50 protein-coding genes, 2 tRNA genes, 1 other RNA gene and 1 pseudogene (1 of these 54 running past the window's edge) are annotated in these 57,671 nt (G+C 58.9%); 44 read left to right on the top strand and 10 right to left on the bottom strand.

Translation table 11 applies throughout. The annotated features are described in order from the left end of the window. Positions 1–384: the 5' portion of a hypothetical protein gene (locus RBT76_01565; GenBank protein MDX9856457.1), read on the bottom strand. It extends 3 nt beyond the left edge of the window; the window shows 384 of its 387 coding nt (coding positions 1–384); its start codon is at positions 382–384; its stop codon lies beyond the left edge, outside the window. Positions 385–617: 233 nt separating this feature from the next. Between RBT76_01565 and RBT76_01560 the strand changes: the two genes are divergently transcribed. Then, the gene (locus RBT76_01560; GenBank protein MDX9856456.1) at positions 618–2,369 is read left to right on the top strand and encodes a SpoIIE family protein phosphatase; all 1,752 of its coding nucleotides are present in this window, start codon (positions 618–620) and stop codon (positions 2,367–2,369) included. Positions 2,370–2,396: 27 nt separating this feature from the next. On the opposite strand, the gene RBT76_01555 is transcribed toward RBT76_01560, so the two are convergent. After that, a complete protein-coding gene (locus tag RBT76_01555; protein MDX9856455.1) occupies positions 2,397–2,576 on the bottom strand; it encodes a hypothetical protein in 180 nt (59 codons plus the stop codon). A 62-nt stretch (positions 2,577–2,638) separates the two neighbouring features. Further along, entirely contained in the window at positions 2,639–2,980 is a 342-nt protein-coding gene (locus RBT76_01550) for a carboxypeptidase-like regulatory domain-containing protein (protein MDX9856454.1), read from the bottom strand. Positions 2,981–3,572: 592 nt separating this feature from the next. Here RBT76_01550 and RBT76_01545 point away from each other — a divergent pair. The 21 genes from RBT76_01545 to mce all read left to right on the top strand — a co-directional run bounded on the left by RBT76_01545 (position 3,573) and on the right by mce (position 24,926). Beyond that, on the top strand, positions 3,573–5,033 hold the full coding sequence (locus tag RBT76_01545; protein MDX9856453.1) for a 4-hydroxyphenylacetate 3-hydroxylase N-terminal domain-containing protein: 1,461 nt from the start codon (positions 3,573–3,575) through the stop codon (positions 5,031–5,033). 253 nt (positions 5,034–5,286) lie between these two features. Next, on the top strand, positions 5,287–5,577 hold the full coding sequence (locus RBT76_01540) for a superoxide dismutase (GenBank protein MDX9856452.1): 291 nt from the start codon (positions 5,287–5,289) through the stop codon (positions 5,575–5,577). A gap of 248 nt (positions 5,578–5,825) precedes the next feature. Beyond that, positions 5,826–5,899, top strand: a tRNA-Ile gene (locus tag RBT76_01535). Positions 5,900–5,928: 29 nt separating this feature from the next. After that, positions 5,929–6,002, top strand: a tRNA-Val gene (locus tag RBT76_01530). Positions 6,003–6,181: 179 nt separating this feature from the next. Beyond that, positions 6,182–6,898, top strand: coding sequence for a C4-type zinc ribbon domain-containing protein (locus tag RBT76_01525; GenBank protein ID MDX9856451.1), 717 nt, complete (start codon positions 6,182–6,184; stop codon positions 6,896–6,898). 61 nt (positions 6,899–6,959) lie between these two features. Continuing rightward, positions 6,960–8,423, top strand: coding sequence for an IMP dehydrogenase (gene guaB / locus RBT76_01520; protein ID MDX9856450.1), 1,464 nt, complete (start codon positions 6,960–6,962; stop codon positions 8,421–8,423). Between the two features lie 57 nt (positions 8,424–8,480). Then, positions 8,481–8,860: RNase P RNA component class A (gene rnpB / locus RBT76_01515), an RNA gene on the top strand. A 25-nt stretch (positions 8,861–8,885) separates the two neighbouring features. Further along, positions 8,886–10,634, top strand: a complete 1,749-nt coding sequence (gene recJ, locus RBT76_01510; GenBank protein MDX9856449.1) for a single-stranded-DNA-specific exonuclease RecJ — start codon at positions 8,886–8,888, stop codon at positions 10,632–10,634. 3 nt (positions 10,635–10,637) lie between these two features. After that, positions 10,638–11,594 (top strand): methylmalonyl Co-A mutase-associated GTPase MeaB, encoded by a 957-nt coding sequence (gene meaB, locus RBT76_01505; protein ID MDX9856448.1) that lies wholly within the window; start codon positions 10,638–10,640, stop codon positions 11,592–11,594. A gap of 67 nt (positions 11,595–11,661) precedes the next feature. After that, complete coding sequence (locus tag RBT76_01500) at positions 11,662–12,615, top strand: glycosyltransferase family 2 protein (protein MDX9856447.1); 954 nt, start codon at positions 11,662–11,664, stop codon at positions 12,613–12,615. Continuing rightward, on the top strand, positions 12,605–14,293 hold the full coding sequence (locus RBT76_01495) for a hypothetical protein (protein MDX9856446.1): 1,689 nt from the start codon (positions 12,605–12,607) through the stop codon (positions 14,291–14,293). Before RBT76_01500 ends, RBT76_01495 begins: the two co-directional genes overlap by 11 nt. 143 nt (positions 14,294–14,436) lie before the next feature. Then, entirely contained in the window at positions 14,437–16,134 is a 1,698-nt protein-coding gene (locus RBT76_01490; protein ID MDX9856445.1) for a methylmalonyl-CoA mutase family protein, read from the top strand. A gap of 102 nt (positions 16,135–16,236) precedes the next feature. Next, positions 16,237–16,656 (top strand): cobalamin B12-binding domain-containing protein, encoded by a 420-nt coding sequence (locus tag RBT76_01485; GenBank protein ID MDX9856444.1) that lies wholly within the window; start codon positions 16,237–16,239, stop codon positions 16,654–16,656. A 39-nt stretch (positions 16,657–16,695) separates the two neighbouring features. Continuing rightward, positions 16,696–17,838 (top strand): acyl-CoA dehydrogenase family protein, encoded by a 1,143-nt coding sequence (locus RBT76_01480; protein MDX9856443.1) that lies wholly within the window; start codon positions 16,696–16,698, stop codon positions 17,836–17,838. A 39-nt stretch (positions 17,839–17,877) separates the two neighbouring features. Continuing rightward, positions 17,878–18,735, top strand: a complete 858-nt coding sequence (locus RBT76_01475) for an MBL fold metallo-hydrolase (protein MDX9856442.1) — start codon at positions 17,878–17,880, stop codon at positions 18,733–18,735. Positions 18,736–18,789: 54 nt separating this feature from the next. Beyond that, a complete protein-coding gene (locus RBT76_01470) occupies positions 18,790–20,304 on the top strand; it encodes an acyl-CoA carboxylase subunit beta (protein ID MDX9856441.1) in 1,515 nt (504 codons plus the stop codon). Positions 20,305–20,330: 26 nt separating this feature from the next. Continuing rightward, positions 20,331–21,857 (top strand): acetyl-CoA carboxylase biotin carboxylase subunit, encoded by a 1,527-nt coding sequence (gene accC / locus RBT76_01465; protein ID MDX9856440.1) that lies wholly within the window; start codon positions 20,331–20,333, stop codon positions 21,855–21,857. Continuing rightward, complete coding sequence (locus tag RBT76_01460) at positions 21,857–22,369, top strand: biotin/lipoyl-containing protein (protein ID MDX9856439.1); 513 nt, start codon at positions 21,857–21,859, stop codon at positions 22,367–22,369. Before accC ends, RBT76_01460 begins: the two co-directional genes overlap by 1 nt. Beyond that, positions 22,370–23,947 (top strand): methylmalonyl-CoA mutase family protein, encoded by a 1,578-nt coding sequence (locus tag RBT76_01455; protein MDX9856438.1) that lies wholly within the window; start codon positions 22,370–22,372, stop codon positions 23,945–23,947. It begins immediately after the preceding gene. Continuing rightward, a complete protein-coding gene (locus RBT76_01450) occupies positions 23,934–24,506 on the top strand; it encodes a hypothetical protein (GenBank protein ID MDX9856437.1) in 573 nt (190 codons plus the stop codon). Before RBT76_01455 ends, RBT76_01450 begins: the two co-directional genes overlap by 14 nt. Positions 24,507–24,509: 3 nt before the next feature. Further along, positions 24,510–24,926 (top strand): methylmalonyl-CoA epimerase, encoded by a 417-nt coding sequence (gene mce / locus RBT76_01445; GenBank protein MDX9856436.1) that lies wholly within the window; start codon positions 24,510–24,512, stop codon positions 24,924–24,926. A gap of 15 nt (positions 24,927–24,941) precedes the next feature. Here mce and RBT76_01440 read toward each other — a convergent pair whose 3' ends face one another. The 4 genes from RBT76_01440 to RBT76_01425 form a co-directional block, all read right to left on the bottom strand. Next, positions 24,942–25,637, bottom strand: coding sequence for a hypothetical protein (locus RBT76_01440; protein ID MDX9856435.1), 696 nt, complete (start codon positions 25,635–25,637; stop codon positions 24,942–24,944). Between the two features lie 76 nt (positions 25,638–25,713). After that, positions 25,714–25,860, bottom strand: coding sequence for a DUF5668 domain-containing protein (locus RBT76_01435; GenBank protein ID MDX9856434.1), 147 nt, complete (start codon positions 25,858–25,860; stop codon positions 25,714–25,716). Positions 25,861–25,912: 52 nt separating this feature from the next. Beyond that, entirely contained in the window at positions 25,913–26,380 is a 468-nt protein-coding gene (locus tag RBT76_01430) for a GAF domain-containing protein (GenBank protein ID MDX9856433.1), read from the bottom strand. Next, positions 26,380–27,381 (bottom strand): uroporphyrinogen decarboxylase family protein, encoded by a 1,002-nt coding sequence (locus RBT76_01425; protein MDX9856432.1) that lies wholly within the window; start codon positions 27,379–27,381, stop codon positions 26,380–26,382. The genes RBT76_01430 and RBT76_01425 overlap by 1 nt, the downstream gene beginning before the upstream one ends. Before the next feature lie 175 nt (positions 27,382–27,556). Between RBT76_01425 and RBT76_01420 the strand changes: the two genes are divergently transcribed. The 9 genes and pseudogenes from RBT76_01420 (at position 27,557) to RBT76_01380 (ending at position 38,024) form a co-directional block, all read left to right on the top strand. Continuing rightward, on the top strand, positions 27,557–28,405 hold the full coding sequence (locus RBT76_01420; protein ID MDX9856431.1) for a DMT family transporter: 849 nt from the start codon (positions 27,557–27,559) through the stop codon (positions 28,403–28,405). 411 nt (positions 28,406–28,816) lie between these two features. Further along, positions 28,817–29,239, top strand: a complete 423-nt coding sequence (locus RBT76_01415) for a prepilin-type N-terminal cleavage/methylation domain-containing protein (GenBank protein MDX9856430.1) — start codon at positions 28,817–28,819, stop codon at positions 29,237–29,239. A 296-nt stretch (positions 29,240–29,535) separates the two neighbouring features. After that, positions 29,536–30,939 carry a sigma-54 dependent transcriptional regulator gene (locus tag RBT76_01410; GenBank protein ID MDX9856429.1) on the top strand — a complete coding sequence of 468 codons (1,404 nt, stop codon included), beginning with the start codon at positions 29,536–29,538 and terminating at the stop codon, positions 30,937–30,939. Positions 30,940–31,025: 86 nt separating this feature from the next. Further along, positions 31,026–31,202: pseudogene (locus tag RBT76_01405) on the top strand (prepilin-type N-terminal cleavage/methylation domain-containing protein). Between the two features lie 615 nt (positions 31,203–31,817). Next, the gene (locus RBT76_01400) at positions 31,818–32,240 is read left to right on the top strand and encodes a prepilin-type N-terminal cleavage/methylation domain-containing protein (GenBank protein MDX9856428.1); all 423 of its coding nucleotides are present in this window, start codon (positions 31,818–31,820) and stop codon (positions 32,238–32,240) included. A 300-nt stretch (positions 32,241–32,540) separates the two neighbouring features. Beyond that, entirely contained in the window at positions 32,541–34,469 is a 1,929-nt protein-coding gene (locus tag RBT76_01395; GenBank protein MDX9856427.1) for a hypothetical protein, read from the top strand. A 1-nt stretch (position 34,470) separates the two neighbouring features. Beyond that, the gene (locus tag RBT76_01390; protein MDX9856426.1) at positions 34,471–35,418 is read left to right on the top strand and encodes a HEAT repeat domain-containing protein; all 948 of its coding nucleotides are present in this window, start codon (positions 34,471–34,473) and stop codon (positions 35,416–35,418) included. Further along, positions 35,399–36,649, top strand: a complete 1,251-nt coding sequence (locus RBT76_01385) for a ribonuclease H-like domain-containing protein (GenBank protein MDX9856425.1) — start codon at positions 35,399–35,401, stop codon at positions 36,647–36,649. The genes RBT76_01390 and RBT76_01385 overlap by 20 nt, the downstream gene beginning before the upstream one ends. 61 nt (positions 36,650–36,710) lie before the next feature. Beyond that, on the top strand, positions 36,711–38,024 hold the full coding sequence (locus RBT76_01380; GenBank protein MDX9856424.1) for an HDOD domain-containing protein: 1,314 nt from the start codon (positions 36,711–36,713) through the stop codon (positions 38,022–38,024). An 85-nt stretch (positions 38,025–38,109) separates the two neighbouring features. On the opposite strand, the gene RBT76_01375 is transcribed toward RBT76_01380, so the two are convergent. Continuing rightward, the gene (locus RBT76_01375) at positions 38,110–40,011 is read right to left on the bottom strand and encodes a DUF4097 family beta strand repeat-containing protein (protein MDX9856423.1); all 1,902 of its coding nucleotides are present in this window, start codon (positions 40,009–40,011) and stop codon (positions 38,110–38,112) included. 449 nt (positions 40,012–40,460) lie between these two features. On the opposite strand from RBT76_01375, the gene RBT76_01370 reads away from it, so the two are divergent. Further along, the gene (locus RBT76_01370; protein ID MDX9856422.1) at positions 40,461–43,208 is read left to right on the top strand and encodes a T9SS type A sorting domain-containing protein; all 2,748 of its coding nucleotides are present in this window, start codon (positions 40,461–40,463) and stop codon (positions 43,206–43,208) included. Between the two features lie 71 nt (positions 43,209–43,279). On the opposite strand, the gene RBT76_01365 is transcribed toward RBT76_01370, so the two are convergent. Further along, positions 43,280–43,894 (bottom strand): CPBP family intramembrane glutamic endopeptidase, encoded by a 615-nt coding sequence (locus RBT76_01365; GenBank protein MDX9856421.1) that lies wholly within the window; start codon positions 43,892–43,894, stop codon positions 43,280–43,282. Between the two features lie 176 nt (positions 43,895–44,070). After that, positions 44,071–44,292 (bottom strand): DUF5668 domain-containing protein, encoded by a 222-nt coding sequence (locus RBT76_01360; protein MDX9856420.1) that lies wholly within the window; start codon positions 44,290–44,292, stop codon positions 44,071–44,073. Positions 44,293–44,569: 277 nt separating this feature from the next. Between RBT76_01360 and RBT76_01355 the strand changes: the two genes are divergently transcribed. From RBT76_01355 to RBT76_01300, 12 genes are all read left to right on the top strand, one after another. Next, a complete protein-coding gene (locus RBT76_01355) occupies positions 44,570–45,145 on the top strand; it encodes a hypothetical protein (GenBank protein MDX9856419.1) in 576 nt (191 codons plus the stop codon). Between the two features lie 16 nt (positions 45,146–45,161). After that, positions 45,162–45,419 carry a hypothetical protein gene (locus RBT76_01350; GenBank protein MDX9856418.1) on the top strand — a complete coding sequence of 86 codons (258 nt, stop codon included), beginning with the start codon at positions 45,162–45,164 and terminating at the stop codon, positions 45,417–45,419. Positions 45,420–45,511: 92 nt separating this feature from the next. Further along, on the top strand, positions 45,512–46,903 hold the full coding sequence (locus tag RBT76_01345; protein ID MDX9856417.1) for a bifunctional UDP-3-O-[3-hydroxymyristoyl] N-acetylglucosamine deacetylase/3-hydroxyacyl-ACP dehydratase: 1,392 nt from the start codon (positions 45,512–45,514) through the stop codon (positions 46,901–46,903). Next, positions 46,900–47,673 carry an acyl-ACP--UDP-N-acetylglucosamine O-acyltransferase gene (gene lpxA / locus RBT76_01340; protein ID MDX9856416.1) on the top strand — a complete coding sequence of 258 codons (774 nt, stop codon included), beginning with the start codon at positions 46,900–46,902 and terminating at the stop codon, positions 47,671–47,673. Before RBT76_01345 ends, lpxA begins: the two co-directional genes overlap by 4 nt. Before the next feature lie 147 nt (positions 47,674–47,820). Next, positions 47,821–48,810, top strand: coding sequence for a Gfo/Idh/MocA family oxidoreductase (locus tag RBT76_01335; GenBank protein MDX9856415.1), 990 nt, complete (start codon positions 47,821–47,823; stop codon positions 48,808–48,810). Next, positions 48,811–49,917 (top strand): lipid-A-disaccharide synthase, encoded by a 1,107-nt coding sequence (lpxB, locus tag RBT76_01330; GenBank protein MDX9856414.1) that lies wholly within the window; start codon positions 48,811–48,813, stop codon positions 49,915–49,917. Further along, a complete protein-coding gene (locus RBT76_01325; GenBank protein ID MDX9856413.1) occupies positions 49,914–51,170 on the top strand; it encodes a glycosyltransferase N-terminal domain-containing protein in 1,257 nt (418 codons plus the stop codon). Before lpxB ends, RBT76_01325 begins: the two co-directional genes overlap by 4 nt. Then, on the top strand, positions 51,163–52,245 hold the full coding sequence (gene lpxK, locus RBT76_01320; GenBank protein ID MDX9856412.1) for a tetraacyldisaccharide 4'-kinase: 1,083 nt from the start codon (positions 51,163–51,165) through the stop codon (positions 52,243–52,245). The genes RBT76_01325 and lpxK overlap by 8 nt, the downstream gene beginning before the upstream one ends. A gap of 2 nt (positions 52,246–52,247) precedes the next feature. Further along, positions 52,248–53,861, top strand: a complete 1,614-nt coding sequence (nadB, locus tag RBT76_01315; GenBank protein MDX9856411.1) for an L-aspartate oxidase — start codon at positions 52,248–52,250, stop codon at positions 53,859–53,861. Positions 53,862–53,875: 14 nt separating this feature from the next. Continuing rightward, the gene (guaA, locus tag RBT76_01310) at positions 53,876–55,399 is read left to right on the top strand and encodes a glutamine-hydrolyzing GMP synthase (GenBank protein MDX9856410.1); all 1,524 of its coding nucleotides are present in this window, start codon (positions 53,876–53,878) and stop codon (positions 55,397–55,399) included. A 276-nt stretch (positions 55,400–55,675) separates the two neighbouring features. Further along, positions 55,676–56,503 (top strand): alpha/beta hydrolase, encoded by an 828-nt coding sequence (locus RBT76_01305; GenBank protein MDX9856409.1) that lies wholly within the window; start codon positions 55,676–55,678, stop codon positions 56,501–56,503. A 134-nt stretch (positions 56,504–56,637) separates the two neighbouring features. Further along, the gene (locus tag RBT76_01300; GenBank protein MDX9856408.1) at positions 56,638–57,630 is read left to right on the top strand and encodes a polyprenyl synthetase family protein; all 993 of its coding nucleotides are present in this window, start codon (positions 56,638–56,640) and stop codon (positions 57,628–57,630) included. Positions 57,631–57,671: the final 41 nt, after the last annotated feature.

The raw sequence follows: 57,671 nt of genomic DNA, 5'->3' as shown, positions 1-57,671 counted from the left end.
GTCGCTTGAGACAACCGGCTTCCGCCGGGCGTTAGTAAACGACCTGACGGCAAAGGCCACGTAGGCCAAAGACAGGATCGCCATTACCGCCTGCACGATCACGGCGTTGGGTCGGGCAACTTCGCCACCGGACAGCAGTGTGATTGCTTTCGGAACGCCCGACACAGTCCCTGCAAAAGCGAGAACGGCCAGGACAACCGCAGCGTGCATTGCGTGACGCCTCATCGTTTCTCGGGTCGCCACCAGCGCTGCCAGCAGGACGGCCGCGCCGAAAAAGGCGGGAATGAGGGCGGTTACGCTCTCCCGACCCAATCCGAAATACCCCACCAGCCCGAGGCCGATCAGAATGACGGCGTACCCGAAAGTCATATTCAGCATGTTCATCGTGTCAGGCTCCTTTGCACGCGATTGTCCCATAGTCGTCTTACCGGCAAACAATCGGCAGGGGGCCGAAGTTCAGCACGATCGCCGAAAAAAACGCTTCGCTCCGATTCCCGTCAGGATCCCGCCGGCGCCGGTCGATACAAGTCCATACCGCCGGGATTTGTGACTATGTCCGGGTGGAGATGAGCGCAAAGCAATTGACAATGTATCCCGGCAGAGTACCTTAAGGCGCAATGACGATACCCACGCAGCATTATACGCGGACAGAGAAGCTTCTGCTCGAAGCGGCCCGGACGTTTAATTCGACGCGGGACTACGAGGACCTGATGGCATCGGTGCTTCGTCTGGCCATCACCGCGGTCGACTGTGAGGCGGCGCTGGTCTTCCGGGTTGACCACAACCAACCCGATGTCAAGATCCGGCTGCTGCAGGCCGATTCCGACCGGCCGCTGGTGTACCGACGGGAAATCGGCGAAAGCGTGGCCGGCTATGCGGCGCGTTTTCAGGAGCCGGTGATCGTGAACGATGTTGCCGCCGATTCCCGGGTGGATCACGGAATTATCGGGGCGAGCGGTATCACGCTCCGGTCGCTTATGGCGGTACCGCTGATCGGCAAGGGCCACATGATCGGCGTCGTGGAGGTCATCAACAAGGTCAACGGCATATTCACCGCCACCGACCTCGATATCATGATCGGGCTGAACAACCAGATGGCGGTGGCGATCGACAATGCCCACCTGGTTCGCGAGCTCAAGCGCGAGGCGCTGGAGCGGAAACTGCTGTACGACGTGGGGATACGTCTGGCGGGCGCGCTCGAACTCAACGAGCTGCTGAAAGATATCATGGCGTCGATGCAGCAGGTGGTGCACTATGAGGTCGGTGGTATTTTTCTTATCGATGCGGCCCGGAACGATATCCAGTCGATCTACACGGTCGGTTACGAGCAGGGAGTGGACGACAAGCTGAATCTCAAGATCGGGCAGGGTCTTGTTGGGCATGTAGCCAATACCGGCCTGGGCGTGATCGTGCCCGATGTGACCCGCGATCCGTACTATATCTCCGTGCACGATGAAACGCGCAGCGAAATCGCGGTGCCGATCAAGGTGGGCGATCGGGTGATCGGCGTGATCAATCTCGAGTCGAATGAGCTCGACGCTTATGATGAACACTCACTTTCGCTGATCAACGCCTTCGCCGCTCACGCGGCGATTTCGCTGGAACGCGCGCGGATGCATGAGTCGATGATGGCCGGCAAGAGGCTCGAAGAGCAGCTCAACGTGGCGCGGACGATCCAGCAGACGTTTCTGCCGAACAAGCCGCCCAGGGTCAAAGGGTACGACATTCGCGGCTCCAACGTGTCCTCGGGGCAGGTCGGCGGCGACTATTTTGACTATATCAAAATCGTCGACAGTCAGCACGGACTGACGGTGGCCGATGTGTCCGGCAAGGGAGTGCCCGCGGCGCTGATCATGGCGTCGTTTCGGGCGTCGCTCATCGCGGAGATACGGAACAACTATTCGATTCGGACGATTTGCCAGAAAGTGAATACGCTGCTCGTGGAGTCGCTCGATCCGGGGCGCTACGTGACCGCGGTGTACGGCGTGCTGGACAGCGCCAACAACATTTTCACCTACGCAAACTGCGGCCATAATCTGCCGTTTCTGCTTCGTGCCGACGGTTCCGTGCAGTATCTGCGCGAGGGCGGCCCGGTGCTGGGCGTGACGGCGCACGCCGTGTTCGAAGAGCAGGCCGTGTTTCTCAATGTCGGCGACCTGATCGTGCTGTATACCGACGGGGTTACCGAGGTGTTCAACGAGGACGGCGAGGAGTTCGGAATCGAGCGGCTGGTGGAGATCGTGAAGGGATGCCGCGACTGTTCGTGCGAGCAGATAGAGCATCGAATCTACAACGAGGTGCGCGGATTCGCGGCCAAATCACACCGGTTCGACGACTTCACGTTGATGATTATCAAGCGGCTGGAGTAGGGGGCGGATCTTCACTCGCCTGCGAAGTCAGGCTTCGACAAGCTCAGGAAAAATCTCGGCGGCTGTGAGCGGGACTCCCGAAACGGAATCTGTCGCAGTGCCATCAACCGCCGTCCAAACATCACCTCGATCAGATTCACTGCCTGCCCAGCGTGCGGCGAGGTCGCAGAACAGCGGTGAGCATGAGAGGAGTTCTGTATCCTTCATGTTCCAACTCCTGGGTAACCGGTTCGTGAATGCAACCGACAACGCCGTACCGCATAGAATCGTTACTGCGCCATTTCGAAGTCGACGTTTTCTATAGTGCCCTCACCCTGCACGTAGCGACTCTTCGTTCGATAACCGTCGGCTCTACAATAGATCGTCCATTGGGCCACGCCGAAACTTCCAACGTCATAGTCTCCCGTAGAGTCGGTAACATACATTAGCTCACCCATTAACGTATCTCTGAGGAAAATCTCGGCCCCGGCAAGAGGTACACCGGTCAATGAATCGGTTACCGTCCCCCGGACCGTGGACACGGAATCAACGCTCTCCCTCTGGCAACTGCCATAAAGTGCAAGAGCGGCACCGACAAATAGCAGCCGAGCAAATACTTTTGTCAAAAACATGCTCCACCTCCAATATTGATAGCTGCCAGTCAGAAGCCCGTGTTCGCCATGGGGATCCATCCAGTAGTCCTACCAGCGACACCTTAACGGGTACCCCTCCATCACGAAATTGACGAGTCTGGGACTTGCAGTGTGTTCTCTGATTTGACCCTCGTCCTCTCCATTGTGACGCACGTGCCTCCTCGGACCGATCCACTCCGCACTTTCGCTGCACCATCGATGGTGAAAATTTCGCTCCGCCCCTATGTAGAGACCGCGGCGCCGCATGGCGGCCGTGCCGCAAAAAGAAGAATCCCAAAAATGGGGGCCCCCTAAAAATGACAAAACGAACCTATTTCCCCGTAAGCGTCAGCGATTCACATTTGTACAACGAAAAAGTCGTGTTTTCACTCTCCCGCCCCGATAGCGCTTTGATCCCCACCGATACCCCCAGGAAGACTCGTCTTCGCCTGTATGTCAAGAGGTTGATGGATAGGGCGGATCACCCTGGAGAGGCGGCTCCTTCTCCCACAATATGGGTCGATTGGTCTTGTTTCGAGGCCGATCTGATCCTATATTGGAGCAAGTCGCTTAACTGCTGGGAGAAACAGACATGGCTATCCGTACCTACGACGAGTACATCGCGTCGCTTAAGTCGATGCGCCCCAATATCCACAAGTTCGACGAATTGATCGAGGACGTCACCACCCATCCAGCCACAAAACGGACGGTCGAAGGACATGCCTGGACATTCCGGGCGGCGGCCGACCCCGAGCTGCGCGACATGGTGACAACCGTCTCACACCTGACCGGGGAGCCGATAAGCCGTTATCTGTCGATCATTCAGACTCCCGAGGACATGTACGCCAACTCGCGTATGAAACGGCTGATGTTCCAGTTGACCGGGACATGCACGGGTGGTCGGTGCGCAGGATGGACGGCGCTCAACGCGATGTTCGTTACGACCTATGACATGGACAAAGAGCTGGGGACAGATTACCACCAGCGTCTGATTCGATGGCTGAAGGACGCGCAGGCGCGCGACATCACCATGTCCGGCGCGCTGACCGATCCGAAAGGCGACCGAACCAAAAAACCGTCGCAGCAGGAAGACCCGGACATGTTTCTGCGGGTGGTCGAGAAGCGCGATGACGGTATCGTCGTGCGGGGCGCGAAGGTGATGATCTGTGGCATCGCGGCGGCGCAGGAAATCTTCATTCTGCCGGGCAGCGGCTACAAGGACGAAGATGCCGACTACTGCGTGTCGTTTGTCATTCCCAAGGATATCAAGGGACTGACGATTGTCGAGACCCGGCATCCGTCGGACGAGCGAGACTACGAGGACGGGTTCGACAATCCGATCACGGAAGGCGGGATCACGCAGGCGTTCCTGCTGTTCGAGGACGTGTTTATCCCGAAAGAGCGCGTGTTTATGTGCGGCGAGTCGAAGTTTTCGGGCCCGGCGGTGATGAACTTTATCGGCCCCTACCGGGCCGCGATCGGTGGCTGTGTGGCCGGGCAGGGGGATATCAAGATCGGGTCGGCCATTCTGACTGCGCGCACTAACGGTTTGTCGGCGAAGGTATTCACCGACAAGGTTGTGCAGATGCATATCAATAACGAGACGACGTTTGGGATGGGGATCGCGGCGGCGGCGCTGGGCAAAAAACACCCATCGGGGGCCTGGCAGTGCAACCAGCTTCTGTCGAACGTAAACAAGGTGCATGTGGCTACGCTGCCGTATCAGACGTCGGTGCTCGCGCAGGATATCGCGGGGGGAATCGCCGAGACGGGGTGTATGCCGTCGTACAAGGATTTCCAGTCCAAAAAGTACGGCCATCTGATACAGAAATACATGAAAGCCAGACATTCGGCCGAGGCGCGCAGCCGGGCAGCGCGTCTGGTCGAATGGTGTACGATCGGCGGCGGCGTGCCGGGGTGCATGCACGGCGGCGGCTCGCCCGACGGCGCCAAGCTGATGATCCGGCTGATGGGCGATCTGGAGAAGAAGGTCGAGATCGCGCGCAAGCTGGCGGGTGTGAAAGAGGAGGTGCCGGACCCATCGGGGAAGTGAGGGGGCTTTTACAGCGCCACACCGGGGCGGGTGGGCTACTCGGTAGAGTGAGTGCAGTCGTCCAGTGCGGGTCGCCGATGTTGTCCGAACCACCAAGGTTCGGGACTGCGAGTGCACAGACGTGGAGTCGGACGAAATCGTCCGACTCCACGTTTCGGTTGAGAGCACGCTACGCGGTTTTTCTTGAAACCTGAGCGGTGGTATGGTCGTCAGGTGATACTGGTGGGCGCACCACAACACAGGAGGTTCCGACATGAAATTTCTCGCGCTCGAAATAGAGCTTCCGGGTATCGACGAGAACGCTTATGAGCCTCATCTGAAAGATGAGGCGCGGCGGGTGCATCAGCTGTATCTCGACGGCATTCTTCGCGAAATCTATTTCCGGGGGGACAAGCCGCTGGCGGTGATCGTGCTCGAGTGTGACTCGCTCGACTTGGCTCGTCGCGCTATCGACAGCCTGCCGCTTGTGCAGAAGGGGCTGATTCAGTTTGAGGTGGCTCCGTTGCAGCCGTATCCGGGTTGGGGGCGGTTGATAGAGAGCTGAGGTATGGGGAGCCGGTCGTGTGCGGTCGGTTTTCGGCTGGACCACGGGAGGAGAGTCTGGATCGTCAGGTGGGATCTCGGGCGGCCTCAACCGCCCGCAAGTCTTTCCCCATGAGCCCGTTAGCTTCATCGTTGCGGGTGTGGAGGGGGCGTGGCGGGGGCGGTTGGCCGAGGCGCAATCTGGCCACAGTTTTACAGGTAGGCTCTTGACTCGAAGGATTGGTGTCGTATATTACGGGTTCACCCTGAGGGCCCTTAGCTCAGTTGGTTAGAGCAGGTGACTCATAATCACCGGGTCGTAGGTTCGAGCCCTACAGGGCCCACTTGTAAGGAGTGGTGAGAAAGCTGTAATGGGCAATTAGCTCAGCTGGTTAGAGCGTTCGGTTCACATCCGAGAGGTCACTGGTTCGAGTCCAGTATTGCCCATTTTGATAAGAGAAAATGATCTACTGTCGACCGATCGAATATTGTATGCGAGCCGACCACGGAGGACATCCGGTCAAACACGGCTCACGAGAAGAGAAACGCAGCAGCGCGTTTTCCGCCCGAGGCGGGAAATGCGCTTTTTTTGTCTTGACGGGTAATCCGCACGCTCTGGAGGTGGCATGAACAACGATCTCGAATTGTTGCTTCGACTGCAGGTGATCGACTACGATATCGGGGAATTGGAACGCTCGAAGGAGTACCTTCCCGACATGATCGAAAACCTCAACAGGGAGATCGAGGAAGCAAAGGCGAAGCTGGCCGAAGCGAAATTGTCGCTCGAGGAGACCCGGGTCCGTCAGAAGCAGCTCGAACTCGAAATCAAAACGCACGAGTCTCATCTGCAGAAGTACCAGCAGCAGATGATGTCTATCAAGACGAACAAGGAATACGATGCGCTGGTGGCGGAGATTGACTCTGTCAAACTGGGCATGTCCAACAGCGAAACGGAGCTGATTCAGGCGATCGAGCGTGCGGAGACACTCGAAAAGGAGATTGTCGAACTGGGCGAGAAGAGCGCGCAGGTTGAAGAGAACAACACCAGGCAGCTGCAGATTCTCCAGGAGAAGATCGACTCGATCGGCGAGACGATGTCGAGCAAAGAGAGCGACCGGGGAGCGATAGTCTCCTCGATGCCGCGCAGCACGCTGTCGGTGTACGAGCGGGTTCGGCGCGGCAAGGGCGGGCAGGCGGTCGTGGTGGTCAAAAAACGGGCGTGCGGCGCATGTTTCAAGGCCTTGACGCCCAAGAAGATTCAGGACGTGAAGCGCGGCGACCGGGTGTTCACCTGCGATCATTGCGGCGCCATTATTTACTGGGATGATTCGGTTTCCGCCTGAGCGGCCGGGTGCCCCGATAGTCTGTGATTGACCAGCGGAACAGGGAAGCGTATAGATACCTATGGCGAAGATCCTCGACAAGCAGGCACTGACGTTTGACGACGTGTTGCTGGTTCCCGCCCACTCCAACGTACTCCCGAAAGACGTTGACCTGACGACGACGATTGCCCCGGGGATCGATTTGAGGGTTCCGATCATATCGGCGGCGATGGATACGGTGACGGAGTCGGCGATGGCAATTGCGCTGGCCCGCCAGGGGGGTATGGGAGTGATACACAAAAACATGTCGCCGCCTCGGCAGGCCGAGGAGGTGGACAAGGTTAAGCGATCCGAGTCGGGCATGATTGTCGATCCAATTACGTTGACACCCGACCGGACGATCGGCGACGCGCTCGACGCCATGAACCGGTTCCGCATTTCCGGATTCCCGGTGACCGAGAACGGGCGGCTCGTGGGAATTCTGACCAACCGGGATCTCCGGTTTCAGAAGGATGTGTCGCGCAAGATATCCGAAGTGATGACCAAGGAGAATCTGGTCACGGTTCCCGAGGGGACCGACATGGAGACCGCCAAAGAGATTCTGCACAAGCATCGAATAGAGAAACTGCTGATCGTGGGGGAAGGGGATGTCCTGAAGGGGATGATAACGGTGAAGGACATCATGAAGAAGATACAGTATCCGAACGCGTGCAAGGACGATCGCGGGAGGCTACGGGTTGCCGCGGCGGTTGGAGTGGGCGCGGATCTTGTTGAGCGGATGGAACGACTGGTCGACGCCGGTGTTGATATGCTGGTGGTCGATTCGTCCCACGGCCACTCGGAGGGCGTGCTGAAGGCTGTCGCCCGGGTCAAGAAGCGGTTCGCCGACCTGCCGGTAATGGCGGGGAATGTGGCGACCGGCGAAGGGGCGAAGGCGCTGATCGGCGCCGGTGCAGATACGGTCAAGGTGGGAATCGGTCCGGGGTCGATTTGTACGACGAGGGTGGTCACCGGCGCGGGAATGCCACAGGTGACCGCTATTCTCAACGCGGTCGAAGAGGCCGATAAACTGAATAAGCCGGTGGTCGGTGATGGCGGCATCCGGTATTCGGGTGACATCACAAAAGCGCTGGCGTGCGGGGCGGCCGCCGTGATGGTGGGTTCGCTCCTGGCCGGGGTTGAGGAATCCCCGGGCGAGACCGTGCTGTATGAAGGCCGGTCGTTTAAGATATATCGCGGGATGGGTTCGGTCGGCGCAATGAAGGCCGGCTCATCCGATCGGTACTTTCAGGACTCCACGGAGGAGGCATCGAAGCTTGTCCCGGAGGGAGTCGAAGCCCGCGTGCCGTATAAGGGCAAGCTGGAGGATTTGGTGTTCCAGCTGGTGGGCGGAATACGGGCCGGCATGGGGCTCTGCGGCACGGGAAACCTTGCCGAGTTGAGAGAGAAGTCCCGCCTGGTCCAGATAACCTCGGCCGGTGTTACCGAGTCGCACCCGCACTCGGTCCCGATTACGAAGGAGTCGCCGAATTACTGGCGGATGTAGGCCGGCCGGGCTCCATGTGAGTGTTGTTGTTGTTGTATAGAGAAACATAGGCGAATGGAAGCAGGAGGAACAGTCGCGCTTTAAACGTCAGTTTAGAGTGAGGAAAGTCCGAGCTCCACAGAATCAGGACGCCCGGTAACACCGGGGCGGAGAGATCCGACGGAAAGTGCCACAGAAACCAGACCGCCCGCCGCAGGCGGGTAAGGGTGAAACCGTGGTGTAAGAGACCACGCCCGTCTCCAGTAATGGAGAGCGGGGGTAAACCCCGTCCGGAGCAAGGCCAAATAAGGGAAGAGGGGTTGATTCGCCCCGCCATAATTCCCGGGTGGGCCGCATTGAGCAGCCGGGTAACCGGTTGCCCAGATTAATGACTGTCAGCCGATCGGGTTTCGGCCCGGGTCGGCGAACCGAACTCGGCTTACGATCCTGCTATCCTAAGCCTCTTACACATGGAGGCTTGTTATGCCCTGGGCGCATCGATCAAAACCGCTGAAGTGGGTTCTTGCCCAGGAGCCTGATCATGACCTGGTTGGCCGAATTGTCGGCGAGACGGGTCTGCCGGCGAATATTGTCAAAATCCTGATCAATCGTCAGATCAATACTCCCGAGCTCATCCAGCGCTTCTTAAATCCGTCGATGGCCGATCTGAAAGATCCGTTTGAGATGGTCGGCATGCTGGAGGGGATCGAGCGGGTCACGCGGGCGTTGATGGACAACGAGAAGATCATGATTTACGGCGACTACGATGTCGACGGAATCACGGCGACGGCGCTGTTGTACATGGTCCTCAACAAGCTGGGAGCGCAGGTCGATTTCTACCTGCCGAACCGGCTTACCGAAGGGTACGGGCTTTCGATCGACGGGATTAACGAGGCGCGGGGAAAGGGTGTTTCGCTGATCGTGACGGTTGACACCGGGATCACGGCGGTGGACGAGGTTTCGTATGCGAAGAGCCAGGGGCTTGACGTGGTCATCACCGACCATCATGAGCCCGGCGAGCGAATACCGGCGGCGAACGCCATAATCGATCCGAAGCAGAGCGCCTGTGAGTACGGCGGGGAGTTGTCCGGGGTAGGGGTCGCATTCAAGTTCGCGCAGGCACTGTACCGTCGACTGAACCAGGACGAGCGGGAGTTGCAGGATCACCTCGATCTGGTAGCGCTCGGCACGTCGGCCGACATCGTGCCGCTGGTGGGCGAGAATCGCGTGGTTACGAAGTTCGGCATGCGGCAGATTTCGCGGACCAACAAACCGGGCTTGAAGTCGCTGGCATTCGTATCGGGCCTGATGGGCAAGGACATTTCGACCGGGCAGGTTGTGTTTATCCTGGCGCCGCGCATCAACGCCCTGGGGCGTCTCGGCGACGCCAAGCAGGCGATTCGGCTCTTGTCGACACGAGACGAGCGAATGGCGGCGGAGATCGCCCGCACACTGGACGCGGAAAACAAACGCCGCAAGGAGATCGACGAACTGACGCTGCACGAAGCCCTGGACCAGATGCATGAGGTGTGCGATCTCGAGAACGACCAGGCGATCGTGCTGGCGGCCGAGGGCTGGCACCAGGGTGTGATTGGGATTGTCGCGAGCCGACTGGTGGAGCGTTACCACCTGCCGACCGTGATGATCGCGATATCCGACTCGGAGGGGAAGGGTTCGGCGCGTTCGATTCCCGGTTTTCACCTGTGCGAGGCTCTGAAGGAGTGCGAAGACCTGCTGATCAAGTACGGCGGTCACAAGTATGCGGCCGGGTTGTCGATCAAGCCGGAGAATATCCCGGCGTTCCGCGAGCGGTTCAAGCGGGTGTCGATCGATCATTTGACCAAAGAGGATATCGTTCCGAAACTGCATATCGACCTCGAGATCGAGCTGAGCGAGATCGACGACGACTTCATGCACGCGATCGAGGCGTTTGCGCCCTTCGGCCCGCAGAACCTTCGCCCGGTGTTTCTGACCCGCAACTGCGAGGTACTCGGTCAGCCCTACGTGGTCGGCAACAACCACCTGAAGATGCGGGTGCGCAAGGGAGACGCGGTGTTCGATGTGATCGGGTTCGGGTTCGGCGATAAGGCGCAGGTTATCTCCGACAAGGGATGTCTGGTCGATATCGTGTACGCGGTGGAGTACAACACGTACAACGGTCACACGCATATCCAGATCCGCCTGCGCGATATCAAGCTGACGGCGGGAGATATGTCTCCGGGGTACGTGTAAGCCATGACGGTACTGGAACGTTTTTACGAGGGAGACATCCGGGCGCTGTCGCGGCTGGTGTCGCATGTCGAGAATCGAACCGACGGTTATCTCGACGTCCTGAGTCGGCTGTACGAGAAGGTCGGTGGTGCGATACGAATCGGTATCACCGGGCCTCCCGGGGCGGGGAAGTCGACACTGGTCAACTGCCTGGCTCACCGGCTGCTGAGAGACGGTCTCAAAGTCGGCGTAATCGCAGTCGATCCGACGTCGCCGTTCACGGGCGGTGCGCTGCTCGGCGACCGGGTGCGTCTGGCCGACTTCCCCACCGATGGGTCCTTCTACTTCCGCTCCATGGCGACACGGGGAGCGAGCGGCGGGCTGGCCGGAGCCACCGACAACGTCACGATTCTCTATGACGCTTTTGGATTCGACGTCACGCTGCTGGAGACGGTAGGCGTCGGTCAGGTGGAACTGGATATTGTCGATTCCTGCGATACGGTTGCCGTGATTGTCGTTCCGGAGTCGGGCGACTCGGTCCAGACGATGAAGGCGGGGCTGATGGAGATAGCGGACCTGTTCTGCGTCAACAAGTCAGACCGTCCCGGCGCCGACCGCATTCTCTCCGAGCTGCGACAGATGCTGAAAATGCGAAAACTGTCGCCGGATCAATGGTCGGTTCCGGTGGTAAAGACGATCGCCACCAGCACGGAGGGGATCGAGGAGCTGCACGGTACGATCACGAAGCACCGCGAGCACATGCAGGCGGTCGGGGCTTTCGAGCAGCGCCGGCGCCGGCAGATTCGCAAGAAACTCACGCGTATCCTGCAGGTCAGGTTCAGCCGAATGGTCGAGGAACGTCTGCCGGAGTCGACCAATATCGAACAGGTGATCGAAGATATTTACGAGGGGAAGACCGACCCGTTCACGGCGAGCGACCGCATCCTGAAGATCTCACTCAATCACTTCTCGGCCATGTGAAGCGGTTGTTGAATCCGCGTTAGTAAACTGCCTTTGACATCATTGCCGCAGCGCGATACATTGCGGCATGGATCAGCCGACATCCGCTCATCCCGACATTTCCATCGTGGTGCCGCTTTTGAACGAGGCCGGCAATATTGCCGCGCTGGAAGGCGCACTGCGGACGGTACTTCAGCCGATGCAGGAGACATGGGAGCTGATTCTGGTCGATGACGGTTCGCGCGACGGCACATGGGAAGAGATCCAGCGTGTGTCATCGCAGAGCGGCAACGTCAGGGGCCTGTCATTCACACGCAATTTCGGTCATCAGAAGGCGCTCGTGGCGGGCATGGACCGCGCGCGGGGTTGGGCGATCGTTACGATGGATGGTGATCTGCAGCATCCGCCGGAGGTCATTCCGGCCATGATTGCCGCGTGGAAAGAGGGGTACCGGGTCGTCAACACGCGGCGGATCGATGCGGAGGGGACGGGGCTGTTCAAGCGGCTGTCGTCACGTTTGTTCTACCGCATATTTTCGGCGTTGTCGGGGATTGCATTGTCGGCCGGCACTTCCGATTTCCGTCTGATCGACCGTTCAGTGCTGGGGGCGCTGGCCGGGATGCGTGAGTCGCACAGTTTCATCCGCGGATTGACGGAGTGGACGGGTTTCTCGTCGACCACGATCGAGTATCGGGCAGCCGAACGTCACAGCGGCACATCGAAGTACTCACTTGGCCGCATGGTTCGATTTGCGGCAAACGCGGTGCTGTCATTCTCGGTGATTCCGCTCAAGATCGGCATCTGGATAGGACTGATTACCAGCGGACTCGCGTTCCTTGAACTGGTCTACATTTTTCTGCGGTATCTGGCGGGGGAGACCCTTCCGGGGTGGGCGTCCTTGGCGGGTATCATCTCGTTTATGTTCGGCGTGCTGTTCATTCTGGTAGGGATTGTCGGCGCCTATCTCGGGAGCATTTTTGAGATTCTGAAGAACAGGCCGCCGTATATCGTGGAAAAGACGGTCGGTTTCGATGAGCGGTGAGAGTCGCATCGAGCCGCGCGCGGTCTGGCCGTTCGTTGTGATATCCGCCCTGCTGGTGGCGCTTCGGTACGGATTCAACTACGGCATCGGCAACCACAACACGTACCTTCTGCATGCATTGCGACTGGTCGATCCGTCGGTGCTCACCCACGACTGGCTGGCGACGATCGACGCAGACTATCACCCGGCGTTCACGCGATTGGCAGCCCTGTTGATGGGACTTGACGGATCGGGGTGGATGATCGGGCTGGCCAATGTCGTGTGTATCGGCGTCGGTGTTGCGGTGATCTTCCTGATCGTGCGCGCGGTGACGGGGCGAAGAAACGCAGTCATGACGTTTCTCCCGGTCGCGATGCTGACGGCCGTGGGATCGACGTACTCAGTGTCCGGCTCGTACATTTTCTCGATAACCTTTCAGCCGTCGACGCTAGCGGGAGTCGGTTACCTTGGTGCGATTGCAGCGTTTATATGCAAGCGGTATTTGTTGTCGGGGGTGTGTGCGGCGACGGCGGGGTTGTTTCATGCGAATTTTCTGGTACTGACTTTTCCGGCATTCGGATTGGCGCATCTGTTTGCCGGTCGGCGGCAATTGGTTCGGCGGCTTCTGGTGCAGCTTGTTCCGTCGCTGATCCCGTTGGCGTTGTTGACGCCGCTTCTGCTGGGGCAGACGGAGTCGCCGAACGCCGCTTACGCCCGTTATGTCTTTCAGCATGTTCAGGCGCCGCAGCACTACGTGCCGATGACGTTTCTGACGGAGTTCATCACGTTTGGCGCGTGGTGCGGGCTCGGTGTGCTGGGCGGATGGCGCGTGATGCGAGAGTCCGAGCCCGGGCGACTGCTAGGTGCGGTCGGTTTGTCCTTTCTGCTGTTGATCGCGATTGCATCGCTGTTGACGACAATCGTGTTTATCCCGGTCGCATCGCAGTTGTACGTCTGGCGTCTTGCGCCGTATGTGGTGCTCATCTGCCAGATATTTGCTGCTGCCGGACTGGTGCGGCAATTGCTGGAAGACGATTTCCCGCTGATATTTTCGCGAAGGATCGCGCTTTTCGCGGTGGCCGCACTGCTGATAGGACTGACGTTTCGCTACCACTACGGCGAGTTCCGGATGACGCAGGTGTGGGTGCTGGGGACGCTTGCCACGGCGTTTCTATTCGTTCCCCAGCTGATACCGCCGTGCACTCGTCGGCGGATTTTCCTGGGTGTGGCCTTGATTATTGGTGTGTGGCTGACCGGCCTGTTGATACCAGCGTCCGAGGTGGTGTCGCGTTCCAGTCTTGTCACCGGACTGCCAGCCGATGAACAGGAGTTGTACGACTGGGCGGCACAGACGCCGGACACCTCGGTGTTTCTGATTCCACCACGTCTCGAGAACTTCCGTTTCAATGCTCGTCGGGCCGTAGTTGTCGACGCCAAGTCGACACCGGTCGATCCGGATCAAGTGGTCGAGTGGTACCATCGACTGCGAATTGTCGCGGGAATCGATACGGTATCAGGGCCGGAGGAAGCGGCTGCGGGTTACCGGGCGCTGGACTCGGCGCGATGCGCTGCGATCGATTCCATCTTTCCCCACGAGTACGTCGTACTGTCAGAGGTGCAGGGGTTTGTGCCGGGCGCGGATCTGCGTTCGGCATTCGCCAATCGCTCCTACCGGGTCTATGAGCGGGTGCTCCGCTGAGGGGATCGTCTTCGATCCGCGCAATCATCGACAAGATACTGGTACCAATTGTGTTAGAGTCTCTGAGTAGATGCCGATCCGGCTTGCGCCGGGGAGAGACGTGTATTATCATACACCCCTGTAATTAAACGGAGAACCAGAGCATGTTTGCACCAAAGTTTCTCGACAAGCTCAAGGCCAGGCTGGCCGAGTGGAACAAAACCGCCGAGAAGACCCGCCAGAAGAAGTCGTTGCCCCGTTTCTTCACCGTTTCCGGGGTTGATATCAACGAACTATATACGCCACTTGATGTTACGAACAGCGATGACGAAGCGTACTACTGGAATCATATTGGACTGCCCGGCGAGTTTCCCTACACGCGCGGGGTGCACCACACAATGTACCGCACGCGGTTGTGGACAATGCGCCAGTTTGCCGGGATGGGTACTCCCCGGCAAACCAACGAGCGTTTCCACTACATCCTGAAACAGGGCGGCACCGGTCTTTCGACGGCGTTTGATCTGCCGACGCTGATGGGATATGATTCGGATCATCCCCGTTCGCTCGGCGAAGTCGGTAAGTGCGGGGTGGCGGTCGATACGCTGGCCGATATGGAGATTATTTTCGATGGTATCGACCTGGCAGAGGTATCGACATCGATGACGATCAACTCGCCGGCGTCGATGCTGCTGGCGATGTATATCGTCGTCGCCGAGAAGAAGGGAATCCCGTCGGAGAAACTTCGCGGTACCCTGCAGAATGACATCCTGAAGGAATACATCGCGCAGAAGGAATTCATCTTCCCACCGAGACCTTCGATCCGCTTGATCACCGACATGATGGAGTACTGCACGAAACGGGTACCGCAGTGGAATACCATTTCGATATCGGGGTATCACATTCGCGAGGCGGGTGCGACGGCGGTGCAGGAGCTGGCATACACGCTGGCGGACGGTTTCCAGTATATCGAATCGGCGATCGAAGCCGGTCAGGACGTGGACGAGTTTGCGCCTCGCCTGTCGTTTTTCTTCAACGCGCACTCGGATTTCTTCGAGGAGATCGCGAAGTACCGTGCGGCCCGCCGGATATTCGCGAAGCGCATGCGGGACAAGTACGGCGCGAAGGATCCCAAGAGCTGGCTGCTGCGGTTCCACACGCAGACGGCCGGGTGTTCGTTGACCGCGCAGCAGCCGGAGAACAATATCACGCGCACGGCGATCCAGGCGCTCTCGGCGGTGCTGGGCGGGACGCAGTCATTGCATACGAATTCGATGGATGAGACACTGGCGCTGCCGTCGGAAAAGGCGGCGCTGATCGCGCTTCGCACGCAGCAGGTAATCGCGTATGAAACCGGAGTGGCGAACACGGTCGATCCGCTGGCCGGGTCGTATTTTGTCGAGGCCCTGACCGACCAGATGGAAGCCGAGTGCGAGAAGATCTTCACCGAGATCGAAGAGCGCGGGGGGGTGCTCGAATGCATCGAGCAGGGGTATTTCCAGCGCGAGCTGGCCAAGTCAGCCTACGCGCATCAGACCGAGCTGGAGACCAACGAGCGGGTGATTGTCGGTGTGAACAAGTTCGTGCTCGAGGATGAAGAGATCGAGATACCGGTGCTCAAGATCGACCGGAAGGTCGAGCAGGAGCAGGTAGCGTTCGTGAAGAAGGTGCGCGCGGAGCGCGACAATACCAGGGCGCAGGCGGCGCTCGAGACGCTTCGTGCGGTCGCCAAGGGTCAGGGCAATACGTTCGAAGCGATATTGGAATGCAGCCGGGCGTACTGCTCGGTGGGCGAGATGTGCGACGTGCTTCGCGAGGCCTGGGGCGAGTACTCCGAGAGCGCGGCGGCGATGCAGGTGTCGTAAGCGAGTCGATGATGTATCTTCGGGACGTCGGCACGTCACGGAGAGCTGGAGAATACGAGCCAACGATCACATGCCGGGTCATGTGACAGATGGACGGATGCAATGGACAAAAGAATCAGAGTACTGTTGGCAAAGCCCGGTCTCGACGGTCACGACCGGGGGATAAAGGTCATCGCCGCGGCGTTTCGCGACGCCGGGTTTGAAGTCATCTACACGGGTCTTCGCCAGACCCCGCAGATGATCGTGCAGGCCGCCATTGAAGAGGACGTGGACGCGATCGGCGCGTCGATTCTGTCGGGAGCGCACATGACGCTGTTCCCGGCGATACTCGATGAGATGAAGAAGAAAGACGCCGCCGACATCATTCTGTTCGGGGGTGGCATCATTCCCGAGGACGACAAGCAGGAACTCGAGAAGATGGGAGTCTCCCGCGTGTTCACGCCGGGCGCGCCCACAGAAGCGGCGATCGAGTTTCTCAAGAACGCAATCGCGCAACGGAAATCCGACGAGAAGATCATGTAATGTGAGTGGTGTATAGGTCACCTTTCCTGGAGGAGTCACATGTCACGCAACATCGACCCGCGGCAGCAGGCCGTCCGCGACGAAGTCAAGGCTTTCGCCGAGAAACACATGTATCCGGTTTCGCGCCAGCTTGACGAAATGCCGGAGCCGCGCAAGTTCCCGCGCGATCTTTACAAGAAGATCGGCGACGCCGGGTTTATCGGATATGCCATGCCGAAGGAGTTGGGCGGCCGGGGCAAGTCGAAGCTCGAATACATAACGCTTATCGAGGAATTGTGTTATCACGACGCCGCGATCGGACTTTTGTGTGCGGTCGCCGAGCTGGCGACCTACCCGATCGTGCACTTCGCAAGCGATGAGCAGAAGAAGAAGTGGGTGCCGAAGTGCGCGAGCGGCGAGGTAATTCCGGCGTTTGTGCTGACCGAACCGGAGGCCGGCTCGGATGCGGCCAACCAGAAGACGGTTGCAGTAGAGAACGGCGACAACTACGTCGTCAACGGCGAGAAGATTTTTATCATGCACGGCGACGTTGCCGAGCTGGGCGTGTTGTTCTGCAAGATAGAGGGACAGCCGAAGTTGTCGGCGATGCTGGTGGACACCAACCAGCCGGGCTGGAACGCCCGCACCCTGAGAAACAAGATGGGGATGCGCGCCGCGACGACGGGCGGGATCGTTCTCAAGGACGTGAAGACGCCGAAAGCGAATCTGCTCGGGGAGGTCGGCAAGGGCTTCCGGTATGCAATGCAGACGCTGGACTCGGCGCGAATCGGCGTCGCCGCACAGGGCGTGGGTATCGCGCAGCGGGCGCTCGACGAGTCGGTGGCGTATGCGAAGAAGCGCCAGGCGTTTGGGCAGCCGATCGCGAAGCTGCAGGCTATCCAGTGGATGATTGCGGATATGGCGACGCGGCTCGAGGCGGCGCGCAGCCTGACGTACAAGGCCGTGCAGCTGCAGGACGCCGGCGAAAAGTTCGGCCTGGAAGCATCGATGGCCAAGCTGTTCGCGTCGGAGGTCGCCAACTTCTGTGTCGACCGCGCCATGCAGATTCACGGCGGCTACGGATTCATCGGCGAGTTTACTCAGATCGAGAAGTTGTACCGCGACCAGCGCGTGCTGGAGATTTACGAGGGGACCTCGGAGGTTCAGCGGCTCGTGATCGCCGGAAACGTGATCGGGCGATGACTTCGTGGCGGCCGCACGGCCGCCGTGCCGACGCATCGTATGTACTTTGGTGACTTTCACATATTCTCCGTCGTCGAGCGACGATTCAGGCTCGACGGCGGAGTTATGTTCGGTGTCGTTCCCAAGACGCTGTGGCAGCGTCTCGTACCCGCGGACGAGCGCAACCGGATCGAGATGGTGACCAACCTGTTCGTGTTGTCGGCGCACGGGAAGACGTTCCTGTTCGATGCCGGGTTCGGCGATACGCTCTCTGAGAGAGAGGTGAAGATTTACGGAATAGACGCGGCCGAGGGGTCCGATCTCGCCTTCCAGTTCGAGGACATGGGGACAAGTGAATCCCTGATCGATTATGTCATTCTCACGCACCTGCATACGGACCACGCGGCCGGCGCAGTGCAGCAGGTGAACGGGCGTCTCGTTCCGCGGTATCCGAACGCGACCTATATCGTGAGCCGGCGCGAGTGGGAGACGGCCACACATCCCAACGAACGCACGTCGGCGGTTTACGTCCCGGAGCGGTATTTCGCGCTTCGCGACTCCGGCCGTCTTGAGTTGATCGAGCCCGACTGCGAGTTGTTTCCCGGTATTCGGGCCGTGCATACCGGCGGGCACACCGAGGGGCATTTTGGCCTTGAAATCGAATCCAGGGGGCAGAAGGTGTTTTACTACGCCGACATGTTTCCGTCGCAGCATCACATCCCTGTCGCCTACGTGCCCGCGACCGACATCGATCCGCTCCGGACGATGGAGGTCAAGAGGTCGCTGCTCGAGAGACTTGTCCGTGAGAACATCATGGTGGCGTTCGATCACGATCCATCGGTTCCATTCGGCACGATCCAGCGCTCCGTCCGCGGGTACTCCGTGACGCCGGTGGAACTTGTCATGGAGCAGGAATAATTCAGCCGGAGTGAACTCGTGTCGCTTGAAGACAAACTGAACAAGCTCGAATCGATGCGCGCCGAGGCACGGCTCGGCGGCGGACAGAAGCGGATCGACGCGCAGCACGAGAAGGGCAAGCTGACGGCCCGAGAGCGGATCGAGCTGTTGTGCGACGCGAACTCGTTCGAAGAGTTTGACATGTTTGTCACCCATCGTTCGACGGCGTTCGGGCTGGACAAACAGAAAATACTCGGGGACGGTGTGGTGACGGGCTGCGGCCGGGTGAACGGCCGCATGGTTTATATCTTCTCTCAGGATTTCACCGTGTTCGGGGGCTCGCTTTCCGAGGCACACGCGGAGAAGATCTGCAAGATCATGAAGATGGCGATAAAGGTGGGGGCGCCGATTATCGGACTGAACGACTCCGGGGGAGCGCGGATCCAGGAGGGGGTCGTGTCGCTGGGCGGCTATGCCGACATCTTTCTGCTCAATACACTGGCGTCGGGAGTAGTTCCCCAGATATCGGTTGTCCTCGGTCCGTGCGCGGGCGGGGCTGTTTACTCGCCGGCCATCACGGATTTCGTGCTGATGACCAAGGGGACATCGTACATGTTCGTCACGGGTCCGAACGTGGTCAAAACCGTAACGCACGAACAAGTGACATCGGAAGAACTCGGCGGCGCACTGACGCATGCCAGCAAGTCCGGGGTGGCGCATTTTGCGTGCGAGAACGAGGCCGATGCGATCACACGGCTCAAGAAGCTGCTGAGCTACGTTCCGCAGAACAATCTCGAGGACCCGCCGGTGCAGGAGACCGATGATCCGCTCGATCGGGAGGACAAGGCGCTCAACCACATCGTTCCGGAGAACCCGAATCAGCCGTACGACATCAAAGAGGTTATCCGGCATGTTGTCGACGTCGGGTCATTTTTTGAAGTGCACGAGGACTACGCACAGAATATCGTGGTGGGATTCGCGCGACTGGGGGGGCGGTCGATCGGAATCATAGCGAACCAGCCGGCCGTGCTGGCCGGAGTGCTTGATATCAACTCGTCGCTGAAGGGTGCGCGGTTCATCCGGTTCTGCGACTGTTTTAATATCCCGATCCTCACATTCGAGGACGTCCCGGGGTTTCTTCCCGGCACGGACCAGGAGCACGGCGGTATCATCAAGCACGGCGCGAAGCTGCTGTATGCGTATTGTGAAGCGACCGTTCCCAAGGTGACGGTCATCACGCGCAAGGCGTACGGCGGGGCGTACGACGTCATGAACTCGAAGCACGTTCGCGGCGACATGAATTATGCGTGGCCGACGGCGGAAATCGCCGTTATGGGGGCCAAAGGGGCGGCGGAGATCATTTTCAAGCGGGAGATATCGGAAGCCGACGATCCCGACGCCGAGTTGAAGAAGAAGACGGACGAGTACTCCGAGCGGTTCGCCAATCCCTTCGAAGCCGCGGCGCGTGGGTATATCGATGATGTTATCGAGCCGAAGACGACTCGTCCCCGGCTGATCCGGGCGTTCGAGATGCTCGAGACCAAGAAAGACTCCAACCCGCCGAAGAAGCACGGGAATATCCCGTTGTAACGAGGACGCAGGAGATCGGGCAGGGCATGAGCAGACGGATAAAGAAAATCCTCATCGCCAATCGGGGCGAGATCGCCGTGCGAATCATCCGCGCGTGCCATGATCTCGGAATCACGGCGGTTGCGGTCTACTCCGACTGCGATCGGTCGGCATACCACGTACGCCTTGCCGACGAGGCGTATCATATCGGGCCGTCGCCGTCTTCGCAGAGCTATCTCGTTCACGACAAGTTGATCGAGGTGGCGAGGATATCGGGGGCCGATGCGATTCATCCGGGGTATGGTTTCGTGGCCGAGAATCCGGAGTTCGTGCATCGGTGCGAGGCCGAGCGGATCATATTCATCGGGCCGAGACCCGAGACAATCCGGCAGCTCGGCGACAAGCTGGTCGCGCGGGAGATGGCGATTCGTGCGGGGCTTCCGGTTGTGCCGGGCACAGACATCGCAAATGGTGATGTCCGGCACGCGCGCGAACGGGCACGCGAGATCGGGTTTCCGATTCTGGTGAAAGCCGCAGCCGGCGGGGGCGGCAAAGGGATGCGGGTGGTCCGCGACGAAGAGTCTTTCGAGGAGGCGCTGCAATCGGCGGCGAACGAAGCCCGCTCCGCTTTTGGTGATAGCCGGGTTTTCATCGAGAAGTATCTCGACCGTCCGCGCCATATCGAGATTCAGATCCTCTGCGATTCGCACGGCACCTGCCTTCATCTTGGCGAGCGCGAGTGTTCCATTCAGCGTCGTCACCAGAAGGTGATCGAGGAATCGCCATCGCCAATCATGACCCCGGAACTCCGCGCCCGCATGGGTGAGGCGGCGATCAATATCGCCAAGGCGTCGAACTACGTCGGCGCCGGAACGGTGGAGTTCATGTATCAGGACGGGGCGTTTTATTTTCTCGAAGTGAACACACGTCTGCAGGTGGAACACCCGGTAACGGAGATGGTGACCGGGGTAGACCTGGTGATCGAGCAGATTGCAATCGCCGAGGGGAAGCGCATCTCGTTCGCGCAGGACGATGTCAAGCTCACCGGCCATGCGGTCGAGTGTCGCATATACGCCGAAGATCCCGATGAGGGTTTTATCCCGTCGACCGGGGAGTTGAAACACTACCGGATACCGGCCGGTCCGGGTGTACGGGTCGATTCGGGAGTGATAATTTACCAGGAAATCCCGGTCTACTATGATCCGATGATCGCGAAGCTGGTGGTGTGGGGTACGAGCCGGGAGCAGGCGATTGCGAGGGCGAAACGGGCGCTCGAGGAGTATCGCGTGTCGGGTGTACGCTCGACTATCGGGTTCCATCGGGTGATCATGGATAATCCGCGGTTCCAGTCCGGGGAGTTGTCCACGCACTTTCTCGCCGAGGAGTATCCCGACAACAACTATCACCGGATGACCGATGCGCTCGGCGAAAAGGCCGCGATTGCGGCGGCCCTCGACAAGTATGTGACCGAGAGAAAGATCAGTGTACGGACCACTCAGGACGGGGGGAGCCGTTCCAATTGGGTGGCCTATCACCGTCGCGTAAACCTTCGTACATTCGGAGGGAGTCGCTGATGGCGCGTTACACCGTAACGATAGACGACAGGGAGTACGACATCCATGTCGAGTACCGCTCCGAGCGGTATCACCTGACCGTGAATGGTCGCGCGGTGGAGGTGGACCACGAGGATATGCAACGCGGTCGCTCGCTGCTGCTGATCGACGGTGAGTCCCACGAGGTGGATATTCGGTTCAACGGGAACGATACGGACCGTATCGTATTCCTGCAGGGCACGGATATCCCGCTTCGCATCGAAGACTACAACCTTGCGCAGTTGCGCAAGCGGGCAGGCAAGGCGGCGGGCGGTGCGCGGGAGTCCGTGCTGAGCGCGCCGATGCCGGGCCTGGTGGTCGATGTGAAGGTTGTCGTGGGCGATACGGTGAAACGCCACCAGCCCCTCGTAGTCATAGAAGCAATGAAAATGGAAAACATCCTCAAAGCCAGAACCGACGGCACGGTGAAAGCGATTCACGCGCGGAAGGGCCAGTCGGTCGAAAAGGGTGAACAACTCGTAGAGTTTGAGTAAATGGCAGACACCAGAAAATACACGCGTTCGGGCATCCCGATTCCGACGGTGCTCGATGAGACGACGCATTCGGTGGACACGGCGAAGCTCGGGACGCCCGGCGAGTACCCGTTCACGCGCGGCGTCTACCCGACGATGTACCGCGGGCGGTTGTGGACGATGCGGCAGTATGCCGGATTCGGCACAGCGGTAGAGACAAACCGGCGGTTCAAGTATCTGCTGGAGAAGGGTCAAACCGGCTTGTCGGTTGCGTTTGATCTTGCCACGCAGATCGGCTACGACTCGGATCATCCGATGGCGGCCGGGGAGGTGGGCCGCACCGGGGTGGCTATTGATTCGCTCGAGGACATGGAGGTGCTGTTCGACGGCATTCCGCTCGACAAGGTTTCTACGTCAATGACAATCAACGCCACCGCGGCGGTCCTGTTGTGCATGTATATCGCGGTCGGCACAAAGCAAAACGTAGCTTCGGAGAAGCTCACGGGGACGATTCAGAACGACATTCTGAAGGAATTCATATCGCGCGGGACGCATATTTATCCGCCGAAGCCGTCGATGCGACTCATCACGGACATCTTCTCGTTCGCGAAAGATCGTCTGCCGAAGTTCAACACGATATCGATTTCCGGTTACCACATTCGCGAGGCGGGCAGTACGGCAGTTCAGGAGGTGGCGTTCACGCTGTCGGATGCGATCGCGTACGTGGAGGCGGCGTTGAAGGCGGGGCTGGACATCGACGATTTCGCGCCGCGGCTGTCCTTCTTTTTCGCCTCGCACAACAACCTGTTCGAAGAAGTCGCCAAGTTCCGGGCGGCGCGCAGGCTCTGGGCGGGGATCGTCAAAGATCGTTTTGGCGCGAAGGATCCGAAGTCAATGATGCTTCGTTTCCATACGCAGACGGGCGGATCAACGCTGACGGCACAGCAGCCGGAGAACAATATCGTTCGAACAGCGGTGCAGGCGCTGGCGGCGGTGCTCGGCGGAACGCAGTCGCTGCACACCAACTCGTTCGACGAGGCGCTGGCGCTGCCGACCGAGAAGTCGGTCGAGATCGCGCTGCGGACGCAGCAGATTCTGGCTTACGAGTCGGGTACCGCCGACACCGTGGACCCGCTGGCCGGGTCGTACTACGTGGAGTATCTAACCGACGCCATGGAAGAGGCCATACGGGAGCTCATGGGCGAGATCGAGCGGCTGGGCGGCTCGGTGCAATGTATCGAAACCGGCTACTACAAAGATGAAATTGCGAGGGTATCATGGGAGTACCAGCAGCAGTTGGAACACAACGAAATGGTGGTGGTCGGCGTCAACAAGTTCCAGGAAGCGGATCTGGCTGTGCCTTCGATTCTGAAAATCGATCCTGCGCTGGAACAAAAGAAGGTGGCCGCGCTACAAAAGTTGAAAGCAAGCCGTGATAACGGCGCTGTCCGGGCGGCCCTGGAGGGGTTGCGCACGGCCGCCCGCGCAACGGAGAACGTCGTGCCGCATATCCTGACGGCAGTCGAACACTATGCAACGGTGGGTGAGATTTCCGATGTTTTCAGAGAGGAGTGGGGTGAATACCGTGACAGCAGGTAGACTCGTACCGACGGCATTCGCTGCGTGTATGCTGTTCCTTGTGATGTTTGGCTGCGGTTCCGAGCCGCAGGAGACGTCCACGGCGGATTCGTCGACGCCGGCGGCGGAGGGTCGTCGCGAATTCACGGGCGAACGAGCCGAGGACAAACGGCAGATGCAGGCGCTGGTCGACGAGATAATCGAGCGATTCAAGTACTACGATAAAGCGCCGCTGTGGGAGAGCGAGTTTTCCTACCTGCATGATCGGGCGACGTTCGACGAGTATCTCGAGTTTGATCATATCAAGTATTTCAATCCCGATTCGATCGATCACATCGATCTGCTCGAATTCAATTTCAAAGCTGACACCTGCCTGGTCAACGTGGAGGTCGTGTTCGAGGGTCCAACGGGGAAAATCTCGAAGGACTACGACACGTATTCGTTTTTCTTCCATAACGGGCGCTGGATCCGCCCCACGTTCACATCGAACGCGTCGGGCATAGTACAACAGGTCGAGTATGAACGCATTATCCGTGCCGCCGATTCGGCGGCGAAGGCGGAGGCCGAGGAAGGGCTGTAATCAATGAGTGACGCGTTACTTTCACATGCAGGCATAGCGGTAGCCTCGCTCGAAGACGCGGTGGCACGATACCGAGTCATCACGGGCCGCGAGCCATCGATGATAACCGAGGTTGCGGACCAGAAAGTCCGGGTGGCGATGTTTTCAGTGGGAGGCGAGCACGCCGGCGGCCGAGTTGAGCTGGTAGCCGCCACGTCGGCCGACAGTCCGATCGCAAAGTATATCGAAAAGCGCGGCGAAGGACTGCATCATATCTGCATCTACGTTGAAGACATCGTAGCGCGGCTCGCGGAGTTGAAGCGGGCCGGTTACCGGTTGATCGATGAGGTGCCTCGGATCGGCGCTGAGGGAAACAGGATCGCTTTCGTTCATCCGTCTGCCGGCGGCGGCGTTCTGATCGAGCTGGAAGAGAAGAAATAGACCGGACACCGGCGATCACTGCAGGTGTCGGGAATATGCTTTTGGGGTCGTTTCGGCGGGTTGTTCGCCGGGGCGACCCTTTCGTATGAGCAGGACGGTGGCCAGCACGGCGAGCGCTATTACCAGCACGGGCCAGTAGTATCGACGGCTGACCGCAGCAAATACGCGGTCTTCGGCTTCTCCCAGGAAACCGAATCCATCCTGCATGAACACCACCGAGGGTTCGATGTCATGCCAGCCCGACCGAAGTCCTTTGCCCCAGAGGGTAAACATGATTTGACTATCGTCAGGCAAACGATAGATGACTGTTTTGAGTCGGTGGTGGAGGGTGCTGTCGGAAATCGTATCGGTCGAGAGGAATTCGAGGATGAAGCCCGTCCGGAAGGTTTCGTGGTAGCCGGTGTTCGTGAGCAGGCGCGCGTCAGGCAGCGTCAGGATGACGTTGTCGATGACCCGATCGACGGCCGTTCGAAGCTGTTGCTGGTTATCGACCGATTCGACTGCTTCGATGTCGGACTTGAAGACGAGCAATTCCGCCTGCCCGGACTTGTGGAGCAGTTCGAGCGGGTATTCCGTTGTGTCGCCGACGATAAGCCATCCCTCGGCGAGCGGCACGCGGGCCTCGCCCGCAACGGTGGTCCAGCCCGCGCCGGGAGCGGAGGCGGGGAGCAACACGCCCGCAATGACCAGGATGCCCAGGTACAGTCGCATAGACTAGTTATCGACCGTGCGGGCAAAACCAGCAGTACGTAATGGGAGCCGGCCGGGCGGCGTGGCGCGGCCGGGGTCACTTTTTCGATTTGAAGATCATGGAAACGCCCAGCGCAATCAGTGCGATCGGCCAGACGTAGTCCCAGATATCCCCGTAGATGAGTCCCATCTCCCGCAACAACAGGAGTACGCCCAGGATCAGCAGTAACACGCCCAGAAACATCAGCGCTCCTCAGCTCGACAGCTTCATTTGGTTGTAGTCACAGGTATCGTTATCAGGCTAAATCTCTGAGCCGGCGGACGATTTCGGCTGCCACGGCTTCCAGCATGGCGCGGTCTTCGCCATTAAAGAACTTGGGGTGGTCGGAGTCGATGTCGATTTCACCGATGACCCGATCGCCGTCAAGAAGCGGCACCACGATTTCCGAACGGGTGGTGATGGAACAGGCGAGGAAGCGGGGGTCGTCCAGCACGTTGTCGACCACGACGGTCTGCTTTTGCGACGCGGCCGCTCCGCAGATGCCACGGTTCAGCTCAATCACGGTATGCTCGGTGGCAGGGCCGACATAGGGGCCTACTTCGAGCTTCCCGTCTTCGCGCATCATGTAGAAGCCGGTCCAGTTGTAACCGTCGGAGAACCCGTCGATCAATTCCGCTGCCGTCCGCAGGATGTCATCCCGAGTCGAGGCGTTGGCAATCGCGATACGAACGTTGTCTACCAGTTGTCTCCGGTTGGCGTCCATTAGAGTCTCTCCCTGATAGCGCGGAGGTTATTCATGTCGGTTTCCGGTTCCACGGCGCATCCGGGTCCGATGATGACCCGCGCCGGGTCATGGGTCCTTTTTATCTGATCGACAAAAAACGGCATTTCCTCCGGCCTCGACCGCAAGAGCCATCCGGTGTGGTCGACGCCGCCGACCAGGGCCGCTCTGGGCCATATGTCATAGGCCTTGTCCAGTGGGGGGTTGGTCGGGTCGCTGGAGTCCCAGTTGACCAACTGCGGTCGGTAATCAAATTTGGTCAGTTCGCGCAGAAAGTTGTTACTGGCGCAAACATGCAGGAGGTTAATCGCGCCCGACTCCGTCCCTTCGAGGACTTTCAGATCATAGGGAACACCAAACCGCTGGTACTCGTCCCAGGTCAGCTTGTCGTATGAGGCCCAGTGGGTGGTCGCGAAAAAGATCCCGTCGGCTCCCGCGTTTCGAAGTTCCGACGCGTACGCGCGATAAGTCTGGGTAATGGCCCGGAGAGCGCTCTCGACCAATTCGGGTTCGGTGCGCAGGTGATCGATCAGTCGCTGTTTGGTGGGGACCAACCGCCCGACCAAGGACAGCGGGGTGAACAGGGTCATGAGGATCGGGGTTTCTTTTCCGATCGCCCTGCGGATAATCGAGACAACCTTGAGGTGTTCGGCGAGGGCGGGCGCGGAAGGGGAGAGGGGTTTGATTTTTATCCAGTCTTCCGGCTTCTGGATGGGAAAAGAGACCTTGTCGTGTTTTTTGTACTCGTCGCGGGAGTACTTGATCTGGAGTCCCCAGTCCTGAACCATATAGTCGGCGCGGGGGTTCACCTTGATGAAGTCCCAGTCGAAGCGCTTCTGGAAACCGACCATAGCTTCGGCGGTTCCTTCGGCGTGGTGTTCCATGTGGAAGAAATGCCGCCAGAAGGATGCGGCGAACCGGTCCGGCTTCTCGCCGGCGATGATCATCTGAATGCGGTCGCGGTGCGAATACCTGTCCTTCATGCGCTTTCCGTGTCGAGTCGCAAGGTTACTGACGCAAGTATGGATGATCCTTGTCCGAGAAACAAGCGAAACCGGGGCGAAGTTCAGCGGAGGCTGGACCGACTAACCGCTTGACATTTTCCGCAGAGTGGGCCTTACTCCAGACCATGAAATCTGGGCGACAACGGGTTGGCCTATGAGAGTGCCTGCCGTCAGTGACGGTGTCCGGTATATCCTGATCGCCACTTTCATGTTTGCCCTGATGCAGGTCGGCGTCAAGTGGCTCTCTCATATTCCGTCGCATGAAATCGTTACTTTTCGCGCGGTCATATCTCTGGTCGTGTGCTGGGCGCTGCTTCGGCGAGCCGGAATCAGTCCCTGGGGCAACAACAGGCGGTGGTTGATCGCGCGCGGCGCGGCCGGTACGGTCGCCCTCACGCTGTTTTTCTACACTCTCCAGCGCATGCCGCTGGCCAGCGCCGTCACACTTCAGTATCTGTCGCCGATCTTTACGGTCATTATCGCAGGCGTCATGCTCAACGAACCTCCCCGTCCGATCCAGTGGCTGTTTTTTGCAGTCTCGTTTGCCGGGGTGCTGTTGATCAAGGGCTTCGATCCGCGCGTGACGCCGCTCGATGTCGGGCTGGGAGTGGTCGCCGCGTCTGCATCGGGTGTCGCCTATAACATCATCCGTAAGGTCCGCACCGACGATCACCACCTCGTGGTGGTGTTCTACTTCCCGCTGGTGACGGTGCCGATTATCGGGACCTACACGGCGTTCCACTGGGTGATGCCGTCACCGGTCGACTGGCTGGTGCTCCTGATGATCGGGATATGTGTGACAATCGCGCAGATCTACATGACGAGGGCATATCAGGCGGAACGCGCGGCAAACATCTCGAACTTCAATTACCTCGGGGTGGTGTTCGCACTGACGTTTGGTTTGGTGATATTCGGTGAGCACATTGAACCGCTGGCGTTGGCCGGAATCGCCCTGATCATAATCGGCACACTGCTGAGTTCGAGATACCGTCGGACGGAATGAGACTGATCCACGGCAGTTCAGCGGGGACGAAACCGGGGCGACCGGCACAGTGAATTGACTTCTGACGCTTGTACCAACCAATCATATGCTCCGGCAAGGGGATGCACCTTGGTAAGGTGTCGGAGGGTCAGAGATCACACAGCAGCGCGTCGCACGCGGGTGAAGTATGGCAGAATGCGGATTGCTCTCGCAATTTGCGGCGCTTTGTGAGTGTCAAACGCCGGCGATAATCGGCCGGATTGTCGAACCAGCGGGATTTCCGGTCGGTTGTGCATGGCGCTCATTGACTTAATCAGTCCAGTTTTTGATGGAATCGGCCTGCGCGATCAGGCATGCCGTTTGCGATTATGATGGTGGTAATTCTCGAAGCTCTCGGTGAGCATTCACACCATGTACGTATCGGAGAAAGGTATGTTCAGCAAGTTCCACAGTCGCCAGAAGGGTTTTACCCTTATCGAGTTGATGATCGTGGTCGTGATCATAGGTATCCTGGCCTCGCTGGCGATCCCGCGGTTCATGCAGGCTACCACGCGGGCGAAGCAGTCGGAGGCGAAGCAGCTTCTGAAGCAGATCTACACGATGGCCCGTACCTATCGTCAGGCCAATAACACCTATGTTACGGGTGACGCCAGCCCGCAGGTAGCCGGCGGCGCCTTTCCGCAGCTAGGTGTTGAGATAATGTCGAGCGCCGTTTACAGCTACGACTACCAGCCGCAGGTAAACGCGTTTGACGCGACCGCGACGGCCAACCTCGACGATGACGCGACAGACGACGTCTGGAACATCGACGAGACCGGCAACCTCCAGAACACGACCAACGACGCCGTATCCTGATCGGCAGCCCACGCTCAACTCGAAGCGCCCGCCTTCGGCGGGCGCTTTTTTTGGAGTGTTCCCGATGTCATTACTGCGGGACGTAACCGTCCGCTGCGGCGGGCTGGAAGTATCCAGCAGATTGATGTCAGAATGAAGCGTGTCCGGAGCGGGGACAACCCGCCTGGACGTCCGGGGCTGTCTCTGTCCAATTCCTGAGCAAACTGGAAAGTCGGCATAATCCGTCTCGACGGCTCTGCCGAAATTGTCTCAAAAGGGCGTAAATAACCTGGTCTGTGTACCTGTCGGAGACGTTCATGCCGGCTTCTATTCTTGTGATCGATGATGAAGATTCCATGTGCAATTTCATGGAGATTATGCTGGCGAAGGAGGGCTACAGTGTCGATTCCACCACCTCTCCGCCGGAGGGTATTTCGTGGCTCAAGCAGAAGAACTACGATCTGGTGATCGCCGATCTGCAGATGCCGGAGATGACCGGAATCGACGTGCTCAAGACGGTCAAGACGTTCAAGGCGGGGCAGGAGTTTATCGTGATGACCGCGTTTGCTTCGGTAGATACGGCGATCGAGGCGATGAAAGAAGGGGCCGCCGATTACATCACCAAGCCGTTCAAGGTTGACGAGATCAAGCTGGTTATCGAGAAGTCGATAAACCGGACCGCCCTGCTTCAGGAGAATGTCCAGCTCAAGAAACAACTGCAGGGCGATAACTCGTTCGACAATTTCATCGGGACGTCGGAAGCGGTGGCCCAGCTCAAGAAGCTTGCCCGGCGGGTGGCCTCGTCGGATTCCACCGTGCTGATTCGTGGGGAGTCGGGCACCGGGAAGGACCTAATCGCCAAGGCGATTCATCATCATTCCACCCGCTGCGGCGGACCGTTTGTGTCGATCAACTGCGCGGCGCTTCCGGAGACACTGCTCGAGTCCGAGCTGTTCGGGCACAAGAAGGGTTCGTTCACCGGTGCGGTCAAGGACAAGGACGGTTTGTTCAAGGTTGCCGACAACGGTACGTTTTTCCTCGACGAGGTCGGCAACACTTCATTGGCCATTCAGGTCAAGCTGCTGCGCGTGCTGGAAGAGAAGAAAATCACGCCGGTTGGACACACGCAGCCGATCGAAGTCGATGTCCGTTTGATAGCGGCAACCAACGCCGATCTCGAGGAAGACGTAAAAGCCGGGCGGTTCCGCCCGGATCTGTTTTACCGCCTCAACGTCATACCGATCACGATTCCGCCGCTTCGCGAACGCGCGGAGGATATCCCGCTGTTGATCGAGCATTTTATCGACCGGTTCTGTCAGAAGGCTGGCCGGCCGGCCAAGGAGATCGCTCCGGACGCGCTCGAACTTCTGAGAGGCTATCACTGGCCGGGGAATGTCCGCGAGCTTGAGAACACGATCGAGCGGGCCATCCTGCTCAGTCGCGCGCCGCGGCTGGAGCGAGCCGACTTTCCGGAGCGGCTCGCCAAGTCGGAGCCCGCGGGGGTTGTGCAGCAGGCACAGCCGAGCAATCCGACCCTGGAATCGATCGAAAAGGCATATATCCATTATGTTCTGACACAGACTGACGGTAAGAAGGCCGAGGCTGCCCGGATTCTCGGCATTGACAGCTCAACACTGTACCGCAAGCTCGATCGCTACAACCTCAAGGGGCTGTTTGCAGGTAAACAGAAGAACCGGCCTGAAGACGGTGACGGCGACTAGTAATTTTTTGAACAGCGGCTTGGAACGCTACTTGCGCATATAACCGTCGACTAATACGAAATCTCAGCACAATGAGGGTTAGGGATATGCGCAGACAGTATAGCGACAATCGGGGTTTTACGCTGATCGAATTGATGATCGTGGTCGTCATCATAGGAATTCTGGCTTCGCTGGCTATTCCGCGATTCATGACCGCGTCAATGCGTTCCAAGCAGTCCGAAGCCAAGCTCATTCTCAAGCAGATATACGTCAACCAGCGTGCGTACCGTCAACAGTCGGTAGCAAACGCTTATTTCAACCCGGGCGGCGTGGCCAACGCCGCGAACCCCCAGACGTTTGGTGAAATCTGGGTGGAGATCATGCCCAGCGCCATCTACACGTATGATATTCAGGTGAACGGCCAGGCGTTCACGGCCACCGCCACGGCGGATATCGACGGGGACGCGACGATTGATACGTGGACGATCAACGATCAGGGTGCGCTTCTGAATACGGTTAACGACGTCACCACATAGTCTCGTTTCCAGGACAGGTCATAGCTCCATCTTCCGGCGGGCGCTCTCTGAGCGCCCGCTTTCGTTTGTCCGGGATCTTCCGTGACCGGAAAGTCTGACGGGGAAGTTGGGCGAGGTGTAGGCTCTTGCAGAATGCAAGAGGTCTTGCATTCTGCGCGAAGGCACCCGGGCGAATTTCGGTCGGATTTATGGGGCCGTTCCTACGGTCCCGAGCCCCGAGCGAGTGCGTGTTAGTATATAACGACTTAGCGACGTCAAACGTGTTCAAAAAATCCCCTCGGTCGAGGCACGGGTCTTGCAATTAGTGACGCCGTAAGAACGCAGAAGACGGTAACACCAATAACACCCGTATTGGAGGGATTCATGTTCAGCAAGTTCCACAATCGCCAGAAGGGTTTCACCCTCATCGAGTTGATGATCGTGGTTGTGATCATCGGTATCCTGGCCGCGTTGGCTATCCCGCGGTTCATGCAGGCTACCACGCGCTCGAAGCAGTCCGAGGCCAAGCAGATCCTGAAGCAGATCTACACGATGGCCCGTACGTATCGCCAGGCCAACAACACCTACGTGACTGGTGACGCCAGCCCGCAGGTTGCCGGCGGTTCGTTCCCGCAGCTTGGTGTTGAAATCATGTCGAGCGCGATTTACAGCTACGACTACCAGCCGCAGGTGAACGCGTTTGACGCGACCGCGACGGCCAACCTCGACGATGACGCGACAGACGACGTCTGGAACATCGACGAGACAGGTGCGCTCACGAACACCACCAACGACGTGACCACCTAGTAGACAGTCGATTATCGAGTCAGAGGAAGCGCCCGCCGGATGGCGGGCGCTTTTTTTGTCGTACAATTTCACCTGATTCGAACTTGACCCGACCTTGTTCTCTCGGATGCTTCCCCCGCCGCGGCGGGCGGCCTAGCACCTGACGGAACAACTGAGAGTTTGATAACGAATCACTTGTCCCCCCCAATTCCACCTCATTTTCACCTCTTTCACGACCGATAACTCCCTATACCACCATGCTATTCTTGTTGACCTCCAGGACCGCAAAGGGCATACTGACCCATTACTATGAAGACCTGTTTGATTGCAGCACTTCTTTTGATCTGCGCCGCTGTGGGGCAGGCCGATGACCGGCAGGCATCGCCGGAGGAGTATGGTCTGTCCGAATTGACGTCGTACCTCGGCCTTTTTCCGCAGGACATATCGTTCCGGAACGACTACCTCGAACCGGATTCATTCCGACTGAAGATTGTCGCCGACTTTATGGAGCGCCCGTGGGATATGATCGAGTTTCTTCAGGGACTCAGGGAAGCCCACGTTCCCCGGCAACCGGAGATTCTCGCGGCGATCCTGCTTGCCGATCTCGAGCGCAGGGACTTTCCTGCGCGGACTCGACCCTACCGGGCGGATATCGGCGAGATCCAGGCCCGATACAATCTGTCCTTTTCCAACTTCAACGTGAATCAGACGTTGTCCCGGGCCGCGACTTATCTTGACGTTATATTCCCGCGTTCGACCGAAATGATGCTGGCCCGCCTGTCGGTATCGGAGCGTTCGTTTCTGTTGAACGAGTTCAAAGAGCTGGTGACCACGTCGGTGGACGAGGAGTTCATGTCGGCCCAGCAGCTTGACAGTGCCGAAAAGGCAGAGGAGATATACGCCGACCGGTTTGCGTCGTTTGGCACGAAAATCGATATCGATCCGGTCGTGGGCGCCGGAGTCGAGTGTCTTCGTGAACTCATGCTTGAAGTGAACGCGTTGCGATCGATGCTGGCCGGGGGACAGGTGACCGCGGACCAGATCATGCGCGGCGAGGCATACCTCCCGGCGGACGCGAATTCGGAAAGCTATCTCGGCAAGCAGAGCGGATGGAAGGTCGGCGGCCCCGGCAATGACTACTACAACGGGGAATACAAGTTCATTCTCGATTTGGGCGGCGACGACATCTACGATCTGTCTCACGGCAATCGCAATAAGGCCGGCACGATTATAATCGATCTCTCGGGAAACGACGTCTATCGCTCCAAGACCGACTTCACGATAGGTTCGGGTTGTCTGACGGTCGGGATGTTGCTCGATTTCGACGGTGACGATCACTACGACGGCATGTCGTTCGGGCTCGGGTCGGGATTTTTCGGGTTCGGTCTTTTGTACGACGGCGCGGGCAACGACCGCTATGACGGCGATACGCACTGCCAGGGAGCCGGGTCGTTTGGAATCGGTCTGCTGATCGACGAGGGCGGCCGGGACATCTACAACGCCGCGCTGTACGCGCAGGGGTTTGGGTTCGTGCAGGGGATCGGTCTGATCTACGATCGAACGGGATCGGACAGTTATTACGCCGGCGGCAAGTACAAAGACGTACTGCGATATGAAGACCATTACCTTTCGCTTTCGCAGGGATTCGGATATGGTCTGAGGCCGACTTTGTCGGGAGGTCTCGGCGCCATAATCGATATCGACGGTAACGATACGTACCATGCCGACATTTTCGCACAGGCGTGTGCCTACTGGTATGCGGTCGGGCTTATTTATGACTCATCGGGGCTGGATACATATTCCTGCTTCCAGTACGGGCAGGGCGCGGCAACGCACATGGCGCTCGGACTGCTGGTGGACGAGTACGGCAGCGACGTATATTTCGGCAAGGGACTCATGCAAGGGTGCGGCCATGATTACTCGGCCGGAATTCTGATCGACCGCCACGGCGATGACACGTACACGGCGTATGATCTCTCACAGGCGGCCGGCTCGGCGAACGGGATCGGCGTATTAATCGACAACGAGGGGGAGGACCGTTACCTGGTCCGGCGTTCGGACAATACGCAGGGGTACGGTAATCCGAGGCGAGACTTCGGTTCGATCGGACTGTTCATAGATCTCGGCGGCCAGGACCAGTACCAGGGAAACGGCCGCGACAACACCTTTTGGCGCACGGAGTCACGGTGGGGAGGCGGGATGGATATCGAACGGCACCCGCCCGACACGGCCGCCGCTGTGGGGAACTGAAATGCGAAAAGTGATAGCCACAATCGTCATTGCCGCCATATTGGTTACGGGTGCTTTCACTGAAGGGGCGCAGGCACAATTTGATCTGAAGAAGAAAGTCGATTCACTCTTTGTGATTGCGTCGTCCGGGGAGGTTCGGTTTCGTGACCAGAACGAGCCCGCGATGGATTCAATCGCAGCGCTGGGTCGGCCCGCGGTCCCGATTCTGATCGACAAGTTCACCACCAAGTCTGCCCGCGAGCGATGGACGATTATCTGGACGCTCGAGCGGATCGGCTCCGAGGCGGTACCCGATCTGCTGGCCGCTCTCAAGCGGCCGGAGCCGCTTGTGGTAGAACGGGTCGCGTTGGCCCTTGGAAGCATCAAAGACACGGCAGCCACCCTTGGGCTGGTCAAGGTCTGCGGCCACGACAATTGGTCGGTTCGCGATCAGGCTGTATTGGCGCTCGGCAAGATCAAAGATCCCCGGGGAGGCGACGCGGTGCTGGCAGCCCTGTCGGATACGATCGGTCAGGTGAGAACGTCGGCGGTCGTGGCCGCCGGCGGTATCGGCGTGCAACTGGCCGTGCAGCCGCTGATCCGCATGCTGGCTGACCCGTTTTACGGGGCGCGGCTGATGGCGCTTGAAACGCTGGTATCGTTTGACACGTCGGCTGTCACCGATGCGCTGGGTGATGCGATGTCAGACGATCCGCCGATAATCGGGCATCTGGCCTGTCGCCTGCTGGGGCGCCTTGCCACGCCCCGGGCGATTGCGATTCTGCACCAGCAGTTGCAGTCGAGCGATTCCGAGCGACGCACGTTTGCCGCTCTCGCGATGGTGGAGGCCGACCCGCTGGACAACTGCGGCTTTCGGGTGTTATACTTGAATGACAGCACCGATCGTCTGGCCCGAGTAAAAATCGAATCGGCAATTGCTGCCGCCACTGATGAATTCGGACGACCTTGACAAAAAGCTCGACCGGCTCAGCCGGTTCTTCACGACCCCCGGCAATTCTACGGCTGCCCCTCAGTCCGACTCGCTCCTGAATGTCGGGACATATCCACCCCGGTATCAGAAGTTGGCCGAACGGCTCGGCGGCGAGCTGGTGTCCAGCGAGACCGGGGCTTTCTGCCTAGTGACCACGTGTTACCCTTATGGACACCGGTTCGGCAACTGCAAGCTTGATGTTCCGTCCTCGGATTTAACGTTGTTGAATTCGGCTTTTCTGATCAAAGAGAGTGACCGTGAGCACCGGCTGGCCGACTTGCTTTTTTTCGATACGGAGACGACCGGTCTCGGAGGCTCCGGCGCTGTTGCGTTTTTGATCGGGTTGGGCTGCCTCACCGCAAGCGGATTTGAGATCCGTCAGTATGTTCTGCCGGACTATTCCGATGAAGCGGCCTTGCTTGAATCGGTCCTGGCTGAATGCGCCGACCACAGGACGCTGGTCAGTTACAACGGTACGGCGTTCGATGTTCCGCTGGTACGGGACCGTATGATCATAAACCGTGTCGATCGCGGATTTGACCCGCCCGATCACCTGGACCTGCTTCATCCGACCAGGCGCCTGTTCCGTCGCCGCCTCGGAGACTGCACGCTGACCAATATCGAACGGGAGATTTTCGCTTTTTATCGTGAGGACGACATCCCCGGCTACCTGATTCCGTCGGTTTATTTTGAGTGGCTGAACAGCGAGTCGTCCGGGATGCTCGCGCAGGTGCTGGAGCACAATCGTCTGGACGTTCTGACGCTGTACTTTCTGGCCCGGTACATACACGAGGCGTATGTCACCGACGGGCGGTCGCTTGGCCGGGCAGATGATATCTATTCGCTGTCGCGGATATATGGACGCCGCAAACAACACGACCGGGTCGTGGACATTTACCGGGTGATCGATGGTACGGCCGAAGAACTGGCGGCTGATGCCCGGTTGTACCATGCCATGGCGATGAAGCGCGCCGGCCGTATCGAGGATGCCCTTGGCATCTGGGAGGCGTTGGTGGGGGACGGAGGCCGCGAGGCATTTGTCGCCGCGCTCGAACTCGCCAAGTACTACGAGCACCGGGTGAAAGACTACGGCCGGGCGCTGAGTCTGGCACGGCGCGCGGCAGAACTGGCGCCTGACTCGGCCAATTGCCGTCAGGAGCTGGAACGGCGATTCAGGCGTCTCGAGGCGAGGCTTTCGGCGGGCGGCTAATTGCTTATCCTCTCTAAACGATGGAGCGAATCGGCCGATACTAGACTAATAAGGGTCTGGTATGGACAAAGACATCATTACAAAGATTCTGGATGACAACAAGGAACTGTTGTCCCTGCCGCAGACGCTCGCCGAGGTCATTCGGGTGACGCGGAAGGAAGACTTCTCCGCGAACCAACTGGCCGACGTTCTCATGCGCGATCCGGCGCTAACCGCCAAGATCCTTCGAATTGTCAACTCCCCGTTTTATGGAATGAGCCGCGAGGTTACGTCGATGACACAAGCTGTGGTGACACTGGGCACGCGGCAGGTCACGGCGCTTGCGCTGTCGAGTTCGGTTTACAACATAACCGCGAAATGGGGCGCCTGTATCGATCGGGTCCGATTCTGGCGGCACTCGCTCGAGGTGGCAATCGGCGCGCGCATGATTGCCGAGGCGATCGGCTACCGTGCCTGGGAGGAGCTGTTCGTCGCGGGATTGCTTCACGACATAGGAATGCTCGTCCTGGAGAATTCGTATCCGGACGCCTGCGAGCAGCTCTGGACCGGAGCCGAGGTTACGGAGTCGGTCACGGACCAGGAGCAGGAAGTCTGGGGCACGAACCACGCCCGGGTGGGCCAGTTTTTGCTGGAACAATGGCATCTGCCGGCGGTCATCTGTGAGGCTGTCGGCCGACATCACCACGTCTTTCCGAAGGGCAGCGACAATCCCGAGACGAAGGCCGGACAGGTGGTCGCACTGGCGAACATCATTTCCCGATTCCGGGTCATCCAGGCTCGCCCGCGCGATTTGCAGTCGATAATCGAACAGAAGGAAGGGCTGCTCACCAATCTCGGGCTGCTTCCGGCCCAGCTCAAGGACATCGAGGAGTCTTTATTCGCGCGCACGGTGACGGAGGCGGCGTATCTCGAGATAGAGGTGGGCAAGCCGGAGGAGATTATCGCCGAGGCGAATCGAATGATGTTCGAGCAATACCTGACGGTTGAGACGCTTCTTCGCGAGAATCGCAAGATGCAGACCCAGATCGCCCGCGACCAGATCAAGAAAGCGGCCCTGGAGTCGCTGCGAACGATCGCGGTTACGTTCAATCACTACATCAACAACGCCACCGCGATTATCTCGGGCCGCGCGCAATTGATCGAGGCAGGCATCAAAAACAAGCAGATTGCCGATCCGAACGGTCAGATGTACATGGCCATGCAGGTCATTATCAACGCGGTCGAGACGATCGCCATGGTCATGGACGAATTGAAGAATCTCGCGAGTTTCGAGACGACGGTATACCACGAGGGGATGTACATTCTCGATATCGAGAACAAGATCAAGGCTCGTCTCCTGCAGGAGTTCCACGAGCCGGTGGGCCCGCTCGGCTGACAATCCCCGCAAAAAAGCCGACCCGGTTTGACGGGCCGGCCGGGCGAAGAAACGAAACGGGGGAGAGAGATCCGGACCGTTCGTTTCAGCGCTTGTTAATCGTGATGGCGCTTCTGGTGCCCGTAATGGCAAGCCGCGTGGCGCCGCTGCCCAGTTTCAGGCGTGTCTCGCGCCGCTCGCCGTCGTCCGTGATTTCCATCGGAAACGATCCGGCGATCGTGCCCTCCAGTGTTTCTGCGGAGACGAGCAGGTCGCTGTTTTCATCGAGCCAGATGGTAACGGGGCCGGAGAGCGCTCGGACAGTTGACCGGCTGCTCAGAGCCCGGTCGATGGTCAGATCGATCGCTCCGTTCTCATTAACCAGGTCGAGCGGCCCGGCCAGCTGAGACGCCTGGATTGTGCCGAATCGATTGGCGGCACTGGACTTGCCGTTGATGTCGGTGAGAGTAATGGTGGCATTGGTATTCTCCACGCGAACGTCACCGTCGATATCCCGTATCAGCAACGGCTGAAATGAATTGAAGGCGGTCAGATTACCGCGTACGTCGGCGATATCAACCACGCCATTTGAGTTGTCGACGCGAAGGGGGCCGGTGTGCTCGCGCACCCAGATCGTCCCACTGTTTTTGATCGAGATTTCACCATCGGTATCGCGCAGCGAGACCTCGCCGTACATGTTTTCTATGGCTATCTCACCGCGACAGAAGTCAAGCGCGATCGGACCGTACGAGTTTGTGACATGGACGACGCCGTCAACATCGGAGAGGCCCACCGGCCCCATGGTGTTCACGAGCTTGATATCGCCACGGCAATCGGCAATCGCGAACGTCGAGTGATCTCCCGAAACGTCGATTGAGGTCAACATGTCGCTGATCCCGACCTGTCCGAAGGTATTGCGGACGATGAGCGGGTTTTCATCCGGCACCTCCACCCGCAGTACGGTTCGGATAACTTTGGTATCTGGGTCGCTGATGGCTGGAAATCCTGCTGTCACGGAGTAGCCGTGCTGATCGCCCGTCAGCGACAAGGTCACGGCGGAGACCAGTTCTTTCTCGCGAGTGCGTGACTTGGCGGCCACTTCCACCTCGAGGGTAGCCGTGATGGCAGGATCCGCGGACCCAAGCACCTGCACATCACCGGCCTCGAGCACGATCTCGATCGGTGCCGCGGGCGAAGCTACGGAAAGCGACCGTGTAATCACACGAGGCAGTCCTTTCATGGATGGAGCGCCAACGGGGGGCACGGGCGGGACATCGGGCACCACTATTACGCGAGGGGTAGACGGTACGTTTGGGATGTCCGGGACGTCGGGGACATCCGGGACGCGGGGCACCATGACCAGATACCTCTCGTCAAGGCTGTCGCCCGTGATTACCACCGTGATAGAATCGTTGAATACAAACGGGGCAACGGCGATACCCTTTGAAGACACCTGTGAATTGCGAAGGGATTCACGCACGTACAGCCGGATGGCATCCCGGTACTTTGCCTGTTCTGCCATCTGCTCGGCGATGTCACTCTGCACGAGCCCCTCGATCATCGAGAGTTCGACGCGGAGGTTTCGAAGCGTCCGGGCGAGTCCTTCCTCTTCGCGCGCCTGTTGCTCCTTCAACTGCGCTTCCTCTACGCGAAGCGCCGCTACATAGGTGCGTAATGCGTCGGAAAGGGCATTGACGTCAACGGAGTACTCGCCCCGCTCGATATTGCGGCTGAGGGCCTGTAGTTTTGCCGTGATTTCGCTTTTTCGTTTCGGGTCGAGCTCTCGCAGGTACACGCTGTAATCAGCGAGGACCACCCCCAGTTGCTGAAGAACGTCGAGGTACTCCTCTGCGGCCAGTTGCGCTTCACGTGGTATGGAGCGTTCCTCGGCGCCGCGAGAGTCACGATCCTCGGTAAGGGGGACCGGCGCCTGAGCGGCGAGTCGACTGGGCCAGCAACCTATCGCGGACGCCGTAACAATCACGAATGTCAGCAAACTTCTCAGCACGTTCTTCATCTCCAGGCGCGGCCGGGTTTTACCGGGCAGACACTCAAAGCGTCGCAAGTCGCCATACCGGGGCCGCCTCACCTTGTATACCGGCGGAACCGGCGTTTCTTCCCGTCGGTACTAGTACGTATATTCGTACGCCCCGGTTTCAGCCTAATACCATGGACCATAATCGTTTTGGTTCTGGCAGGTTAAGCCGACCACCGAGTATCAGGTGATGCTAAGATAACGCAAGTTGTGAAGGTGATTGCAACCGAAATCGCAGGTTCCGGCAGGTACAACGCGATGCTGTCGGCTCAGCGCGGTGGCCCTGTTCGTAAGAACTTAGCCGGAAAGTAGTTAGGGGACAGCAAAGAATGGTGCGCGGAGTCGATTAAGCCTCGCAAAAATCACCAGGAGGCACTATATTTGCATCAAGGGGCTCAGAATCGCTTTCGCCAGGGGATTACATGAAGCACATATGTATCGGCGCCGCGGTCGCGCTGATGGTTGCAGAGGCGCTAATTGCAGCGGACTTCGACCGACCCGCGTTGCACCGCGCCCGATTCGACCTATATCCGCCGGAGCGGCAATCGGTCCAGTCCGGGTCTAACCTCACCCGAACGGCCGCCACGATTTCCGTGCTCGATGATATTGCAATTTCTGAATCGGTGGCGCCCGCCCGCTTCGATCAAGCCGACGCCGACATTGTCGGTCTTTCCGACGGCGGATGGCTGGTTGTCTGGGATGACGACCGTGATGGTGTCCGGAAGATTTTCTGGCAGCGCTACTCGTTGTCCGGGGCGCCTTCCGGTTCCAACGTACTTATAGCCGGTTCAGTTGTGGGCGCCGATTATGTTGAGCCGAGAATTGAAACCGACACGCTGGGGCGAGTATACCTGTTTTATCGCGACCGGACCAACGGTCTGATCTACGGCTCTCGGTATTCGTCGAGCCTGGCGATCGACATCCCGACGTACCTCGTAAACGACACTGCGGGGGATGCCTTCGCGGGTCCATTCGATATCGCGGTCTACCCGAACGGGCGGGTCGTTGTTACGTGGGAAGAATATGTCTCGGCGGGCTCCGGTATTCGGGCGCGAATTGTCAGCAGCACCGGGACGTTCGTGACAGCGCCAATCCCGGTCAATTCGGACGTCGGTTCAGTTTCTCATTGGGTCCCCTCGGTTGCGGTCGAACCCAACGCGGGGTTTCTGATCGCGTGGGAAGACTATCGGAACGGACATGCCGACATCTACACGCGCTTGTTTGATGGCGCCGGAGCGCCGCTGGGGACCGAATTCTCGCTGGTGCCATCGCCCTTCGATGTCTCCGACCAGTACACTCCCCAGGTGACATTCTTAACTACCGATCAGTACGCTGTCGGATGGGTGGACCTGCGCCTCAGTCAGGACATTTACGTTCAAATCTTCAATACCAATACGGGTCTGGTTGGTGCTAACCGGCTGGTCTCGGCAGGGGACGGCGTCACTGCTCATTGGGATCTGGACATGTCGGTAGATCTCGCAGGTCGCCTTGCAGCGGCGTGGGCGTCGTTTGCAGCTGAATCCGACATTGTTGCTCAGCGGTTTGATATTGACGCCAATCCAATCGACACCCCGGCAGTGCACAGCTCGGCGGCAGCCGGACAGCGATGGTCACCGGCGATCGCCTACGGCGGTCAGGCGCGCTATGCAGTTGTCTGGTCTGAGGTCCTGACGGGGCAGGCCGATATTTCGCTGATGGCGTTTGATTCGGCGGCAGTTCCCCAGTACCCGTCGGAAGTAACCGTCAATGACGATCTTATTGGCGCCGAGTCTTCATCCCCGGCTCTGGCAATCGCCGGTGACTGGTATACGCTCTGTGCGTATGCAGATCGGAGGCGTGACAACGGCGATGTCTATCTGCGTTCGATTACTCATGCTCTGGAGCCGTTGTCGGAGAGCCGTCGGGTAAACCAGGACAACGGGACGGCCCTGCAGAGTGAGCCGGCTATCGATGCTGTGCTGAACGACGAGGCGCTGGTGGTGTGGATTGACGGCCGGTCTGTCTCCGGTCAGTCCGGGCAGCGGATATTCGCCCGCTATGCCAACCGCTGGGGTAGGTTTGTCGGCGCTGAATTCACCGTGTCGGACTCGGCACAGGCGAGCGCAAAGAGCTCGCCGCAGGCGGCAATCAACAGCAGTCGACGCGCGCTGGTGGTTTGGCTGGACAAGCGATCGGGATCGTTTCAAGTTTACGGTCGGTGGTTGAACCCGAATCACAGTCTCGACGGGGCTGAGTTTTTGATATCGGATGGGTCTGCGGGAATCGCCGCCGGATCGCTCCGGGCCGCCACCGCCGGCGACAATCGGTATTTCGCAAGCTGGCTCAACGTAGACGCGACCCCTGTCACAGTACAAACGGTGTGGTATCGAGCCGACAAATCGCGCGGTGGATCGTTCGACTTTGCGCCGGTTCTGGCGGGAGGCGGGTTGAGTGATTTTTCGATCGACGGTCGCGGTGACGGCACCCTGGCGCTGGCCTGGTGCGGGTTGGAGAACAGCGTCAGGCGTTTATACCTTTCGGTATTCGACTCGCTGGGGAATTTGCTCGGGGGCGCCTCCGATATGGTGACAGACTCTGATAATGCGGCCGCGGAGTCGCCGTCGGTGTCTGTCGACGAGAATGATTACGTCAGTCTCGCGTGGACAGATTATCGCGACGGCCGCGCCGTCGTATATTATCAGGTTCTGGACGAAACCCGCACTCCGGTTGGAGTCAACGAACCGGTCGGATCGGCGGCCGTCGAGATCATGAAGACACCGTCGACCGCGTCGGCGCGGGGACGCGCATGGTTCGGCTGGATCGATAACCGGGCAAACGGCTTCAATGTCTATGGGGCGACGACGCTGTATCTGCCGACGGATGTCGATGATACGCCCGCACAGGCGCTACCGGGTTCGTTCGTCCTTGCACAGAATTACCCCAATCCGTTCAACCCCGCGACAACCATATCGTTTGCACTGCCTGCGGCGAGTCGTGCAAGACTGGCCATTTTCAACACGCTCGGGCAAGAGGTGCGGGTATTGGTCGATCAGTCTTTGCCGGCGGGAGAACACGAGGTCGTCTGGGACGGAACCGACTCGCGCAGGCACGCGGTATCAAGCGGGGTGTACTTCTATCGCCTCGAGTCACTCGGCTTCACAGATCAGAAGAAGATGATTTTGCTGAAGTAAGATTGTGACTCGTATCGGGTCGGAGTTATCGGGCCGCTCGCTGAGCGGCCTTTTTTCATGGCACCAACGGCTCAGACGTCGAGCGGTACAAACGCGTACATGACGTCTTGAAAAAAGTGAGCAATGATGCACGGCCAGAGTGTGCCCGTGCGGATGTACAGCAACGCAAACATGACGCCGTACACGGTAATCAGCAGCATTCCGGCGATGCCCTGATAGGAGTGGCAGAGGCCGAAGAGAATCGAGGATATGGCGGTGGGCACCAGCCAGGACTGAGACTTCAACAGCAGTCTGATCCTGGTGAGCAGATATCCGCGGAATGCGATCTCCTCGCAGAAACCGGCTGTGAATGATACCAGTACCCAGATGACGCGTCCGACCGGGTCGGTGGGAATCAGCAGCGCCGTTTCTCCGGGCAACTCCAGCCCGACACGTGCCATCACCCACGCCAAGCCACTCAGGATCAGCAGGGCGGCCAGGAAGAACGAAGCTCCCCAGGCGAAGTCGAGGAGCCGAATTCGTCGGAGGCCGACCCCCCGAAGGCCGGTGTTTTCCAGAAACGCCGCCAGATAGTTGAGGCAGAAAATGGCCCACTGTAAGACGATGGTGGTGACCAAGAGAAAAATGCGCGTTCCTTCATTCAGTTCTCTGAGAAACTCCTGGGGATCGGGGCCCAGGAATGCCATCGCCGGGTAACCTACTGCCACTACGAGCAGGAAGAGCCAAGTGAACGCGGAGACGCGGAAATCAGTGTTGCCGGACTCCTCCTTGAACCGGCCAAACGGGGACGATTCGAGTCCGGCATTCGAATTATCGTAGACCGGGATACGCTGGTAGGAATAGGGTTCCAGAAGGACCTCGCTTACATCTGGCGAGAGGGGGGGGTATCGGGGGGCGATGCTTTTTTGTCGCGGGTGAAGGCCGCGGCGACAATGGCCAGGCCGACGACGATAATAATGAGCGGCCAGCCCTGCTCCATACTGAGCACATTGTGCATCGCCAGCAGCATCAATAGTCCAAGCCCGATCAGGATGATCCCACTGACAATGGGGCGCTTCCTGTTCTTCTTCTCGTGTGTTGTCACCGTTGCCTCGTATTGTCAAAATCAGTCACCGGAACTTTCCGGCAACGCCGTCAGCGAGTGTCCCCTCAGTATACGAAAAAACAGCCGCCGCAGTAAGGGAGTTCTGGCGGTGTTATTTCTTTTGTCGGCAGCTTTCAGTTGTGATTCACATGATCATCACTCGGGCGTGGCGCCGGCAGCGAACGTGATTCCCCCGTAATCGACAAAGGCGGGCGGCGCGGCTATCATCCGGCGTGAAAAAGAGAACTGACGCAAGGAAAGCAGTGTGAGGTAAATGATGTCCCAAGAGCGAGTGATTTGCCGGAACTGGATAGTTGATTTGGGCCGCGATCCGGACGCAGCGCCTGTACTGGCTGAGCTTCCGCGGTCGGCGGAGCAGTTACGGCGCGGCGATTCGCCGCCCGGTGATATACCTGCGTCCGCCGAATGGGCTGAGCGACGGGCCAGGGAGGTTGCCGACGCCGTGAGTGTGGCGCTGCGTCATCTCGCGCCGGATGAGCGTGATTTGATCGAGCGGCTCTATTTCATGGGGGAGGGTTTTCGCGAGCAGGCGGAGGAAACCGGCAAAGCGATCTATCGATTGGAGGGGTTGCACCTGCGGGCGGTTCGCAAGCTCCGTCGCCGCCTGGCCGCATTCGTACAGCGTCAATACGGTGTACGGTCGCACAGAGTATCGGAACGGGCCGCCTGTCCGCTGTGCGACTCACCGGAACGCGCCGAGATCGATGTCCTTATTCGGTCCCGCGATCCGAAGTCCACGTGGGGACGGACGATTGAGGTTATTCACGAGAGGTACGGTATCAAGATTGTATCACCGCAGACCTTGATTGGTCATCTGAAATATCACTCATAGATTGAAGGAGGCAACCATGTCCGAAGAAACCACCACTGTCGAGAAAGTTCGGGGGGAACACTGCCTGAACGTGTTTGTTTCGTATGAACTCAAGGAGCGGATCAGGCAGCTTGCCGCCAAGTACGACCGCACGACTGCCGATATGGTGCGGGCCGTGCTCAGGATTGGAATTCCGATGTTGGAAGGGCTATCGCGGGCCGAGCAGATCATGGTCAGCGAATACGTGGAGCTGTTTCGGCGACTGCGTAAGGTCAAGACGTTAAAGGATATCTGACGATGGTGGGGTCTGTCCGGGGTTGAAAAAAGGGCTTGAACCGCGTATCCCTTTGGCGTATACTCGGTGAACATTATCAGCAATAAGGGCTTATGTTCCAAAAACAACGCACGATCAGGCACGAAATATCGCTCTCAGGGGTGGGATTACACACCGGAAACCCGTGCACCATGACGTTTAAACCGGCTCCCCCCGATCATGGCATTCGCTTTGTCCGTGCGGACCTTCCCGGGCAGCCGTCGGTAATCGCCGATATCGATCATGTTGTCGACATTTCGCGCGGGACCACTCTCCAGGATGGAGAGGCGCGGGTCCATACGGTAGAGCATGTTCTTGCGGCGTTCGCCGGGCTGCAGATCGACAACATGATAGTCGAGCTGGACAACAACGAACCGCCGATCGGAGACGGTTCTGCCAAGCCGTACGTCGATCGTCTGTTGGACGCGGGAATCGAGAATCAGGACGTCGACAAGTTCTATCTCGAGATCGACACGCCGATGTCGTACAGCGAGAAGGACCGTGGGGTCGATTTGGTGGTGGCGCCGTCGGACGACCTTCGCATCACCTTTCTCATCGACTATCAGAGTCCCGCGCTCGGTACCCAGTACACCACGCTCGTGGATCTCGAAAAGGAGTTTGTGGAGGAGTTCGCGCCCGCCCGCACGTTTTGCTTCTTGTCGGAAGTCGAAATGCTTCGCGAGGCCGGACTGATCAAAGGCGGTGGATTACAGAATGCGGTGGTGATTTATGATTCGGACCGGGGACAGGTCGAAGTCGATCGGATCCGGAAGGCACTGGACCTGAAGGAAGAGGCATTCGTCGGCGAAACAGGCATTATCAATGACATTCCATTGCGGTTTTACAATGAGCCGGTCCGTCACAAGACACTCGACCTGTTAGGCGACCTGTTTCTGATCGGCGTGCCGTTTAAAGGTCATGTACTGGCGGCGCGGTCGGGTCACAAGGCAAACGTGGCGCTTGCCCGGAAAATGCGCGACCTGTACAAGAAGAAGCAGATCGCGTCCAAGTTCGGCTCGGGTTCGAGCAAGGTTTTGCTTGATATCAATGCAATCGAGCGAATCATGCCGCATCGGTATCCGTTTCTTCTGGTCGATCGAGTGCTCGACCTCGAACCCGGCAAGCGCGTCAGCGCACTCAAGAACGTCACGATCAATGAGCCGTTTTTCCAGGGGCATTTTCCCGGCCAGCCCGTGATGCCGGGCGTTTTGATATTGGAAGCGATGGCGCAGGCCGGGGGCGTTCTGCTGCTGAATGCGATTGAACATCCTGAAACCAAACTGGTGTATTTCATGTCCATCGACAACGCCAAGTTTCGCAGGCCGGTGGTGCCGGGCGACCAGCTTCGCTTCGAACTGGAAATGCACGCCTTTCGCCGCAACGCCTGCAAGATGTCCGGACGGGCGTTCGTAGACGGGACGGAAGTTGCGGGAGCGGACTTTATGGCAATGGTGGTGGATCGATGAGCGATATACACCCCTCGGCGATTGTATCGAAGAAAGCCGAAATTGCGGACGACGTGGTTATCGGGCCGCACAGTATTGTTGAAGATGACGTAGTCGTCGGCCGGGGGTGCCGAATTGCGTCGTCCGTGCTGCTCGCATCGGGCGCCCGCCTGGGCGAGCGCGTGCAGGTGTCGCACTCCGCGGTGATCGGCACCAGGCCGCAGGATCTGAAATTCGGCGGGGAGGTGACCCGCGCGATAATCGGCGACGACACCGCCATTCGGGAGTTCGTCACGATTAATCGTGGGACCGCCGCCCACGGAGAGACGTCGATAGGGAAGAACTGCTTCGTGATGGCGTATGCGCACGTCGCACACGACTGCATCATCGGCAACAACGTGATTATGGCCAACTCGGTCAACCTGGCGGGACACATCGAGATTGATGACTACGCGATTCTGGGCGGCGTACTGCCGGTGCACCAGTTCGTGAAGATCGGTGCGCACTGCATGATTGGCGGAGGGTTTCGGGTTCAGCAGGACGTGTGCCCGTATGCGTTGGTCGGGGGTTATCCGCTGAAGACGGTTGGCATCAACTCGATCGGTTTGCGGCGTCGGGGCTTTCCGAAAGAGACCATTGCGACGCTCGAAAAAACGTTCAAGATCCTGTTTTTTTCCAACCTGAATACGAGTCAGGCGGTGGAGCGAATCAAAAGCGAGTTGGAGATTCTGCCCGAGGTGCAGACGATTCTCGACTTTATCGATCGTTCCAACCGCGGAATCGTCAAGTAGTATGCGATTTGGCGGCCGGTCCGGCGACCCGCCGGGCCGGCATACGCTCTCCAACGGCAACATTCGGATTCTGCTTTGCACCTATTGCCTCTGATGTTACCTTCGTCGCAACAGGATCCTGAATCAGCTAACAGGCGAGGCCGATAGATGTCCCGTTTGCGGACGGCAGTGGTGGGAGTCGGGGCGCTTGGCCGTCATCATTTGCGATGGCTGAGTCAACTCCCTGAATCGCAGTTGGTGGGGCTGTTCGACACCGACAGAGACAAGGCTGATCGTTACGCCGACGAGTATCATGTGGTCGCGTACAAGCGCCTTGAGGACATGGTCGGCGCCGTCGATGCGGTTTCGGTCGTGGTGCCAACGACCGCCCATTTTTCCGTGGGCAGTTTCCTGATCGAGCACGGCATCCACTGTCTCATAGAAAAACCGATCACCCCTGATCTCGACGAAGCCTCAGCATTACATCATCTTGCGGTGCGCAAGGGAGTAAAGGTAACGGTCGGTCAGATTGAGCGCTTCAATCCGGCGGTGATTGCGCTTGCCGGAATACACATACGGCCGTCGTTTATCGAAGCGCATCGTTTGGCCCCGTTTGATCCACGCGGAACAGACGTTGCCGTCGTACTTGATCTCATGATCCACGACATCGATCTCGTTTTGCACCTGATCAAATCCGATCTCGTCGATATACAGGCGTCGGCGGTAGCGGTTGTGTCTGACCAGGCGGATATCGCGAACGCACGGCTGACTTTCGCCAACGGTGCGGTGGCCAACCTGACAGCGTCGCGCATTTCGCTGCATGCGATGCGCAAGCTGAGAATATTCCAGAAATCGGGCTACTACTCCCTCGACCTGGCGAAAAAGGAGGCGGACCTGTACCAGCTCGCGCGAGAAGGGGAAGGAGGGGACGGGTTCCGGGTGCCGCTGGGCAAGTCGGGACAGGACTTGCTTTATCGGAAGGTTTCCGATTCGGGCAAGGACATGCTCGGCACGGAACTCGAGACCTTTCTAACAGCTGTCATCGACGATCGTCCCGTCGCCGTATCGCTGGAAGACGCAACTGCGGCACTGAAAGTGGCACTGGATATCCAGCGGATCGGGCTGGACTCGATACAACGGATGATGGCCAACGACTGAATGGACGCACCGCTGCTGTTTCTCTCGGCCGGCGATCCTTCCGGCGATATTGCATCGGCCCGTCTGCTGCAGCGTCTGCTGGCCTCTCGGCCCGGTCTCACGACATTCGGGCTGGGGGGAGCGAGACTTGCCGCTCTGGGGCAACGGCAACTGGCCGAGCCGGCCGACCTGGCCGTTCTCGGTTTCTGGGAAGTGGCGCGTCGGTACCGCTTCTTTCGACACCTGATGAACCGGAGCGTTGCAGAGATCGAGCACATGAGTCCCGCCTGCATTCTGCTCGTGGACTATCCCGGTTTCAATCTCAGGCTCGCCGCGCGCGTCAAACGTCTTGGGATCCCGATCGTCTATTACATTTCGCCTCAGGTCTGGGCATGGGCCGGTCGGAGGATTCACCGGATCAAGGAGCTAGTCGATCGGATGCTGCTCATTCTGCCGTTTGAGAAGGAATTGTATGACTCGCACGGTATACCCAACGAGTTGGTGGGTCACTACCTTGTCGAGGATATTCCGGCGCAGTATATCGCGAGCGACCCACCGGCCGCCGGACAGATCGCATTGCTTCCCGGCTCGCGCAGACAGGAAATCGAGCGCATGCTCGTGCCGATGCTGGGCGCGGCTCGCCGTCATCTCGACGCATTCGGCGGCAAAGCCGTCGTCGCGGGTGTGAAAAACGTGTATGATTACGAAAAGGCGATGGCGCCGTTCGCCGGGGAGCCGATTGAGATCGTGTATGATGATTCCCGTCGCGTGCTGTACGAGAGCGACCTTGTGGTGACCGCGTCGGGCACTGCAACGCTGGAGGCGGGGATCATCGGGCGTCCCATGGTTATCATTTACAAGACGGGATTCGTGACCTACCAGATCGCGCGACGGCTGGTGACTCTGCGGCTGATCGGGCTGGTGAATCTCGTGCTCGGCGAGACGGTCGTGCCTGAGTTGATCCAATACGACGCATCACCCGATCGCATCGCGTCGGAGTTGGCCCGGTATCGCACCGATGCCCCTTACTTTCAGAGAGTGTGCGAACGATTGAAGACGGTGGCCGGTATTCTGGGGGGACGAGGTGCATCGGAACGGGCCGCCGCGGCAGTGGGGTCCTACCTATGATCGGTGTATACCGATTGGTCAGCGCTGCGGCGTACCTGCTGGCATCGCCGGTTCTGCGTGCGAAAGCGCGGCGCGGCGATCCGGTATGGCGCGGGCGGCTTCTGATGGACCAGCCCGACGGACCGGTTGATCTGTGGATCCATGCTGCATCGGTCGGTGAGGCGCGTATGGCCGCGATACTCATCGGACATTTGCGACGAATCGAACCGTCCGTACGTATACATGTGACGGTCATGACGCCGGCAGGTTACGGGGCGGCATGCGAGGCTGTTTCGTCCGATGCGACCGTTTCCTATTTTCCGATTGACGTTAACCGGTACGTCACAGCGCTGTTCACGCGACTCCGCCCGCGGGCGTTGGTGATCGCAGAGACCGAGATCTGGCCGAACCTCATTACCTCGGCCGCGCAGCGGCATATCCCGATCGTCCTGGTGAACGGGCGGATGTCAACGCGGGCGTTCGGTCGCTACAAAATCGTGAGACGATTGTTCTCGGAACTACTGTCCCGATACGACCGGTTCTTTCTGAAATCCGAGGACGACCTGCAGCGATTCGCGTACTTCGGAGTGAGTCCGGACAAGGCCGTAATAACCGGTGACATGAAATTTGATGCGCCTTTGATGCAGCGGTCCGAAGGTCGTCGCCGCGAATTGCGCCACCGACTGGGTGTGGGTGACGATCAGTCGCTGCTGGTTGCCGGGTCGACCCGACCGGGCGAGGAAGCGCTGCTGGTACGAATGTTCGATGTGCTGCGCCGCACGCACCCGCATATCCGGCTACTGTTGGCGCCGAGACATCTCGACCGGCTGGCCGAGGCGGCTCAGACGGTGAGCGCGGCGGGGATGAAGGTCAGAATGTACGGTTCCGAAGAGCATAGCGACGGTGAAGAGGTGGTTTTGCTCGATCGCATGGGTGTGCTGACGGAGTTGTACACCGCGGCGGACATCGCTTTCGTCGGGGGGACCCTGGTTGAGCTGGGCGGCCACAATCTGCTGGAACCGGTGTGGGCAGGTACGCCGGTACTGTACGGACCATCGATAGACAACGTCACCGAGGCCGCGGCGTATATTACTCGGCATAATTTTGGCCGTCAGGTCACCGATGCCGATGAGCTGGGGCGCGTTCTCGATCAGTATCTGGCGGGCCAATTGGAATTCGCGCGAAAAACGGAGAGCGACCTGGAAGCGAGTGCGACTATCGCCGCCGTGCATTATATTGCGGCGTTAGTGAAGGGAGCGGGTGTTCATGCTTGAACGGTTCTGGCGGCGCGTGGTTGACCGCAAAGGGGTGACCTGGCTGGTACTGCCCGGATTTGTTTTCTGGGTGGCATCGCTGTTTTACCGCTTAGCCTTCGCCATCAGCCGTCGCATCGCCCCGGCCCTCGAAGAACTTCCGGTCCCTGTTATATCGGTGGGCAATATCACCGTGGGAGGCTCGGGAAAGACTCCCATGACCGGATTTATCGCCCGTTCGTTGCTTGCCGAGGGACTCCGGGTCGGCATCGCGTCGTCGGCGTACGGCCGCCGCACGGTCGTCTCGTTCACCGAGCCGGGCTACCGGGTTTCAAAACGGCCGGTGGAAGAGACGGGTGACGAAGTCCTGCTGCTGGCCGGCGACCTTCCGAATGCCTTGTTCTCGGTGGATCCGGTGAAGCTTGAGGCCGCTCGGCGTCTGGCCGAGTCCGGCGATGTGGATGTGATTGTGGTAGACGACGGTTTCCAGCATTGGGCCTTGAAGCCGACGCTCAATCTGGTCACGTATGATGCGGGGGTGAAGCGGCGTTGGCTTCGAATATTCCCGAACGGCGTGCTGCGCGAACCGGTGCCGGCGATTCGGCGTGCGGATATCGTCGTAATCACGCGGGCGAATTTCGCCCGCGACATTCAGCGACTCCGCCAGCGACTCGAGAAGATCCATCCGAGCGCGGTATTCTACCACGCCAACTTTTACGCGACGCAGCTCACGCTCGGCGGCCAGCAGCTGGCCGTGAAGTATCTTCGCGACAAGTCCGTGTTTCTATTTGCCGGGGTGGGCAATTTCCGATCGCTGCTGCGGCAGGTGACGGCGCTGGCGGGTGATGTCGATCACTACCTGGAGCTGGCCGACCACCAGCACTACGACAGGCGTCTGCTGGAGCGCATCAAATCCGAAGCGGACACGCATGACTCCGATCTGCTACTGACGACCGCCAAGGATTTTGTAAAGCTGGGTGATTTTGATTTCGGCCGGGAGCTGGCATATATCGACCTGGCGATCGATTTGGACCCCGGGGAGGAGAAATTCGTGCGGACCATCATAGAACGCCTCAATCTGGTGACGAAGGACTGACTATGGAGCAACGCTGCGATTATCTCGTTATCGGCAGCGGCATCGCCGGACTGTTTTACGCCCTCAAGGTTGCGCAGGGAGATCCACGGGCGCGCGTGACGATTGTTACCAAGAAGCAGGAGACGGACTCGAGCACCAATCGGGCGCAGGGCGGTATCGCCGCAGTTCTTGCGGGGACGGACTCGTTCGAAGCGCACGTGAGCGATACCCTCGTGGCGGGCTGCGGATTGTGCCATCGCGACGTCGTCGAGCATGTGGTGAGAGCGGGACCGGCGGTTATCTCCGAGCTCATGGATTACGGTGTTCGGTTTACCCGTCGGGACGGCGCATTGGATCTCGGCAGAGAGGGCGGGCACTCGGCCAACCGTGTCGTTCACGCGTCCGATCTTACCGGACGGGAGATCGAACGTGCCCTGCTGAGCGCCTGTCGGGCGTTGAGCGACCGGGTTACGATCTATCGGAATCACATGGCTATGGACCTGATCGTTGCCGACAACGACGAAGGTCGTCGTTGTATCGGCGCAACGGTGCAGAGCGAGGAAAACGAATCGCTGACCAACTTCCTCGCTCCGGTGACACTGCTGGCGACGGGGGGGATGGGCCAGATTTACTATCACACGTCGAATCCGAAGATCGCCACCGGGGACGGCGTGGCGCTTGCGTTCCGAGCCGGGGTTCCGGTCGGCAATCTCGAGTTCGTTCAGTTTCATCCGACCACGCTCTACAGTCCCGGCCGCTGGCCGTTTTTGATATCGGAGGCGGTGCGGGGCGAGGGAGCCCGCCTTCGCTCGGTATCGGGCGAGTATTTTATGGAGCACGCGCACGAACTCAAGGATTTGGCCCCGCGTGATATCGTTGCACGGGCGATCGACAAGGAGCTCAAGCGATCGGGCGAGGAGTACGTGCTGCTTGACGTCAGCCACCGCGATCCGGAGTTCATCAAGAAGCGATTCCCGAATATTTATCGTCAGTGTTTGCGGTACGGGTTTGATATTACGGAGCGGGCGATCCCCGTCGTACCTGCCGCGCACTACGCCTGCGGTGGTGTTGTTTCCGACATCAGCGGACAGACCGCCCTGCCCGGTCTCCTGGTGGCCGGCGAGGTGGCCATGACCGGCATGCACGGCGCCAACCGACTGGCGTCGAACTCACTGCTCGAAGCGGTGGTCATGGCCGAGTTTGCCGCACAGCGATCGCTGGCTTATCGGGCCTCGGTCGACATTCCGCACTCACTGCCGAAGCTCGACAGGCCTGAGCGATTCGGTTCATATCCGGAAGAGAAGATTTTGTTTTCGCATTTCAAGCGGGAGCTGCAGCGAGTCATGTCCGATCTGGTCGGCATCGTTCGCACGCAGGAACGCCTGAGCATAGCGCTCGGACTGGTGCGGCGGATTGCGTACGAGGTCGAGGACATCTTTCACACCACTCCGGCCACGCACGCGCTGGTGGAGCTGCGGAATATGGTACAAACGGCGCAGCTGGTCATCCTGTCGGCGATCTCCCGGAAGGAGTCGCGCGGCCTGCAGTATCTCGAAGACAACACCGAAACGGACGATGCCTTTTTGAAAGATACGATAATCGACCGTTTACCTGAGGAGGCGACGGAGGAAGCGTGATTACCAGCCACGACATGATTCTGATACTCGATTTCGGATCCCAGTATACGCAGTTGATCGCCCGTCGTATCCGCGAGGCGCATGTATACTGCGAGATCGCCCCATTCAATGTCGACCTCTCGCAGTATGCCGAGCGGCGAATTGCCGGCTATATACTCTCGGGCGGCCCGGCATCGCTGGCGGAAACCGACGCTCCCCGTCTGGACCGGTCGTTTTTCGACACGGACAAGCCGATTCTGGGTGTTTGTTACGGCATGCAGTTGATGATAGATCGGTTGGGCGGCCGCCTGCAGGCCAGCGCCAGCAGGGAATACGGACGCTCGCGGTTTGTGTCGTTACGATCCGACGGATTGTTCAAGGGCATGCCGCCGAAGAGTCAGGTCTGGATGTCACACGGCGACTCGGTTGTCGAACTCGCCGAGGGGTTCGAGGTGATAGGGTCGACCGACGATCTGCCGGTTGCTGCGATCGCCGATCGCGGGCGGCGCCTTTACGGACTGCAGTTCCACCCCGAGGTACATCACACCGAAGCGGGGCGGACGATTCTGCACAACTTTCTGTTCGACATATGCGGTCTGCGCGGTGACTGGACGACCGAGTCGGTGATCGACGAGACGATCGCGGCGATACGCGAAAGAGTCGGCGAGAAGAAAGTGCTGCTCGGGATATCGGGCGGGGTCGATTCCTCGGTGGCCGCGATGTTGTTGACACGGGCGATCGGCGACAAACTGCACGCCGTGTTCGTCAACAACGGGCTGCTGCGAAAGAACGAGTTCGAGAGTGTTTCATCGATGCTGGGTACGCTCGGAATCAATCTCCACCCGGTCGACGCCTCTCAGGTGTTTCTGTCGCGCCTTGCCGGGGTAGAGGATCCGGAGCGAAAGCGCAAGATAATCGGAGCGACGTTCATTGACATCTTCGAGGAACAAGCGGACAAGATCGGCGATATCGAATTTCTGGCGCAGGGGACCCTGTACCCTGACGTTATCGAGTCGGTCTCGTTCAAGGGACCGGCCGCGACCATCAAGAGCCATCACAACGTGGGGGGATTGAAGGAACGAATGACTCTGAAGCTGGTCGAGCCGCTCCGCGAGCTGTTCAAAGACGAAGTGCGCGTGATGGGGCGCGCGCTGGGTCTGCCACAGGAGTTTCTCGGTCGCCACCCGTTTCCCGGGCCCGGTCTGGCCGTCCGGATTCTGGGCGATGTCACGCAGGCACGATGTGACCTATTGCGCGAGGTCGATGCGATTTTCATCGACGGTCTTCGCCGGCACGGGATCTACGACGACATCTGGCAGGCATTCGCCGTGTTGCTGCCGGTGAAGGCGGTCGGAGTCATGGGCGATGCGAGAACGTATGAGAACGTGGTTGCGCTGCGTGCCGTGACCTCGGTTGACGGCATGACTGCCGACTGGGCGCGGATCGACCCCGATATTCTTGCGGAGATCTCGAATAAGATAATCCGGAACGTGACGGGTGTGAACCGTGTGACCTACGATATCTCGTCGAAGCCGCCGGCGACGATTGAGTGGGAATGAGTTCCGGTTGCCTTGGATTCTGACTCAGATTGTAATCGGGGCACAGAGGGAAACCGCAGATTGTCAGTGAGTTTGTTCTGGTACTGTGGAGACAGCGGCGCGCAAGCTTGCGAGTTGACTGAATCGTCACGGTGCGGCAACCGCGCGATGGCGATGAAAGATGGTGAGTCAGGCAACGTCCGAATGCGTGATAGAAAGCATAGGGTGCTTCACACACTGTAACGTGAACGGGAGTTTAGTGGTGGGATGGGATATCTCGCCGGGAAATTGTTACGTATGTTGCTGTGGATAACCGGCATCGCCGTCGGCGTGTTTCTCATATTCTCCGCCTTCCTGTATTTCCAGCAACACAAGCTGATTTTCTTCCCGTCCCGCGATATTGCTCAGTCTCCGGCTGACTGGGGCATGGGATACGAGGACGTGCGAGTTGAAGTCGCGCCGGATCAGCGACTGCACGGCTGGTACTTCCCGGTCAGCGATACCGCCCGGACCATCGTCCTCTGTCATGGGAACGCCGGAAATATCTCGCATCGCATCGAGTCGGCCGCCTTCTGGGTATCGCTGGGGGCGAACGTGCTGTTGTTCGATTATCGCGGCTATGGGAAGTCCGAGGGATCCCCGGGAGAGAATGAATGTTATGAAGACGTGTCGGCTGTCCTGGCATGGCTGCGGGATCAGAAGAACACACCACCGGACCGGGTGATCCTGTTCGGTCGTTCGCTGGGTGGTGCAGTGGCGATTGAGGCGGCGACGCGGGCTAGGTGTGCGGGGCTGGTTGTGGAGTCCTCATTCACCTCGGCCGCCGATATGGGCCGCCGGATGTACCCGTTTCTGCCGATCGGTTTGCTGATAAAGTACAGATTCGACTCGCTGTCGAAAATCGGTCGCGTGTCGTGCCCTGTTCTGGTGACCCATTCACCACACGACGAGATAGTCCCGTTTGACATGGGCCAAATGCTGTACGATGCCGCTCCCGCGCCGAAGCGCTTTGTCGAGCTAGTCGGCGGACACAACGACCGCGGCTATTTCGACATTCCCGCCTATCGGGCGGCCCTTCAAAGCCTGATTCGCGGTACTGCCGACGCCGATTTCATCGCTCGTTGAGCCGGTTTTCGGAACAGGAGCCTCAAATCGGTCGTTTCTATCAATCGAGGCGGATCGACGTTGATCCAAACCGATTGACATGGCCGGTGATCGGCCGTATTTTTCCGCTTCACACAACCGGGAATGGATGCAGGATGCTTGACGTTAAGAAGATGCAGGAATATGCCAGTCCGGTGCAACCCGATCTGGAGTTGTTCGATCGGCGGCTTGCGGACTATCTCAAAGGCGACTCGCCGTTGATCAGTTCCATCGCCCGGCACCTGCTGAAATCACGCGGCAAGCGCATACGGCCCGCTTTCGTCTTTCTTTCTTCGCGGGCATCGGACAATTTTACCGAACACTCGGTAGACGCTTCGCTTGCGATCGAGTTGATCCATACTGCGACGCTGTTGCACGATGATGTTGTTGATGCCGCCGAGGTGCGTCGGGGGCTGAAAACGGTCAACGCGCAGTGGACCAACCTCATCTCCGTGCTCATGGGTGATTATCTGTTTGCCAAAGCGTTCCGTATCATGGTGGCGGCCAATTCGATGGATCTGATAGCGGCAATCTCCCGAGCCACCGAGCGAGTTTCGGTCGGCGAACTGCGGCAGATCGAGGAAACCGCCAATTATTCGTTGTCCGAAGAGGAATATCTCGAGATCATATCCGACAAGACGGCGTCGCTGTTTAACGTCTCCTGCGAAACCGGCCCCATACTGAACAATCGGCATCGGACGGAACGCGAACGATTCGCCACGTTCGGGGAGAAAGTCGGGACCGCGTTTCAGATCGCGGACGACCTGCTGGACTTTGTGGGGGATCCGGAAGTCACAGGCAAGGAACTGGGCAACGACGTCCTCACCGGCAAAGTGACGTTGCCGCTGATTTTCGCACTCAAACAGGTAAACGAAGCCAGTGGGCGGGAGATCATTTCGTACTTGAGTGACAGCGACAAACGGGGCGGGGAAGAGGCGTTTGAGAAGGTATATCGTTTCGTGCACGAGAACGGCGGCGTAGACTATGCGTATCGTCGGGCGGATGAACTGTGTCGGCAGGGACTCGACGCGCTCCCACAGAAGGAGAGTTCCGTGTATTACCAGTCGCTGGCCGCGATGGTGCATTATACGGTTGCCAGGGCGTCGTAACTGCCGCCATGACTGAGTCGGCCGCCGGTCGCGTTTTCACA

The sequence above is a fragment of the Candidatus Zixiibacteriota bacterium genome (assembly GCA_034003725.1).
Lineage (GTDB): Bacteria > Zixibacteria > MSB-5A5 > GN15 > FEB-12 > WJMS01.
Note: the sequence above shows the minus strand (reverse complement) of the source record. Positions and strands in the feature narration are given on the sequence as shown.

Coding starts and splice junctions, on each gene's coding strand:
- RBT76_01390 (MDX9856426.1), top strand. CDS start 34,471: ATGCGAAAAGTGATAGCCACAATCGTCATTGCCGCCATATTGGTTACG.
- RBT76_01555 (MDX9856455.1), bottom strand. CDS start 2,576: ATGAAGGATACAGAACTCCTCTCATGCTCACCGCTGTTCTGCGACCTC.
- RBT76_01435 (MDX9856434.1), bottom strand. CDS start 25,860: ATGTTTCTGGGCGTGTTACTGCTGATCCTGGGCGTACTCCTGTTGTTG.
- RBT76_01500 (MDX9856447.1), top strand. CDS start 11,662: ATGGATCAGCCGACATCCGCTCATCCCGACATTTCCATCGTGGTGCCG.
- RBT76_01345 (MDX9856417.1), top strand. CDS start 45,512: ATGTTCCAAAAACAACGCACGATCAGGCACGAAATATCGCTCTCAGGG.
- RBT76_01440 (MDX9856435.1), bottom strand. CDS start 25,637: ATGCGACTGTACCTGGGCATCCTGGTCATTGCGGGCGTGTTGCTCCCC.
- RBT76_01350 (MDX9856418.1), top strand. CDS start 45,162: ATGTCCGAAGAAACCACCACTGTCGAGAAAGTTCGGGGGGAACACTGC.
- RBT76_01470 (MDX9856441.1), top strand. CDS start 18,790: ATGCGCGCCGAGGCACGGCTCGGCGGCGGACAGAAGCGGATCGACGCG.
- RBT76_01560 (MDX9856456.1), top strand. CDS start 618: ATGACGATACCCACGCAGCATTATACGCGGACAGAGAAGCTTCTGCTC.
- RBT76_01480 (MDX9856443.1), top strand. CDS start 16,696: ATGTCACGCAACATCGACCCGCGGCAGCAGGCCGTCCGCGACGAAGTC.
- RBT76_01475 (MDX9856442.1), top strand. CDS start 17,878: ATGTACTTTGGTGACTTTCACATATTCTCCGTCGTCGAGCGACGATTC.
- RBT76_01380 (MDX9856424.1), top strand. CDS start 36,711: ATGGACAAAGACATCATTACAAAGATTCTGGATGACAACAAGGAACTG.
- RBT76_01455 (MDX9856438.1), top strand. CDS start 22,370: ATGGCAGACACCAGAAAATACACGCGTTCGGGCATCCCGATTCCGACG.
- RBT76_01460 (MDX9856439.1), top strand. CDS start 21,857: ATGGCGCGTTACACCGTAACGATAGACGACAGGGAGTACGACATCCAT.
- RBT76_01495 (MDX9856446.1), top strand. CDS start 12,605: ATGAGCGGTGAGAGTCGCATCGAGCCGCGCGCGGTCTGGCCGTTCGTT.
- RBT76_01430 (MDX9856433.1), bottom strand. CDS start 26,380: ATGGACGCCAACCGGAGACAACTGGTAGACAACGTTCGTATCGCGATT.
- lpxA (MDX9856416.1), top strand. CDS start 46,900: ATGAGCGATATACACCCCTCGGCGATTGTATCGAAGAAAGCCGAAATT.
- RBT76_01550 (MDX9856454.1), bottom strand. CDS start 2,980: ATGTTTTTGACAAAAGTATTTGCTCGGCTGCTATTTGTCGGTGCCGCT.
- RBT76_01545 (MDX9856453.1), top strand. CDS start 3,573: ATGGCTATCCGTACCTACGACGAGTACATCGCGTCGCTTAAGTCGATG.
- mce (MDX9856436.1), top strand. CDS start 24,510: ATGAGTGACGCGTTACTTTCACATGCAGGCATAGCGGTAGCCTCGCTC.
- recJ (MDX9856449.1), top strand. CDS start 8,886: ATGCCCTGGGCGCATCGATCAAAACCGCTGAAGTGGGTTCTTGCCCAG.
- RBT76_01335 (MDX9856415.1), top strand. CDS start 47,821: ATGTCCCGTTTGCGGACGGCAGTGGTGGGAGTCGGGGCGCTTGGCCGT.
- RBT76_01540 (MDX9856452.1), top strand. CDS start 5,287: ATGAAATTTCTCGCGCTCGAAATAGAGCTTCCGGGTATCGACGAGAAC.
- RBT76_01400 (MDX9856428.1), top strand. CDS start 31,818: ATGTTCAGCAAGTTCCACAATCGCCAGAAGGGTTTCACCCTCATCGAG.
- RBT76_01300 (MDX9856408.1), top strand. CDS start 56,638: ATGCTTGACGTTAAGAAGATGCAGGAATATGCCAGTCCGGTGCAACCC.
- RBT76_01490 (MDX9856445.1), top strand. CDS start 14,437: ATGTTTGCACCAAAGTTTCTCGACAAGCTCAAGGCCAGGCTGGCCGAG.
- RBT76_01355 (MDX9856419.1), top strand. CDS start 44,570: ATGTCCCAAGAGCGAGTGATTTGCCGGAACTGGATAGTTGATTTGGGC.
- RBT76_01305 (MDX9856409.1), top strand. CDS start 55,676: ATGTTGCTGTGGATAACCGGCATCGCCGTCGGCGTGTTTCTCATATTC.
- RBT76_01425 (MDX9856432.1), bottom strand. CDS start 27,381: ATGAAGGACAGGTATTCGCACCGCGACCGCATTCAGATGATCATCGCC.
- RBT76_01365 (MDX9856421.1), bottom strand. CDS start 43,894: ATGGCATTCCTGGGCCCCGATCCCCAGGAGTTTCTCAGAGAACTGAAT.
- nadB (MDX9856411.1), top strand. CDS start 52,248: ATGGAGCAACGCTGCGATTATCTCGTTATCGGCAGCGGCATCGCCGGA.
- RBT76_01415 (MDX9856430.1), top strand. CDS start 28,817: ATGTTCAGCAAGTTCCACAGTCGCCAGAAGGGTTTTACCCTTATCGAG.
- lpxK (MDX9856412.1), top strand. CDS start 51,163: ATGCTTGAACGGTTCTGGCGGCGCGTGGTTGACCGCAAAGGGGTGACC.
- meaB (MDX9856448.1), top strand. CDS start 10,638: ATGACGGTACTGGAACGTTTTTACGAGGGAGACATCCGGGCGCTGTCG.
- RBT76_01485 (MDX9856444.1), top strand. CDS start 16,237: ATGGACAAAAGAATCAGAGTACTGTTGGCAAAGCCCGGTCTCGACGGT.
- lpxB (MDX9856414.1), top strand. CDS start 48,811: ATGGACGCACCGCTGCTGTTTCTCTCGGCCGGCGATCCTTCCGGCGAT.
- RBT76_01525 (MDX9856451.1), top strand. CDS start 6,182: ATGAACAACGATCTCGAATTGTTGCTTCGACTGCAGGTGATCGACTAC.
- RBT76_01385 (MDX9856425.1), top strand. CDS start 35,399: ATGAATTCGGACGACCTTGACAAAAAGCTCGACCGGCTCAGCCGGTTC.
- guaA (MDX9856410.1), top strand. CDS start 53,876: ATGATTCTGATACTCGATTTCGGATCCCAGTATACGCAGTTGATCGCC.
- guaB (MDX9856450.1), top strand. CDS start 6,960: ATGGCGAAGATCCTCGACAAGCAGGCACTGACGTTTGACGACGTGTTG.
- RBT76_01420 (MDX9856431.1), top strand. CDS start 27,557: ATGAGAGTGCCTGCCGTCAGTGACGGTGTCCGGTATATCCTGATCGCC.
- RBT76_01410 (MDX9856429.1), top strand. CDS start 29,536: ATGCCGGCTTCTATTCTTGTGATCGATGATGAAGATTCCATGTGCAAT.
- RBT76_01370 (MDX9856422.1), top strand. CDS start 40,461: ATGAAGCACATATGTATCGGCGCCGCGGTCGCGCTGATGGTTGCAGAG.
- accC (MDX9856440.1), top strand. CDS start 20,331: ATGAGCAGACGGATAAAGAAAATCCTCATCGCCAATCGGGGCGAGATC.
- RBT76_01325 (MDX9856413.1), top strand. CDS start 49,914: ATGATCGGTGTATACCGATTGGTCAGCGCTGCGGCGTACCTGCTGGCA.